Consider the following 57,671-nt stretch of genomic DNA (forward strand, 5'->3'; position numbering starts at 1 on the left):
CGCTGTCGAAGCACCTCCTGACCGGCGAACTGGAACCGCACAAGACCACCCTGCGGCAGGACCCCGACCTCCAACGGCTGCGGATGAACCTGAAACTGGGCTGCCGCGCAACCCACCTGGACCCGGCGGCCCGCACCGTCACACTGGCCGACGGGGACCGGCTGGGCTACGACGGCCTGATCATCGCCACCGGACTGCGCCCCCGCCACCTGCCCTTCGGCCGCGACCTGGCCGGTGTGCACGTGCTGCGCACCCTCGACGAAGCGCTGGCGCTGCGCGCGCAGTTGCCGTCCGGTCCCCGCGTGGTCGTGATCGGCGCCGGATTCCTGGGCACCGAAATCGCCGCCACCACCCGCAGCCTCGGCCTGGACGTCACTCTCGTCGACATCGAAACCACCCCGCTGGCCAGGCAACTCGGCACCCAAGTGGGCAGCCTGGTCGCCGAGTTGCACCACGAACACAGAGTCCGCCTGCGCATGAGCCGCAGCGTCACCGGCCTGCTCGGCACGGCGGGCCGGGTCTGTGCGGTGGAACTCGACGACGGCACCTCGCTCCCCGCCGACCTGGTCGTGGTCGCCATCGGCTCGGTCCCGGCCGTCGACTGGCTGGCCGACTCCGGGCTCCCCCTGGGAGACGGGGTGCTCTGCGACAGCACCTGCCAGGTCGCACCCGGGATCTACGCGGCCGGCGACGTCGCCAACTGGCCACACCCCCTCACCGGCACGCGGACCCGGCTGGAGCAGCGCCTCAACGCCACCCGACAAGCCATCACCGCCGCCCGCAACCTCCTCGCCGGGCCCACGGGAGCCACACCGTACGCGCCGGTCCCGTTCGGGTGGACCGACCAGTTCAACACCAAGATCCAGTTCCACGGTTGGTGCCCCCCGGACGCACGCATCGAATACGTCGACGGTGACCCGCAGGCACGCAAGTTCGTCGCGCTCTACCACGCAGGAGGCCGGATCGTAGGCGCTCTCGGCTGGAACAGCCCACGCACCCTGCACGCGTACCACGACCACATCACCGCACCCGTCACCGCCTGACCCAGCTCAGCGCCAGGTCGACTGACCCAAACTCCTCACGTTCGCCTGCCAGTTCGGGCTTCCGGAATGCGGTGGCGGCGGATGGGCGCCGCGTCGGAGGTCGGCTAGGATCATGCGCCGGATCACCGCAGGCCACCGAAGGTGTCGCCTGCGCTGAGGGAGCCCGGGAGGATCCAGGGGTGGGAATGACGCGCGGTGGCGAGGGCGGTTTCGCGGAGTTCCTGCGGTCTCGCCGGGAGCAGCTGACTCCCGAGGAGGTGGGCCTGCCGTCCCACGGACGACGACGTACGCCCGGTCTGCGCAGGCAAGAGCTCGCGATGCTTGCCGGGTTGAGTGTGGAGTACCTCGAGCGGTTGGAGCAGGGGCGGGACACCAACCCCTCCGTTGCCGTACTGGCCGCGCTGGCCGAGGCGTTGCGGCTCTCCGAGGACGAGAAGGTGCACCTGGCCTGGCTGGCGTTGAAGCGGCATGCGGCGACCCTGCTGCCGGTGCCCGGGCCGGTCGGCGAGGCGCCGCGGGCGTCGGTGCGCGCCCTGCTGGACCAGATCGATCCGACGCCCGCCTGCCTGTTGGGTCCCATCTACAACCTGGTGGCCTGGAACCGCGCCTGGGAGGCGATGAACAGGCCGGTGGGCGCGCTGGACCAGGACCGCCCCAATTTCATCCGGTACCACTTCCTGCATCCCATGGCGCGTCAGATCTTCACCGACAGCGAGTGGGCGAGCGTCGCCGACGACATCGTCGGATGGCTCCGGTCGGTGCAGCCTGATCGGGGTGGCGAGGAAGAATTCCGCGAGCTGGTCGAGGAGTTGGCTGCGGTACCGGAGTTCGCCCGGAGATGGGAGACCCACCCGGTCGCGCTCCGCCGGCCGGAGACCCGGCTGCTGCTGCACCCCGTGACGGGCGCGATGCGCTTCACCATCGAGGTACTGGTCGTCGAAGGAACCGACAACTGGATCCAGCTGAGCGTGCCGCACGACGAGTCGACCAGATCCGCGATGCGGCACCTGTGCGACGTCCACGCCCTGCTGAGATCGAGCGAGACCGCAGACACGACGGACGCTCGCCGCGCAGACCTTGGGGACGGCCACCAGGGAGGGGATCCCGGCTCGGTGTGACCCTCCCGCGGCCATCCAGACGCTCGCCGGTACACCGGCGGCGAGCGTCCGGGACGCGCGCCGAACCGGCCCGCGCGCCGTTGCGGAACTCCACCGCTCAGACGACGACCAGGGCCCGGCGCTCCACAGAGTCGGCGCGTTCGGCCGCCGCCCGGCCGAAGCAGGAACGCCCGGCGGATACCCGCACCCACACCCGCACCCGCAGGGCAGGGCAGGGCCGGGCCTGGTTGGGTCTCCCTGTCAGTACGGGTATCGGCCCGGCGTTCCTCCTCCCGGCCGAGTCGGCGATCGTCGAAGGCGTCCGACAGACGAACCCGGTGAAAGGGACGTGCCATGGAACTCCGACCGATGCGCTCATGGATCCACCACAGCAGGGGCAAGGTCCTGCGGCAGGCGGGCACCACCCGGGACGGGCTGGGCCTGCACGAGGACATGATGACGCGACAGGGATTCGAGGGCCGCGACGCCCACCTGTACCGCCGCAACGAGCCGATCCGCTGGAAGCGGGCCGAGGAAGGCGGGGAACTGCTCGACTTCGACGGCACCGCCGTGGAACCCGGCGACCTGACCGACGCCGGCGGCTTCCCGCAGCGGATCGCGTACAACGAGGACGTGACCGTCTCGGTGAGCCGGCGCAGCGCCGACATGACCTACTCGGTGCGCAACGCCGACGGCGACGAGCTGTACTTCGTCCACCAGGGGACCGGCACCTTCTACACGGAGTTCGGCCCGATCCCGTACGAGCCCGGCGACTACGTCCTGCTGCCGAAGGGGACGACGTACCGGGTGCGGCCCGCCGGCCCGGTGAACTACTTCCTGATCTTCGAGTCGGCCGACGAACTCAGCCTCGCCGACATCGGTCCGCTCGGCCGCCGCGCCCCCTTCGACCCGGCCCTCCTCTACGTCCCGACTCCCGCCCTGGACGAGCTGGGCGACGGCCGCAACGAGGAGGGGGAGTGGCCGGTGCGGATCAAGTCCCTCGGCAGCTACACCTCGGTCTACTACGACTTCGACCCGATCGACGTCGAGGGCTGGAAGGGCGACCTGTTCCCCTTCAAGTTGAACATCCGGGACTACCGCCCGATCATGAGCGACCGCCTCCACGTCATGCCGTCCGCGTACACGGTCTTCATGACCAAGGGCTTCCTGCTGGGCAACCTCCTGCCGCGGCCCTTCGAGACCGCCGAGGACGCGGAGCTGATCCCCCCGTACCACCGGAACATGGAGTACGACGAGTTCACCTTCCACCACGCCGGCACGGCCATGCAGGTGGAGGTCGCCCCGGCCAGCGTCTCCCTGGTCCGTCGGGGTCGGCACCACGGATTCCTGGCCGAACTGCAGAAGAAGCTGCGGACGAACGTCAAGCCCGGCGACCGGATCGACATGCAGATCATCTTCCTGGACGTGGCCAACCCGTTGACCGTCGCACCGGCACTGCAGGCGGCGCAGCGCCGGGGCGAGCACTACTCCGAGGGCACCGTCGCCAAGGAGGGCGAGTAGCGGTGCCACAATCGCAACAGGTCGGCGCCAACGCCGTCGGCCTGATCGACTTCGAGGCGCTGCCGCCCGGCACCGGGACGACGGTCCTGACCGTCGCCGCGGACGACGGCGCCGTCTCCCGCGGATTCCTCTACTCCCGGGGCGGCGAGCGGACGGTGGTCGTGGTCTCGCACCCCCGCGGCGACATGAGCCATCACTACGCCGCGCCGGCCGTGCTGGAGGCCGGCTACGCCTTCTACGCCCACCAGCCCCGGAGCTTCAACAACGACGTCGACATCGAACACGAACGACTGCTGCTCGACCTGGCGGCGGGGCTGCGCCGCCTGAAGGAGGAGCGCGGCTACCAGCGGATCGTGCTGCTCGGCAACAGCGGCGGTGGGTCGCTGCTGGCCTTCTACCAGCAGCAGGCCGGCACCGCCCCGCCCGGACGGCTGACGGACACCGCGTCCGGCGATCCGTTGGACCTCAACGCGGTGGACATGCCCACGGCCGACGGGCTCGTGCTGATCGCCGCCCACCCCGGTCAGGGGACGTTCATGATGACCGCCATCGACCCGTCGGTGGTCGACGAGGACGATCCGCTCGCCGTGGACCCGGAACTGGACATGTACCACCCGGCCAACGGATTCCGCGAGCCCCCGGAGCCGAGCACGTACACGCCGGAGTTCCTCGACCGCTACCGGGCCGCACAGCGGGTAAGGGTGGCCCGGCTGGATGCCCGGGCCCGGGCGCAGATCGCCGAACAGCGGCGCCACCTGCGGAAGATGGCGGCGCCCGGATTCTCCGACCTACCCGTTGAGGAGCGGAACCACCTCACCCGTCGGGCGGTGGTCGGCCAGTACATGATCGTCCACCGGACCGAGGCCGACCCGGCGTACCTGGACGTGAGCCTCCACTCCTGGAAGTCCACCCGGAAGCCGGCCTCGATCCTCGGGCCGCGGCCGGACCGGACGAACTACGCGCCCGGCGGGTTCGGCCGGCTGGTCACCCCGCGGGCGTGGCTGAGCACCTGGTCGGGACTGTCGACCCGGGCCCGGCTCATCGACTCCGTGCGGTCGGTGCACGACCCGCTCCTGATGATCAGCCTGACCTCGGACAACCTCTGCTTCCCGGATGACACCCAGGCCCAGTTCGACGCAAGTGCGGCCGAGGACAAGACCATTCGCTTCGTGGACGCCGAGCACTTCGCCACGCCGCTCCCGAAGCGGGCGGAGGCCCTGCGGATGGTCGTCGAATGGCTCGTTCCGCGCTTCCCGGCAGCGCGGAACCAGTGATCGCCCGCCGCCGGCGGCCCGGCGGGCAGACCCTGCCGCGCCGCCGGGCCAACCGGGCGCTCCGAGGCGCAGGGTTCCCGTGGTTCCTGCGCTTCCCGCGGTTCCCGTGGTTCAGGAGCCGTGCCTCGACGATGAGGAGGATGGTGTGAAGCATTTCGTCGTGACGCTCGCCTTCACCGGCGAGCCGGACCCCGGGGTGGGCGAGGCCCAACAGGCGTTCCTTGCCGCGCTCGTCGAGCAGGGCGTGCTGGTGATGTCGGGGCCGTTCGGCGACGGCCGGGGCGGCATGGCCGTACTGCGGTGCGAGTCTGCCGAAGAGGCGCGGGAGCTGTATCGCAACAGCCCGGTCGTCCGCTCCGGCGGTGCCACGGCCGAGGTCCGTGAATGGCACGTCCTGCTGGACGGCACTGCGCGACAGCAGGAATGATGAGCAGCACGTTCGCCGAGCAACTCGTCGAGGTCCCCAACGCGGTGGATCTGGCCGGGAGGGGCGGAGCACACCGAGGGCGCGCCGGCGCGACTCGGCCGGGCTCGTCGCTTGCCCGTTCCGGCCTGCGGTCCGTGCGTCGGCACCGCCTTCCGGTCCTGGGGGAGGGGCGGAGTGTGAGGGCCCGGTCCTCGCAGGCCGAATCCTCGCCTTCGACCACACCCGCTCCATCCTGTGGCACCCACCGCCGTGGAGACCCGCCACAGCGCGGCGGCACTACACCACCGTGCACTGTGCCGGGCGGGGCGATCGTCGGCATGGGGCCTCATGCCTGGCCGGGTTGTCGTGGTGACGCCACCGGGTCGATGCCGAGCGCGTCGAAGCGGAGGGCGAGGTCGTCGACCCACTGTGGGGGTGTTCGATGGTCCGGCAGGGCGATGCCGGCTTCGCTGCGCCACAGCACGTCGTTGAGGGCGTTGCGCAGATGCCAGGCCATCACGCGCTCAGGAGAGAGGCGCCGTCCGGTGATCTGCGCGTAGTGCCGCATGACGGCGGTCAGCAGCTCCACGCCCGGGCCCGTCCCCGGACCGGGAAGGGCACGCAGGTCGTATTCCGGCTCGGCGGTGCCGACGGTCTCGAAGTCCACCACCAGCCGAAGTTCGTCGTGGTCCCAAACCTGGTTGTCGCCGTGCAGGTCACCGTGGACCAGCACGGTCGGGCCGGGGGAGGCCAACGCGGCGTCGGCCCACTCGCACCAGCGCACGACGGTACGGCGCTGCTCCGGCCGAACCCATCGCGCCAACGGCTCGCACAAGGCCATGGCGATGGGCGGCGGGAGTTGGGCACCGGTGAACTCGCCGACAGCAGCCTGGGCGCGCTCGCCGGCCGACGGGTGGTGCAGGGCCGCCAAGAACCGTGCCAGCTGCCTGCCGGCGCAGTCCCGGTCCATTGCATCGACGACCTGGAACAGGGACGCCCCGGGCACGAGCCGGGTCACCAGCAATACAGGATCGGTGCTGCTCGCGACGACGTCAGGCAGGAAGGGAAGCGCCGGCGCGCGCGAGAGCGCAGCCAGGACGCCGATCTCCCGCGCCAGACGGAGCGCGGCAGGCCGCGACCATGCGAACTTCACGGCATACCGATCACCGACGATCACACTGGACTTGTGCCACAGCGGATCACCGGGCGCCGCTACGGGGACCGTCACCCGATATCCGTTCAGCTCCGGCGCCACGGCGCGCAGCGCCTCACCGAGTGCCTCGGCCGAACACTCAGCCAGCCATCTCATCTCGGGTACCCCGCCACGCCACGAGCGTAGGACTTCCTGACGGGGGCGCCAAGCGACTTCATGCGCCCGAACCCGGGCGTGAGCCCTGGCCCAGCTACCGGCCGGCGCGCCTCTGTGTCCGGTGTCCGACGCCGCCTTCGCCGGTAATCGATCAGGGCCACTCCGCGATCACCGGTCACCGCTCACCCCTCACCCCGGTTGTCGTGACCGATCCGCCTTCCGACGCGGTGGCGCCAGCCGGCTTCGCTGAGCTGTACGTCAGGGTCTACCTCAACGCCGGCTCCAGTGAGGCGGCCGCGGAGGAGGTCGCCGATGGTTCCCCCGCGAGGACGATGACGACCGCACACGACCGGCTGGCCACGCATGCCAGCTCCCTCATCAGGCCCCAGGGAATCGACCGTCTAGGCTGGCGCGGTGACTGATGAGCAGGAGTGGGTGCAGCCGTCGGGAGTGTGGGCCACGGCGGTGGGGGTGGCCAGGGTGCGGGCGCTGGAAACCGAGCGGGAGGACGCGCTGTTCCGCGACCCACTGGCACAGGCCTTCGCCGCTGCCGGCGGCCTGTGGCCCTCCCCGCCGCCGCGGCCCGATGACGAGGCCGCGCGACGCCGCCGGCTGGCCGTGTCGTTCTCCATCGTCATCCGGACGAAGTTCCTCGACGACCTGTTGCAGGAGGCATCCGCGTCCGGGGTCCGGCAGGTCGTACTGCTCGGCGCCGGCATGGACAGCCGGGCCTTCCGGATGGACTGGCCCGAGGGCACCCGGCTGTTCGAGGTCGACACCGCCGCCCCACTGGACTTCAAGGCTTCGGTGCTGCGCCAGGAGCGGGCCGTCGCACGCTGCGAGCGGATCACCGTCGCGGTGGATCTGCGTGACGACTGGCCGGGCGCGCTGGCCGCCGCGGGGCACGACCCGGCGGCGCCGACCGTGTGGATCGCCGAAGGACTGCTGATCTATCTGCCCGAGGACGCGGTGGAACTGCTGCTGGCCCGGATCAGCGCGCAGTCGGCGCCAGGCAGCCGGATGGGGCTGACGTTGGGTTCGCGCGGCGCGATCGAGCGCTTCGGCGCGGACGCCGCGCCGGGATCGGCGGCGTCCATGTGGGTCTCGGAGATGCCCGACGACCCGGTGGACTGGCTGGCCGGGCACGGTTGGGAGGCCGACAGCCACACCCTGCGCGAGCGCGCCGCCGCCTACGGCCGCCCGATCAACACCCCGCCGCAGCGCGAGGAGCGACCCGGCGGACTGATCTCGGCGGTCCGCCGGTAGGGCGCCTTCAGGTGCCCTGGATGATCGGTTCCAAGGGGGCCGGTCGGCTGGGCGCTGTCCGATACCCGCCAACCCACCCGGATCACGTCGACGGAGACCGGGCGTACAACTCTCGCCGCAACTGCCGCTGCCTGCGCAGACGCCGACCTCAACGCCTTCCGCCACACAACCCTGCGCCATGGACAACGGGGACGGTCTGACGACTGACCCATTGGACACGGCCTGGCCCGCGGTCCGTAGCCCGCAGCGGCCGAGCCCCTCGGACGGTGCCCGACCGGAAGGTGGGACGCGGGGGTCTGAAGGGCGGAGCCGATGTGAGTGCGGCGCCGAGTAGGCGTCAACGAGGCGCCCTCGGCGCGGGATTGCGCCGAGGGCGAGCCGTGTGACTAGAGCTGGGTGGTGCCGCCGTCGACGTACAGTTCCGCGCCGGTGGTGAAGGAGCTCTGGTCCCCGGCCAGGTAGAGGGCGGTGGCGGCGACCTCGTCGGGACGGCCGTCCCGGCCGAGTGGGGTCGGTGCGGCGGGCTCGGCGGCCTGGTCGTCTTGCGGGAGCGCGGCCCGCAGTTCGTCGGCACCGGGGGTGGTGACGGGACCGGGGGTGAGGGCGTTGACTCGGATGCCGCGGCCGGCGAGTTCGGCGGCCCAGGTGCGGGCGAGGCTGCGGATCGCGGCCTTGGTGGCGGCGTAGATGCCCAGGCCCGGGACACCGCGCAGGGCCGCGCTGGAGGAGAGCACGATCACCGAGGCGCCGGCCGACAACAGCGGAAGTGCCTTTTGGACAGTGAAGACCGTGCCCTTGAGGTTGATGGAGGTGGTGCGGTCGTACTCCTCCTCGGTGATCGTGCCGAGCGGACCGAAGTCGCCGACGCCGGCGTTGGCGACGATGATGTCGAGTTGACCGCTGCGCTCGGTGATCTCGGCGAAGAGCCGGTCGAGGTCGTCGAGTTGTGAAACGTCGCTCCGGATGCCGATCGCGCGGCCGCCGACCTGTTCGACGGCGTTGTCCAGTTCGGCCTTGCGGCGGCCGGTGAGGTAGACGGTGGCTCCCTCGGCAGCGAACCGGCGGGCGATGGCCAGGCCGATGCCGGTGGAGGCCCCGGTTACGAGGGCGGTCTTGTTGTCCAGCTGTCCCATGACGTTCTCCGAATGGTTGACGTAACTATTGTGGTTACATTAAGGAGCGCAAAAGGCGCCCTGCTGTCGCGGTCCGATGGGGACCGCAGTCGAAGCTAGGGGGCTTGCTGTAGTAGTTCGCGCAGTACGTCCTCCAGAGTTGTTCTTGCCAGCTCTGCGCGAAGGGCGGTCTCGACCCCGTCGTAGGCGACGCCCAGCACCGGTGCGATGCCGTGGCCCACGACGCGCTCGGGGTCGGGGGTGGCGGGGTGCAGGGCGAAGATCGGCCCCGGCTCCACTGCCTCGTAGACATCGAGCAGGGTGATCGTCGGCAAGTCCCGCGACAGCGCCCAGCCGGCGCCGGCGCCTCTTCGCGAGTCGACCAGGCCGGCCTTGCGCAGCTGGGCCAGCAGGCGCCGGACCACTACGGGGTTGGTGTTGACGCTCGTCGCGATCTGCTCGGAGGTGGCGACCTCGTGGCCGCGGCGCTGATACAGCCCGATCCAGGTCAGGGCGTGCGCAGCGACGGTCACCCGGCTGTTGGCTCCCATTCCGTCCATCACCTCCGATCGTGTTGTAACCATAACAGTTATGACTGTCGCGCGGCGAGTGCCTGAACTGACTCCCAGAGCGAAGGCCCCGACTGGAGGCCCCGAGCGGAGGCCCCGGTCGAGGGTGAGCGCGGCAGACCTCGGCGGTCTTCGTCACCGCCGGTCGGTCGTGCCGCTCCGGTCGCCTGCGGTGCGGTCGGCAGCGAGCGAGGCCAGGCGGCGGGCGTCGGGGCTTGCCGGCTCGGCGGTGCCGACCAGGAGGCACTGGCCGGGAGCGTTCTGGACCTCGAACGTCTGGTAGGCGAGTGTCAGCCGTCCGGCCCGCGGGTGGTGGAAGGACTTGGTCTTGCTGCCCAGGCGGCTGACGTCCTGACGGCTCCAGAGCACCGCGAACTCCTCGCTCCGCGCGAGCAGTCCGTCGACCAGGGCGCGCATGCGCGGGCCGTTGCGCTCGTGGCCCTGGGCCAGCCGCAGCGTGGCGACGGTGTCCCGGGCCACGGTGTGTGCCAGTCGGCGAACAGTTCGCGGGCCGCGGGGTCCAAGAACAGGGACCTGACCATGCTCCGCGAGTCCGTGAGCGGGGAGAGCAGGGCGTCGGCGAGCGCGTTCGAGGCGAGGACGTCCAGGCGCCGGTTCACGACGTAGGCCACCGCCGTGGGGAAGGCGTCCATCAGCTGTAGCAGTTCCGCCGCGACCCGTTCCTCGCCGGGGGAGGGGGCGTGGTGTCCCGGCACGAGCCCGGCCAGGCGATAGGTGTGCCAGCAGGCGTCGGCCTCCAGTCGCGGGGCCCGCGCGAGGGTGTCGACGACCTGACCGGAGGAAGGCGGTCCTGATCACCGGGGCCAGCAGCGGCATCGGCGAGGCCACCGCCCGAACGCTCGCCGCCGCCGGCCACCACGTGGTTCTCGGGGCACGGCGCACCGACCGCCTCGCCGCCCTCGCCGAGGACATCGAGGCCCGGGGAGGCAGCGCCTTCCCGCTCGGACTGGACGTGACCGACCCGGCCGGTGTCCGGTCCTTCGTCGCAGCCGCCCGCGACCGCTACGGGCGCATCGACGTCCTGGTCAACAACGCCGTCGTCATGCCGTTGTCGCGCCTGGATGCGCTCAGGGTCGACGAGTGGAACCACATGATCGACGTGAACCTGCGCGGGGTCCTGCACGGCATCGCCGCCGTCCTGCCGATCATGCGGCACCAGCGCCGCGGGCACATCGTGAACATCTCCTCGGTCTCGGGACTGAGGGTCGATCCGACCGCGGCCGTCTACAGCGCCACCAAGCACGCCGTACGCGCCCTGTCCGAGGGCCTGCGCCAGGAGAGCCGGGAATTGCGGGTCACCGTGGTCAGTCCGGGCCTGACCCGAAGCGAGCTGACCGGGTCCATCGGCGACAGCGGGGTCAGGGACGCGGTGCGGGAGCAGATGGGCATCGCGATCCCCGCCACCGCGATCGGCGAAGCGGTCCGCTACGCCATCGACCAGCCCGCCGACGTGGACGTCAACGAACTCGTCGTCCGACCTACGGCCCAAGGATGAGAACACGCACCCGCGTCACGGAACGGCAGCACCGATGGTGAGCGAACAGCAGGTACGCGACTGGGTCGAAGGCTACGTGCGAGCCTGGGCCACCAACAGCAGGAAGGACATCGCCGCTCTCTTCACCCCGCACGCCGAATATCACGAATGGCCTTACGAGACCGACTGGGTCGGCCGCGAGGAGATCGTCGACGGCTGGCTCGATCGCGCACCATGGCAGGAGGGCGGTTGGGTATTCGCGTGGTCCGTCCTCACCGTCAACGGCGACACCGCCGCGATCGAGGGCACCGGCCGCTACGAAGAACTGGGCACCTGCGCCAACCTCTGGACGGTGACGTTCGACGAGAACGCCACCTGCACCATGTTCCGCATGTGGAACAACCAGGTCTGAACCACCACCAACGGCCGCCACGGGAATCCAACGGACCGGCATCGAGGGCGCGCCATCGGCGACGGCGCGGGGCACCCCGCGGCCCCGCGCGCCGTACGTCAGGCGCCGTTCGCGAGCGCGTCCCTCCAGCGCCGGTTGGTCTCCTCGGCGACTCGCACCAGGTCGGTATACGGCTCGTCCCACGGGTCCTTGAGCCCGAAGCCGCGGTGCGGGTTCTCCAACCAGCTGCACCAGTGCCAGCCCAGACACCACGGTCGGGCTGCGAACGTGTCGGCGATCATCCGGTAGCCCTCGCCGCGCTCGGCCTGGTCGCGCGCCGACCCGGCCCGCGACGGGCTCATGACCGTCGGACACCAATTGCCGGTATCCGCCACGAGGATCGGCAACCCCGTGCGCCTGTGCCACCCGTCGAACCGGTCGGCGACGGCGTCGATCGCCGCCTGGTCGACGGCCGGGAAGCTCTGCAGGCTCAGCACGTCCACGTGGGCCGCGGCCGCGTCCAGCACCGGTTCCGGGATCCCCGCCCGCGTCCCGTAGCGGTCGCCGAGGACCAGGTGGTTCGGGTCGTGGCGGCGGATGGCCTGGGCCGCGACCCGGTAGTAGGCCTCCGCGATCTCCCCGAGCTCGCTCCGTGGGTAGCCCGCGCCGGTCGGGTGCCGCGCCCACGCCGGCGCGTCGACGAGGAAGTAGCCGATCAGGTTCGGATCCTGTGGTCGGCACCGGGTCCGGGCCAGGTGGTCGCACCACTGCGCGAACGCCTCGGACCGAGGGTCGCGGTAGGCCGGGTGACCGTTCCAGTGCTCGATCTCGGCCACTCGCAGGGACAACGTGTAGGGCAGCCCGGCCCCGGCCGCCTCGTTGTCGGGCAGGCCCTCCGAGTGACCGAGGTCGACCACGTCGTGCGTGGCCGACAGCCCGCTGCCGCTGACGTACTCCGCGCTCCACCCCAGCGTGTTGAACCCCCACGCCGAAAGCTCCGGTACCAGGCCCTCACGCAACCAACGCCGGCGCGAGGACCCGTAACGCTCGGCGAACAGGCCGACGTTGTGCGGGTACCGCAGATTCGTGTCGTCCGCGTGGACGATGCCGATGGACAGGAACGGATCTCCCTCAGGCGTCATGAACCGCCATCGGGCCGAAGCGTCCAGTGCGAAGTATCCGTGCGCGGCCATGTCCGCCCCTCTCCCGATCGCCGTGTTCGCGGGCCCCGGCAGTACGCGGGCCGCGGCGGGCCGGCGTACGGTCCGGCACTCCGGGCGCCGCCCGGCCTCAGCACCCGCAGCGCACCCACGAACCCACAGTCGTAAGCATAATCATTACGACTGTGATCGACGGGCTCCGCTCGCAACACTCGGTGTCGCTTCCGGAGGGAGGCGAGAGCCGCGCCCGAGTGCTTCGGCTGCCGGCCCGGGCTTCAGTCGCCCATCGCCCTCTTGGCGCGTATCTGGGGTCACCCCAGGGGCGGGCGGGGTGTGTCGGCGCGCCGCGAGGCGGTGAGCGACTCGAAGGCGAGCGGCTCGAAGGCAAGCGACCGTCGCCGATGACCTCGGGCCGGTGCGCTCGTTAAGCACTACAGGCCACTGGGGGAGACGGGGCCTGGCCAGTCGTTGGAGCTGGGGGCGTCTTCCCGTCTGGTGGCGGTGGACAACGAGATGTGAGGTGGGGAAAGGTGACTGCTTGTTCCACGTGCGGCAAGCCGGCTGCAAGGGTGGCGTCCTGTTGCACCGGCATGACTCCGGCTTGCCCTGCCTGCGACAAAGTCATGGTGCTGAACCAGGCATCACCACATGTAGCGGCCGGCACGTGGTGGGTGTGCGCCTCGGGCTGCCAGACCGCGTACCGACGGAACCCAGGCGAGGCCGTGATGCCGGCCGACCATCCACTGAAACTGAGGGGGCTTGCATGAGCGACAGGCACAAGGGCAATGAGGAAGACGAGGAGCCGGAGAACATCACCAAGCCAGGCAGCGGCACCCACCGAAGCGACGACGACTGACATCAACCAGCGTCACTGGAAGGCGAGTTGGCTTACGGTGACGCACAGCCGTGGCTCGCCGCAAGGCTTTCGCGGCCGGCCGTCCGGCCGTCCGGCCGGATGCCGCTCGCCGGCTTCCGCCGCCCCGCCTTCGCACCCCGGAAGACTGCCTGGGGGGAGTTGTGGAGGCAGGGTTGCCGTCATGACTTGAACCTCACGCGGTGTGAGGATGCATGGTGGCTCCATGACCAATTCTGCAACCTGGAAAGTAGGCCGGCTGGCGGAGGCCAGCGGGCTGACCGTGCGCACGCTGCACCACTGGGACACCATCGGCCTGCTCAGCCCCTCACAGCGCACCACGGGAGGACACAGGGAGTACACCGAGGACGACCTCGCTCGCCTCTATCAGGTACTGGCGCTGCGAAGTCTGGGGCTGGCGCTGGACACCATCGCCGTCTGTCTCGATGCGGGTGTCGACCCGACACGGCTGGTCCGGGACCACTTGGCGAGCGTGGAGGCGTCCATCGTCGCGCTCGGCGTCCTGCGCGAGCGGCTCGTGCGACTCGGTGAGGAACTGTCGACCGACCAGGCTCCGACGGCCACGGCTCTGCTCGACGCGCTGCGGGCGATCGGCGGCACCGGCCCGGAGGGCGAGCACACGCTGCGCCGCCACCTGGATGCCGCCGAGATGCAGGTCCTACAGACTCGTGCCGCCGCCCTGGGACCCGCGATGCATTACCTGCTCGAAGTCGAGTGGCCCGAGCTGTACCGGAGAGCCGAACGACTCCGTGCGGCTGGAACTCCTGCCACGGATCAGAAGGTTCGGCAGCTGGTGGCCCGCATGGATGAGCTGGGCGCGTTGTTCACCGGCCACGATGCCGGCATCTCCGCCGGAGTGAGGGCTGCTTGGCACGACGAACCGGCCGCCATGTCGGGAGACCCCGACGCTCCAGCCGACGACTGGCGAGAGCTGGCCGAGTACCTGGACCGCGCTCGCCACAGGCCCACCTGACCTGCCCCTGCTGTGTTCACCCCGTCACTTCCATGTGCTCAAGGAGTCTGGTCATGAATCGCCGAACCCGTTTGCGCATCGCCCTGACCTCAACGGTCCCCACGCTCCTCGTCCTCCCCGTCATCTGCCTCTTGGCTGCGGTCGGCGCGGTGTCGTGGAACCTTCTCCTGGCTTTGCCAGTGGCGCTCGTGGTTCACGCCGCCATCAACTTCTCCTGCCTGGACCAGAAGCCGCCGAAGGCCCGCTCCGGCCGGCCGAACTCCCTCTGATCGACCTTGGGCTTCGGCAGCACCCGGCCCCCTCGTCGTGCACAGCACGACCAGAGTCCTGAAGCAAGCACCGAGGTGTTCGCGAAACTCGCCTACGAAACCAGACCTCCCGGCCGGGAACGCGGGGTCAGTGACCGCGGCAAGGCCGGGAGGATCAGTCGTCGGAATCCGACCTGGCTTCGCATCCGGAGGAGGCGTTGGTGCTGGTCGACGGCCGTCTACGACACGGGTGCGGGGCAGGCAGGGTTCGAGTGTGCTTGCACGACCCAGTGTTACCGGCCAGTACGAGTGCCAGAAAACCCCAGGTGGCACCATGCAAGACCTCCTCGGCTCGAACTCCTCCCCCCTCCGCGACAGCCGCCCACCGCGACGCCCACCAGGTCCGCCCCTCGGCGTGCCGGCCGCGTTCGGTGGGTCCGGCATAGCGCGCGGCTCTGGCGCTCGCTCTCGCCGTAGCGGACGCCGGCGCCAGTGCGGGACGGGCCGAGCGCACCGCGTGCCGCTCGCCTGGTCAGCCGATCCAGGGGACGAGGCGCAGTGCGCCGGGCCGGTGGGCGGCCAGTCGTAGGAAGGTGAGGGTGAAGCGGATGATGCGCTCCTTGAAGTGGGCCGCCGGACGTCCGGTCAGTACGGCTTCGCGCGGGCTGTCGTCGGCCCGTACTTTCTGCACGAGGCCGTCCTTCCGCCCCAGGCTGACGCACTGGATGAGGAACGAGAAGGCCAGCGGGCGCGGCGCGGTGCCCCGTGTTTCGGCGGCGATGGCGGCCGCGGCGTGGGCTCCGGTGGGAAGGGCGGCGGCGCAGGCCATCCGCAGGGCGCCGGCGCGGCGGGCGCGGGCCGCGGCCGCGTCGCCCGCGGCGTAGATGTCGAGGTGGCTGACCGACCGTAGCGCGGCGTCCACCCGGATGCGGCCGGTGGCCGGGTCGGTGTCCAATCCGGCGTCCCGGGCGAGGCCGCCGGTGGCGGTCATCGCGGCCGTCCACAGGACCGCGTCCGCGTCCACGGCGTCCGCCCCGGCGACCCGGTGGCCCTCTACGACCGTCACCCGCAGGCGGTCCAGGGCGGTACGGACATGGGCCCGGCCGCGGTCGGACAGACCGGGGCCGAGCGTTGCGCCGGTGAGCAACCGGACCTTCCAGCCGGGGTGCGCCTCGGCGATCTCGGCGGCCATCTCGATACCGGTGAGGCCGCCGCCGACTACTGCCAGCGTGCCGGGCCGCCGGCACAGCCGCGCGTGGAGCGCGTCTGCGGTCTCGGCGGTGTAGAGGCGTTCGCCGGGCTCTCCTCCCGGGGTGGTGTGGCTGCCGAGGGCGTAGACGAGGCGGTCGTAGCGCAGGGTGCGGCCGGTGTCGGTGTGAACGGCGCGGGCATCGGGGTCGAGGGTGGTGGCGCGGGCGGCCAGGTGCTCGATGCCGGTGCCGTGCAGCAGCCGGGCACGGGAGTGGGTCACATCGGGGCGGCCGGCGGCGAGTTCGTGCATCCGGACGCGTTCGGTGAAGCGATCGCTGGGATCGACAAGGGTGACCCGCGCGTACGGGGCGAGGCGGAGCGCGGCCATCATGCCTGCATAGCCGCCGCCGAGGACCACGACCTGCAGCGCGGGTCGTGTATGCGGGACGATCTTCACTGTGTACTCCTGGGACGAGACGTTCCGGGGCGCCGTCCTCCGGCGGGCGGCGCTGCCTGGCCTACGCATAGGGGACGGTGGGGGGCGGCGAGATGTGACATCGCGGTGCGCTCTGTCGCCGTCGTGCCCGGGCACGCCCCGTCGACGCCCCGACAGCCGTGGAGGTTCACCAGGAGCCTCCGCCTCCTCCGCCCTCCCCTCCGCCGACGGAGTAGCTGCTGTCGGTGCCGGGACCGGAACTGGGGCCGGGGGCGGAGCCGGCTGAGTCACTGGGGGCCGGTTGCCTGGTGCTGGAGGAGACGGCGTTGAGGATCGCGAGGGCCATGAGCGGGCTGAACAGTGACGCCCGTGGGGCCCGTTGACTGGTCGGGGCGGGTGGGGGAGTCGTCGATGCGGACACCGCGCGACTCCAACGGTCGGCTACGCCGAGCGCCACCGCCCACGCGGTGTAGTGGTCCAGGGTGCCCGCGTCGGCCGCCGCCTCCACGTTCTGTGCCCCGGCGCCGGTCAGATGGCGGCGGAAGCTCTCGATCCGGAGCCACAGGGCCGTGCCCTGGGCAGTGAGCACAGGCACTTCGTCCCGGTGGGCGAACAGCCCCGCCCCCGCTCCCGCGACGGCAGTGGCAGTGGCAGCGGCAGCGGCGAGGTGGAGCAGTACTGGCCAGCTGGTGGTCGAGCGGCCTGCGGCAACTCCGGCGATGACCAGGGCGACCAGGGCCACCAGGAAACCGACGGTGCCGGTCCGCCCGATGCGCTTTCTGCGTGGTGGGCTCTGTTGTCCCACACACTGCCGCTGTCGTGTCGCCACCGGGCCAGTTGGTCGCCGATTCTGCTCCAGGCCTTGGCGAAGCGCCTGTCGTAGCGGCCGCCGAGCACCAGCGCGTCACGGCCGGCGAATGCCTGGTCCAGCACCTCCCGGACGGCGCGGTCGGAGCGCGGGACCTGCTCCCGGGAAGGTCGCGTCAAGACAGCTGGCGATTCGCTGTCGTCCACGACCAGGTAGCCGTCGTTCGCGGCGCTCAGCAGCCAGGCGGCCCGGTGTCGGTTCCGGATCTCGCCGGCGAGCAGGACGCCGCCCTGCGCTGGAGTCAGTTCGTCAGGCGGGGAGGAGGTCTCAGTGGCGAGGGAAGGGAGCCGGGTGACGTCGATGCGACGCACCGCGCCCGCCGGTCCCGCAACGGTGCCTGGTTGCGCGTCGGCGCCGATCACCTCGCGAGTGGCCAGGCGTACCAGCCATCCTGCCAGCAGGGCGGCGGCGAGGAAGACGCCGGCCGTGAGCAGTCCCACGCGCAGCGCATCGGGCCGGTGGACGGTGGGGAGCGGCCCGGCGGGCTGTGCTGGGGGCGGTGGAGTGGTGGCGAGTCGGCCTGCGGACGTGGCGTAGAGGGTCGCGCCATGGCCGGCCGCGAGGCCGTCGATGGTGAGCGTGAGGTGACCCGGCTGAAGTTGGCTGACGGGGCAGGGGCCTTGGGAGCCGCGTGCGCCGGCGGCGCAGCGGATGCCGTCGAAGGTGAAGGGGCCGGTCGCGTGGATCTCGACGCGGTCGAGCGGGACCTGCCACCCGGTGCCGACCGCGTTCCACGCGAGCCTCCCGGCAGGGGCGATGTCGTTCAGTTGGTACTGGATGCGGTAGCGGTGCAGGCCGGTGACGGTGTGGTCGGCGTCGCCGATACGGATGCGGGACGCGCCGCTGTCCTCCTCGCTGGGCTCGACGACGGACGGGATCCGCTTCCCGCCCGTCGTGACGCTCACCTCCGCCTCGGCGGCGAGGTCCGGGACGTCGCGGAAGATGCCGTGCCGCCGCGCGTTCCCGAAGTCGTAGTCGATCACCTCGGTGACATGGGTGCGGCCGTCGGCGGCGATCGCTGCCGCAGTCCACAACCGGGCCACGTGTTCCGAACTCGCGGCGGCCGCGCTCGCCGCCGTGCCACCTCCGCCGCCGTACTACCTCTGCGTTCGTCCATGCCGCCCCCGTTCCCCCCCCCGACCGAATCAACCCGAAATGCTGCCCATGCCGTGCTCCGTGCGTGTGGCGGTCAGTCTGCGTTGGTGCCGCGCCTGTTCCAAGAGGACGGGCTGCTGTCGCCCCCCCCGGCGCACCGTGGTCGGCATACCGCACCTGGCCGGAGCGCTGACGGCGGGGCGCAGCAAGGTCGTTGCCGCCCACGAGACGCTACGCAGGAGGGACAGGAAGGGCGGGGGAGGGGCAAGTCACCCGCCGTCGTGGTGGACGTCGGCGTCAGGACGCTTCGCGTCCCATCTGGCACGGGATTCCATGACTGTATCGCGGTGCTCTGCGCCCCAGTCGGCAAGCATCTTGAGTACGAAGGTCAGGCTGTGGCCGGTGTCGGTCAGCTCGTACTCGACCTGGGCGGGGACGGTCGGGTAGACGGTTCGGTCGACCAAGGCGTCGCGTTCCAGGCGGCGCAGGGTCAGGGTGAGCATGCGCTGGGAAATGCCGGGCACGGCCCGCTGGAGCTGCCGGAAACGCCGTACGCCTTGGGCGAGTTCGACGATCACCAGGACCGACCACCGGTCGCCGATGCGCTGCACCACTTCCCGGATGTCGCACACCAACTCCTCGTCACCGGCGGGCAGTACGGGTGCGGTGGTTACTGCGGTGTGCCTGACCGACATGGAAGTGCCTCCTTGTTGGCAGGGCGCTCGGGCCGCACCATCGCCGTGACGCATCGAACCATAGGGGGCACGGCATGATCCTCGTCACTGGGGCAGCAGGCAGTCTGGGCGGCCTGGTGCTGCAACGGATCTCCCGGCGCGCAGACGTCGTGGCCGCGAGTCGCACACCGGAGCTGGTCCAGGCCGAGGTGCCCGTCCGCCGGATCGACTTCGACGATCCGAGCACCCTCGCGAAGGGCTTCGCAGGCGCTCACGTCGTGCTGCTGGTCTCGGCCGGCTACGGCGAGGACGACGAGGTCATAGCCCGTCACCAGGCCGCGATCGAGGCCGCGGAGCGGGCGGGGGTGGGCCACATCGTCTACACGAGCCTGACCGGCAGCGGAGATCACCTCGCCACTGCGCTCGCGCACCGTTGGACGGAGCGCCGGCTGATGGCCGGTCGTGCGTACTGGACCGTTCTGCGCAACGGCCTCTACGCAGAATTGAGCATTCCGGATGCCCGGCACGCGGCGGCCACGGGACGGCTGACCGGCCCTCAGGGCGCGGGCAAGCTGGCGTCGGTGGCCCGGGAGGACCTCGCGGCAGCCGCAGCCGTCACCCTGGATCGCCCCGCCGTCCACCGGAACAAGATCTACGAACTCGTCGGGGACACCGCTCTCGGCGGAGCTGACATCGCCCGCGCGGTAGCAGCGGCAACCGGACAGCAGATCGCCTACGAGCCCATCGCACTATCCGAACTGCGCTCGGAGCTGCGCACATCAGGTGTGCCCGACTGGCAGATTCCGATGGTCGTCTCCGCATACGCCAACATCGCGGCCGGCTTCCTGAACAGCACCGAAAGTCACCTGACCGAGCTTCTCGGCCGTGCACCCCGACCTGCCCTGGACGTGATCACCGCTGCCCTCGGCTCGTACGAAGCCGGCCGACACGGCCACGACTGATGCGCCTTGCGGACGGACCTCGGCACGCTTCCACACGGCCCGTCCCGGCGGTCATTGGCCTGTCCGAGGTCCCGGGGTCTGTCGCGGCGGCGTCCAGCGGCGTGGTGGTGGGTAGAAGTAGCGGGCGATCGTCGTGCTCGTCCAGCCGATGCAGAAGCCGCCGAACACGGGCAGCAGGTGCTGGGCTGCCGCCCCGCCGTGCAGCGCGCCGGTCAGAGTGAAGACCAACGCCCAGGCGAGAGCGAGGCCGGCGCTGTAGGCCCAGTAGTTGCGGTAGCGGCGCATGGTTGCATTCCTTCGGCCGGGCCCGCGCGGTCGCGAGCCGCTGTTCGAATGCCTCCCCACCGCACGCTCACGCACACCCCTGCTGCCCTGCCGCGGCGCTTGGTGATGGAGAGGCTGTTGCGCTGCTGGTCGAGTCAGAACTGTCTGCGGCCGGTGCTGGCCGCAGAGGGTCCGGCGCGCGGCTGGCGATCCACTTCGAGACTGCCGCGGCCGCGGATGCGGGCCGGCCAGGCGCTGGGAGCGCCTGGCCGGACGCAACACGGGGGCATGGTTCCGCCGGGGTGGTGCGCACCGTGTCGCGGGCCTCCACGCCGCTGGCCGGTGCTGTCCAGATCCGGCCATCCGGCTCCGCCAGGTCCGCTAGCCGCGCACCGTGCCCCACGGGCTTGTCGCGCACGGTGCCCCACGAGGTCTATTCGGCCCAGGCGTGCTCCAGCAAGGTGCGGAAGGTGGCGGGCTCGCGACCGATCAATTCGGCCAGGGTCGGGTCGACGGTGGCGAATTCACCATTGCGTGCCGCCGCGAAGATGCTCAGCATCAGGTCGGCGATCGGGGCGGGGGCGCCGTGCGCGAGGGCCTGCTCGCGGAAGGCGTCGCCGGGGACGACGGTGCGGGTGAAGGGCCGCCCGGTGGCCTGGGCCGCTATCTCGGCGACGGCGTCGAAGTCGAGCGCTGCCGGGCCGGTGAGCGGCGGGGTGGGCCCCTCGAAGCGGCCCTCGTCGGTGAGGATCGCCGCGGTGGCCTCGGCGAGTTCGTCGTGGCCGGTCCAGGCGACGGGGCCGTCGGCGGGGAGGGCGATGTCGCCGGTGTGGCGGGCGGACTCCAGGAACTGCAGGGCGCTGGCGGTGTAGAAGCCGTTGCGCAGCGCAGTCCAGGGCAGACCGGTGGCGCGCAGCAGGTCCTCCGTCTGGGCGTGGTCACGGCATGCCTGGAAGCGGGAGTCGTGGGCGGCACCCGTCTGGCTGGTGTACAGGATGCGGCCGACTCCGGCCTGCACGGCGGCGTCGATCGCGGTGCGGTGGCCGGTGACGCACTCCTCGCCCGTGCGGTCGAGGGAGACGAGCAGCAACTGCTCGGCGCCCTTGAAGGCGTGGACGAGTGAGGCGGGGTCGTCGAAGCTGCCCTGACGGACGCGGACGCCGCGGTCGGCGAGGTCCTGGGCCTTGCGGGGGTCGCGGACGCTGACGCCCACGCGGTCGGCGGGCAGGCGCTCCAGGAGGCGCTCGACGGTGCGGCGGCCGAGGTTTCCGGTGGCTCCGGTCACGATGATCACGGGGTTCTCCAGACAGTGTTTCCGGTGGAATCATTTCAACGATAACACCGAAACTAACGATGGAAGCGAGCATCCGATATCATCGATACATGCCTCTCCGTGACACCACCGACAGCCCCCGCCGGCGCATCATCGAGGCGGCCATCGAACTGCTGGAGAGCGGCGGTCCCCACGCGGTGAGCACCCGCGCGGTCGCCGCCGCGGCCGGCATGCAACCGCCGGCCATCTACCGCCACTTCGGCGACAAGGACGGGCTGCTGGAAGCGGTCGCCGAGCACGGCTATGCGCAATTCCTGGAGAGCAAGCGCGCGCAGCTCGACCCCGCGCCGGAGGATCCGGTGGAGGAACTGCGCCGCGGCTGGGACATGGTGGTGGAGTTCGGGGTCTCGCGCCCCGAACTGTTCGCCGTGATGAACAGGGCCACCGGCTCGGCGTCGGACGCGGCACACCGCGCGGGTCTGGAGATCCTCCGCGGCCGGGTGCGCCGGCTGGCGGCCGCGGGATGGCTGCGGGTCGACGAGGAACTGGCCGCCCAGATCATCCAGGCCACCGGCCAAGGCGGGGTCACCACCTGGCACGCCACCCCAGCAGAACGCCGCAATCCGGAGCTCCTGAATGTCCTTCGCGAGTCCATGGTCGCCGCCGTAACCCGCGCCGAACCGACGCTGCCCGCCGCGGAGTCCGGCCCGGCCCCAGCGGCCCGCGCGCTGCGCGCAGCCCTCCCCGACAATCCCGACCTCCTGAGCGACGCCGAGCAGTGCCTGCTGCGCGAGTGGCTCACCCGCCTGGCGGCGGACGACGGCACGCCGCAGACCTGATCCACCGTTGGTGGGCTCCGGAGCGGCCACGCCCGGTGAGCACGGCACGCCGCTCCAGGACGAGCTTGTCGCGGCGAACCTGGTGTTGGAAACCCACCCGTCCAGCTTCGTGACCACTGGCCGTCAAGGTGGTCTCGCGACGACTGGCGCGCGACGACCAGAATGCCGTCGCGCGGCGCCCGACGGTGAGGCTGCGAACGAAGGTCACGAAGGGGCCGGTTCCCGAGCGGCGGCCTTGGTGATCGTCGTCAAGTTGGTCGAGTCCGCCCGGAGCCGGTGGCGAGCCGTGAACGCACCCCATCTCGTTGCCCTCGTCCGGGCCGGAGCCCGCTTCGGACGTGGCCCCTTGGTCGAACGCACCCGGACCTTCGCGGCATAAGGTCTGGTGCACCATGACCGACTACAACATCTACGGCACCAGCAGCCACACTGCCAGCGAGCTCGTTCGCCTCGCCGGCAGCAGCCTCGGGCTGTTCTTCACCGAGCGCGACAGCTACTACCCGACGGTGAGATCGAGATACAGCCCAACCCGATTCCCGGTGATGACGGTGAAGACGACCTCTACGTCACCGAGCATCCGACGGTTCAGGTGCTGCTGACGACCACTCCAGCCCCCAACCCCGCCCTGCGGGCACAGCTGGTCGCCATCGAAGGGCTTGTCCACCTGGCACATGAGTCATGGTGAACGGCTACTGGTCCACAGCTTTCAACAGTTGCTCAGCGGCCGGCCCTGAGGGGAAAAACGTGTCTGTCGGCCGTGCTCTGCTGCTTCGCCGTCGCCGGCCGTCGCCGGGCCCGTACGCCGGCCCGCCCGTGGACCCGCTTGCCCGCGCGGCCTGACGAGTATCCACCCCGCCCCGCCCCGCCCCTTGCCTCCGTACGCGCCACGGGTGTGCATCAGGCCCCTGCCGTGGCGCGTGCCGTGGACCCGGACTCACCCGCCGATCCGCCCGCCGATCCGGCCGTCGATCTGGCCCGGCAACGCCAAGCCGGCAGCGTGGATGGGCCCGACCTGCGGCCCACCCACACCCACACCCACACCCACGGTCAGCGGTTCAGCGCCGCACGCCGGCCGGCCCTGCGGCCGAAGAAGCTGCCGTCACCGAGCGACGCGCCGCTCGCGTACCCCCAGGCGGCGATGCCCGCCGTCGCCCGGCCCGCCGCGAACAGTCCGGGGATCGGCTCGCCGTCCACATGCAGCACTTCGGCATCCGGGCCGGTGGTCAGTCCGCCGAGGGCGAAGCCCGACGTCATGCCCCGCAGGTCCACGGCGCCCAGCGGGCCGCGCAGGGGCCGCAGCCAGCGGGCGGCCTTGTGCAGAAGAGAGTCGCGGCCCTCCGCGGCGTGCCGGTTGTACACCTCCAGCGTCGCCTCCAGGGCGCCGGGCGGCAGCCCCATCTCGGCGGCCAGTTCGGCCGCTGTCTCGCACACCCACGACGGTCGCAGCTGCAGCATCTCCGGCGCGGGGGAGACCCGGTGGGCCTCCTCGAACCCCTCCTCGTCGAGGACGAGGAACGTCTGGTTGGCCTGTTGGAACAGGGCGGCCTGACCGATCCGTCCTGGATAGGTGTCCTCATTGATGAACCGCTGCCCCCGACCGTTGACCATGATCCCGCGGATCAGGTACTGCGGGTCCATATGCAGGGCGACCTCGCAGGCGTCCATGTGCGCGATCCCCGCGCCCAACGCCTGGGCCAGCCGCACGGCGAGGCCGTCGTGCTCCTCGACTGCCGAGCCAGGTCGGTCCAGGAGCAGCGGGGCGTGGGCCGCCAGCATCTCCTCGTTGTAGGTGAAGCTGCCGGTCGCGAGCACGACGCCGCGCCGCGCCCGTACGGTGACCCGCTCCCCGTAGCTGCGGGCGACCACGCCGCACACCGTGCCGTCCCGCTCGGTCACCAACCCCTCGATCCGCATGCCGTAATGGGCCTTGACGCCGAGTCGCTCGGCGGTCTCCACCAGCGGCTTCATGAGCATGTAGCCGCCGCCGCGCTCGCCGGTGCGCTTGTTCTCCATCTGCGGCAGGTGGCCGCGCGGCGCCGGCCGGACGAGTTCGGCGAACGGGTGGGCGTTCTCGCCGCCGGAGTACATCAGGCCCTCGTCGCCGGCCGGTTCCCAGGCGGGCTCGCCGTAGAAGACGGGCTTGAAGGGCACGCCGCACTCGACCAGCCAGTCGAAGTGCGCGACGCTGCCCTCGCTGTACGCGGAGATCTTCGCGGCGTCGGCCCCCGGCCCCATCGCTGCCATGAGGAACGTGGCCATTTCCTCCGGCGAGTCGTCGAACCCGCAGGCGCGCTGGAGCGCGGTGCCTCCGCCGAGGTAGATGAAGCCGCCTGCCAGGGCCGCGGCTCCGCCCCAGCCGCCGGCCCGTTCCAGTACCAGGACGTCGGCGCCGGCCCGTGCGGCCTCCACGGCGGCCGCGGCGCCGGCCACTCCGTACCCGGCGATCACCACGTCCGCCGTGTGGTCCCAGGTGCCGATGTCCGCTGCTGCGTACGGTTTCATGTCGTCGTCCCCTCGCCTCGCGGAATGAGGGCAGGAGCGTAGGGGGCCGAAGCGATCGGCACATGGCCCAGCTCCCAGTGACCGGGAAAGCGCCCGCGGGCGAGCCCGGATCGTGAGGCCGCGGCCCCGCCCGGCAGCTTCCTCCCGCTCAGCGTGAGCAGCGCATGCCGCTCCGGAACGGCTGCGGAGTGCTGACGGTGGCCCCTCCCCGCCTGGCCGTGCTCTGGCAGGGCAAGGCGTCGCGGCGACCTTGCCGGTTCCGCCGCTACGGTGCCCCAGCCCCAGCCCCAGCCCCAGCCCCAGCCCCAGCCCCGTCACCGTCACCGGCTCCGGAGAGGGTGCCGCCGAAGCGCCGCGACCGATCGACGTTCGAGCACTTCCTGCGATGCCGAACCATCGACAGAAAAGCGTGATCGCGCTTGCTCGGCACCAGAGTGCGGCAGGCGCGATCACGTAGGCGGTAGGGCTATTCGGGCTGGACCTGTTCGGCCTGCATGCCCTTCTGTCCCCGCGCAGCGACGAAGGACACCCTCTGGCCCTCCTTGAGGGACTTGAATCCGTCCGCCTCGATGGCCCGGAAGTGAACGAATAGGTCGTCACCTCCACCATCAGGGGTGATGAACCCGTACCCCTTCTCGTCGTTGAAGAACTTCACCGTGCCGCTCTGCCGATCTGCCACGTTTCTGCCGCTCTCTTCGAGGTTGATGATCAACTGGCTCACAGCATCTTTGCCCCTCTGGCCCAGCTGCAACACGCCCCGCCGGTGGCCGGGTCACCACTGACGGAAATGGTGCTGTGGCGCATTGCCGACGCACTCGGCATCCCGCCCAGGCGCTCGGCCTGCCCCTCAGCCAGTCGGCCAGCCAGCCGTTCGGCACGGACACGCGATCGGGCCTGCCACCGCCTCCCCGCCTCCAGACAGGCGGGTACGGCTCGGAGGACGGTGATCCGGTGCGGCGACGGCAACTACTGGCGAACCTCGTGGTCGCGGCCGCCACAGCCGCCGACGCGCCGCTGACCTCGGCCAACAGTCCCCCGATGAACGAAGCCACGCTCGGGGAACGACTCGTCGGCCGCCTCGGGGACGCGATGCTCGGCCTGTACACCGACAGCACCGGCACCGTCCCTCCGCCCCCCCCGGACGGCAGCCCTACACACCGGTCTCAATGCGTGATCAGGGTCCCGTGATAGCCCCGGCCGCGGTGAGATCCGAGGATGGTCCGTGCTGCTCCACGGGCGATGAACGTCGGAATTCCAACCTTTCGCGACGGCCCTGCTCTTGGGCCACCGGAGCATCGCTTCTGAGGTGTCAGTCGCAGATGGTGACAGCGGAGGCTTCCCAGCCGAGGATCCGGTCACTCTGGTACCAGGCGCCCAGTCGGCGGCCGGCTTCCTGGTTTTCCTCGTTCTCGTCGTAGCGCCCTTTGGGCGACGCTGAGGCCCCCAGGGCGATGCGGTGCAGCGGGTCCAGCGGGCTTGCGCCGGGAGTCACCGGGAGCCGCCGGAAGTCGTCGGGACCGGACCCTCCCTCGACCCATCACCATCACCCTCCTTCCCCAGCACCCCGTTTAAGGACAATGTCGCCTCGGCTGTTCGGTGTTCGGCCCGACGCGGTGTATCGCCAGGCCAGTGGGGCTTCCCGGGACGGTTCGGGGTCGTGGTGCCGGACGGTCGGGTCGAGTATGTGTGCGAACCCCATGACTCCGTTCGTACTGGCCAGTCGCCCCAAGGTCGGGCGGGGCACTGGGTGCGGGGGAGGGGCCGGATATCGATGGGGTCCTGAACCGCGTGAGCTCGATCTTCCGTCTCTTGTGTCCGACGGGCTGGCGATCGCTTGTTCGACGGTCCGTGCACCACTCGCTCGACAGCTGACCGGGGAGGGATCGGTCCCGCTCCGCTGCCGGTACGGCAGCGGAGCCGCCACGGGGAGTTGGTGGCTTCGGCAGTCCTCCTGCGCCGCCGGGCACAGGGGCCGATGGGAGAGGCTTGATCGTTGAGTAGAGGCAACCGTCCGCAGACCCTGGGGGCCCTGGGGACCACGAGGACGCGACTGCGGTCGCGGCGGTGGACCACCGCCGTGCTCGCCGTCCTGAGCGCGGTGGCGGCCCTGCTGACCGTTCCGTTGACCGCTGCGCCTGCGTACGCGGTCAACCTTGACGGCAGTTCGCCGTTCGCCACGTACAACATGCACGGCTCGAACAATGGCGCGAGGTGGACCTCGGAGGTCAGCCCGCTGGTCGCGAACTACCCGGTGGTGATGCTGCAGGAGGCCGGCAGCGGGCCGCCCCAGCCGCGGGACGATCACCGGAGCAACTACCGGGAGCTGCGGCTCACTCCGAGCCGCAGCCCCCAGCCCAGTTCCTACACGCTCTCGACCTGGGCGGGCGGTCCGAACGGTACCAACCGCTTCGTGTACTTCCTGCAGACCGACCCCCGCAGGATCGGCGAGACGAATGAGGACACGTGGGACGGCGGCCAGATGAACCTGGCGACGGTCACCGACACCCCGGCCAGGGAGGTCCGCGTCCTGGAGAACAACTACTACGACCCGAACCCGAACGCCCCGAACAACCGCTACCGCGCCCGCCCGTTGCTCGGTCTGCGGTTCGGGAACACCTGGTACTGGAACACGCACGCCCGCGGCGAGGACGTGACCGGAAACGAGGACAGGCCCGGACTGCTCGACCAGGTCCGCAACTTCATGGCCAGGAGCGACCAGCGCGGCCGGAACTGGGTCCTGGCCGGCGACTACAACGTGAACATCCTCAACCGCAACGACACCGAGGCCCGCCAGTCGCTGCATCTGAGCGCCGGCGAGAGGCTGCTGCGCACGGGGCAGCCGACGTTCATCAACGGCGACCACCCGAGCGAGCTGGACTACGCGGTCACGAGCGCCGGTCTGCCCGCCGGCTTCACCGCGAACCGTGCGGACGGTGCCGGCTCCGACCACGTGGCCGTGCACTTCGTGCGGACACCACCGCCGGTCGCGCCCACCGGCCCGTCACATGCCTACGCCACCGTGCTGGCCGCGCCCAACGGCAATCAGTTGCAGGAGAACCAGAACCGCTCGATCGGGCTCGGTCCCGCCCTCTACGGCAGCGCCCAGACCTGGCGCATGTACACCAACGGCGACGCCCTCACCCACTACCTGCGAAACTCCGGCACGGGAGACTGCATCGCCGCCCCGACGGGTGTCCGCCGGGACACGTCCTCCGGCGTCGTCGCCGGCGACTGCGCAGATCCGCGGGCGCAGTGGACGATCAGCCACCTGGAGGACGACCCCGCGTGGAACAACGACAGCGGGGGTCCGCAACGCTGGCAGAACGTGGCCTTCCCCGGGATGTGCCTGACCCCCTCCGACAAGCAGGTGACCGTGGCACCGTGCACGGAGGACGCCGCCCAGCGGTGGTGGGAGAACCCTGTCTCGCTGCCCAAGGACTGGCCGACGACCACCGGCAACGTCCGCCTGGAATCCGCCTTCATGGGCGGTCGCATGTTGAACGGATCCTTTCCCGGGACCGCCATCCGCACCGCGCCCGCTCCGCCCAAATGGTGGTGGATCTACTGGCTGCGCCAGGAGCGCCTGGACTTCGGCTGGAACATCCAGCGCATCAGCCAGGGCGACAACCTGGTCCGCTTCAAGAGCGAGTTCGGCAACAACTCCTGCCTGGGCGTCGGCGACGAGCACGCCACCTCGCAGACCGATGCCATGCTGCGGACGTGCGACGACGCGCGTGGCGTCGACGCGGCCGGCCAGCGCTGGCTGGCCGAGAGCTACGCGGACGGCACCGTCCGCTACCGCAACGAGGCCAACCACCTCTGTCTGCTGGCACCCGACGCCGACCGCGGCACCGTCCGCCTCGCCCCGTGCAACGACATCCTGGCCGAGCGCTGGAGCGTGGTGAACCCCTGAATCCCTGAACCCCTGAACCGGTGAACCCCACCGGGCGGCCCGGGACGACACACAGTCGGCCCGGGCTGCCTGCCCGGTTCTCCTGCGGTCCCGTCCCCCCGCGAGACCCACCACATCTCCGCCGGCAACACCGCCTCCAGCCCCCGCCCGCCCAATGCCCCACCAGCCTCGGCCCGGGCCCGGCGCGTCACCTCAACGCTTCGGAATCGCGCGGCGCGCCCCGGCCGTCGGCGCGGACGTCGACGCCCACGGCCAAGTGGCGGGCTGTGACCGTTGTGTCCTGTGGCTGGTCGTCGGGTGAGCCGGCCGTCCCGTGGTCGCGCCGCCGTGCTGTTGCCCTATACCGGGCTGCGCCCCCCGTAGGCCGGTGTAGACCACCGGTGTTGAGTGGGCCTGACCTGCTTGCCCGTCAGTGCGAGCCGGTGAGCACCCGGCCGGACCAGACGTCGATCACCACCTGGTGGTGATGCGGGTGCACCGCTGGCGTGCCGGCTGCGTAGTTCTTGTCGACCTGTGCCGCCTCGGCCGCGTTCGGCTTGGCGTTCGTGCAGGACGTGCCGGGGCCGTGGCCGGACATGAGCTCGGAGCAGGGCCCGCTGTAGTCGTCGGGCAGCCCGAGGATGTGCCCGGTTTCGTGTGCCGCGATCCGGGTCGTGTCGTAGCCTTCGTCGACGGCCTGCTGGCCCAGCTGCACGTCACCGTTGCCGCCGGGGAAGATCGGCCCCAACGTGGTCTGCGGCCACCCGCTGGTCGCCTCGTAGACGAAGTCAGCGGAGGCGGAGGTGCTCGCCGGCTCCAAACGCACGTTGTGCACCGCGTCGTTCCAGTTTTGCACGGCCTGCTTGATCGGGCCCGCCCACTGACCGGCAGCACTGGCGTCGTAGGTCAAGGTGACCACAGAGGCGGTCGAGTGCGCCGCGGGGTGCGCCGAAGCGGCGCCGACCGTGGTGCCCAACATGACCGGGATGAGCGCCGTCAGCGCGGCTATTCGCTTGAGCATCAGACTGCTACGCCTCCTTGAGTTTCAGCTGCTGCGTGCAGTAAACGAGTTCGTCGCGAACACGACAACCTCTGTGTCGATGATCAGGACCAGTCGTCGTCAACTTGGCTCAAAGTGCACAGGAGTTGACAATGGGTGGGATGGGACAAGGGGGGGGCAAACGCCTTCGTCCGGCACGCCCAGGGCGCCCGATCAGCCGCCCACCGCGCCCGGCAGTTGACGGCCGATCGCCTCGGAGATCGCGGACGCGCCTCACGCCGTGGTCGGCCGAGGAACGCACGCCCAGCAAGGCCAACCTCGCGCGCCTGACCGCGGCTTACTGGGACCTACAGCGCCGCAACGTCGTCGCCCACATCAAACGTCGTCGCCTCGCCAACAGCGGCCGCGGGGCCCCGCATCGAGATCGACCCCGCCGACCAGTCACACGTCGCCCCGCGCCACCGCCGCGACGTGGAGACGCGTTCCATCAACGTCCGCGGGCTGACCTGGAACCGGACTGTGGGATGCATGGATCGCACACGACGCCCGTGAACTCGGAGAACTCGGAGAACTCGAAGCGATCTGGAGGAGATCATCCAAGGCGGCTTCGGCACCGACCGGGACGCCTACGCCTACGTCTCCTCCGCCTGCTGGACCGTCTGACCGGCTCTGTGGGATTTCATCTCCCGTATCGGAATCTCACGGTCGATGTCGGACCGCTGACGGATCCGCGATCGACCGTGAGACGCCACCAAGGCAACACCAGGTGCGCAAGATCGCTACCGCGCTTCGCAACCTGCCCGCGATGCTGACTACCTCGCCCTCGCTCCCCTCTGTACCGCCTGCGGCCGCTGCACTGTGATGATGGTCAGGTGAAAGAAAACCCGTCCGGACCGGCGCCCGTCATCCTCGGCATTGACGACCTCCGGCCGCTGCCCAGGGCCACGCGGATCGCCCGCACCAGCGGCGAAGGCATCCGACTCCTGCAAGAGCACCGCGACAGCTTCATCGACGAACTCTGGCTCGACCATGACCTCGGCGGCGACGACAGCATCTTGCCCGTGGTGACCCTCATGGAAGAAGCCGCCTTCAACGGACGGCCTTTCAGAATCGGAACGGTCTTCGTTCACAGCGCCAACCCCATTGGCGCCGAGACCGTCGTCCGGTCGCTCACACGTTGGAACTACCAAGTCCGGCGGGCAACGGCTTAGGAATCTGACACGGGGTTGAGACCCCTGCGTTCGACACCTTGTGAGACTGCGGAAGAAAACGCAGGTCAGAGAAGCGGCGTCTGACCCTGGTGTGGCGCACCTGCGTACCTCGCCGACCACCTGCCGGTCGTCCTGGACCACCTGCACGGCCTCGCTGAGCCCCTTCCCGCCCTGCTCGTTGTCGACGGTGGTGGTGCGGGTGCCGGAGCGAGGTCGGGCTGGGGCCGCGCAAGTCACTGCCGCCGTGGTCGTCGACGCTTGGTCCGTGCAAGGCGGTGATCGATGGGATCTTGCGGATGGATCTGGATGCGCCGCGCAAGCAGCGTGTCGCTGACCGGAAGCCGCAAGTCCGATACACCGGCGGAAGGCCAACGCAGGTCTCGGTCTACGTTGCCTCGGCCCCAACAGTAGGAGAAACAGCGCTGGCGGAGGGGCGAATGACCGGCTCACACTCCTCGTCACTTCGTGAGGCGGTCGCTGCCTGGTCTTCAGGGCCGATTGAAGAGGTCACGGCGGGGGCCTGGCCCGTGTCCCCTTCAGCACCGGCTGTCCAGCCCGACGGATGCCCTTCGGCTTCGAGGTCGGGTTGTGGGCACAGTGGCCGGGTTGCACGGCGCCGCCTCTGGCGTGCGTCCTCAACACGCGGCGACCCGGCCCGAGGGGCCCCCGAGGGCCAAGGGCCGCATTGCAGGCCTCCGCCACCTCGCCGGCCGCTGACCCGGCACCCGCACCGCCGCCGCGCCGGCTCGCCGCGCCGCCGCGCCGACTACAGCCCGCCCTCGGCAGGACGCGGCACACCTCGGTCTCGACCCGGTCTGTTCAGTCGAATAGGCCGAGTTCTGCCAGTTGTTGGTGCCGCGCATCGGGCAGCGATGCTCGTCGGCTGCGCAAGTTGCTGCGCCGCACTCCGAGCCGGACCTCCGTACTGCCCTCCAGCCGTTCGATGTGGGCTCGGGGGACGGTGGCGGTCCCGGTGCGGGGGGGCTTGTACTGGGTCCGGGCTGCTACGCGTCGATCGAGGCGGCAGTGCGGCCTCCGTGAGCGGCAGCGGCGACCGTGTGAAGCCCACCAGCGAAGACCGGAATTGCCCGTCGACGAGGACGTATTCGCCGTGGCGTGGTCGGGGCACTGGGGGAACGGGTTCGGCGCCCGGCAGGCAAACACGATCCCTGACTGTACGTACGTACAGTCGGAGGTTAAGGTGACGGGCAGGGCAAAGGGGCAACAGACCCAGCAGGAAGGCTTTGCGGCGATGTCCGACTTGATCGACGTGCACGCGCACTTCACCCCGCCCACCACTCCCGAAGAACGGGAAACGCGGTGGCATGCCATGCGAGCGGAGCAGTTCCTCGCACCGGCTCCCCACCACTGGACGGTCGAGTCGACGCTGGACTACATGGAGCGCGCCGGCGTCGCGATGCAGTTGCTGAGCAACATCCCCAAGACCCTGCACGCCCTTCGTGCGTCGAACGACTACGGCGCGTTCCTCGTGTCGGAGTATCCGTCGAGGTTCGGCCTGCTTGCCGCTCTGCCCACCGACGACCCGGCCGCCGCGCTCACTGAAATCGAGCGCGCCGACGGCGACTTGCAGGCGGACGGGTTCGCGGTGACCTGCATGTACAACGGAGTCTCGCTTGGTGACGCGAGCCTGGAACCGGTGTGGGCCGAACTCGACCGCCGCGGCGCGGTCGTGTTCGTCCACCCGGATGCCTACGCTCCCGCGTCCATGGGTCGCCCCAGCCCGCTGCTGGAGGTCGCCTTCGAGACCGCCCGCACCATCGTCGACATGCTCTACGCCGGCGTCTTCCGCAGGTTTCCGAACATGCAGGTGATCGTCGCGCACTGCGGCGGCGCGCTTCCCGCCCTGGCGGGGCGCCTGCATCTGCTGGGCACGGAAGCCTGGGTACCGAACCCCGGCGAACTCGACCAGGGCGAGATCCGGGACCACTTCGCCCGGCTGTATCTGGACACCGCCGCCAGCGGCACAGCCCACGCCCTCGCACCGGCCCTGGCCATGACCACCCCGGACCACCTCGTCTACGGCTCGGACAGCGGCGTGCCGTGCAGCACGGAAGCCACGCTGGAAGCCAACCGGCACGCCCTGGCGGACTTCACCGCACTCACCCGCGAACAAGTCGAGGCCGTCGGCCACAACGCCCTGCGCCTGTTCCCGATGGCTGCGGCCCGGCTCGATCGACGGATCGCGGCGACCTGACGGCGCACGCATCAAGGGTCGCTCGACCCGCACTCCGAAGAAGGACGAAACCATGCACATGATGGACGCGCAGGGGGTTGTGCGGGTGGCGACCGGACTGCTCCGCGGAACCCCGGAGGAGGGCGTCACCGTCTACCGCGGCGTGCCCTTCGCCCGGCCTCCGGTCGGTCCGTTGCGGTTCCGCTCACCGCTGCCGCCGGAGCGGTGGTCGGGCATCCGCGACGCGAGTCGCCCGGGCCCCGCCTCGTACCAGTTCAACTCCGACAACCACAGCGATGTCGAGCGCATCGTCCGGGAGATCGACCCCGGCGTGCCGGGCATCATGGCGTGGCCCGCCTACACGAACGCGACCTACCGCCACAACCACGCGGCGGAGGACTGCCTGTACCTCGACGTCTGGGTGCCGGAGTCGGCTCCGCGCGCAGCCCTGCCCGTCTACGTCTACTACCACGGCGGCGCGAACGCGGTCAGCTCCGGTTCGTTCGAGCTGGAGCGGGGCGCGAACCTGGCCCGCGAGGCCAACATGATCGTGGTCCGGCCGAACTACCGGATGGGCGCCCTCGGTTGGGTCCACTTCGGTCTCCTGGGCGGTGGTCTGCCGAAGGCGGTGAACCTCGGCGTGCAGGACCAGTTCGCCGCGCTGAAGTGGGTGCACGAGAACATCGAGGCGTTCGGCGGCGACCCGGAGAACATCACGATCGGCGGGGAGTCCGCCGGAGCCACCGCGGTCTCGCACCTGCTGACCAACCCGAACGCGCATCCCTACTTCCGCCGCGCAGTGCTGCAGTCGCTGTCCCCCTTCAACCTCTGGTGCACACAGCAGCGGCCGGAGGCCGTCACCGTCGCACGGATGTACCTCGACCTCCTGCACATCGACGACCCGACGCGACTCCAGGACATCGACCCCAACCGACTGCTGGCCGTGCAGAACGTACTGACCCGCTACTTCCCTCCGGACCGGCATGTCGCCTGGCGTCCCTTGGGCGCCGTCGTCGAGGAGGACTGGGTGCCGCAGGCTCCGGCACTGCATCTGTCGGAGAACCCGGTCGCCAAACCCGACCTGGAAGTGGCCATCGGTTTCGCGAAGGACGAGTGGCAGTTCTTCCGCGGGCACTCGGAGACGGTCCTCCGCGGATCCCGGCGGGACGTGCTGGGCGTCCTGGAACAGATCTTCGGCGCGGACGGTGCCGAGGAGGTGTACCGGCGATTCCACGAACTCCACCCGGACCACGCGCCCGGCCTGCTGCTGTCGGACATCATGTCCTTCGAGTTCTTCAAGCTGTCGTCGCTGGCGATCGCGCGGAACCTCAGCGCGCAACGGATCCCCGTGCACCTGTTCCAGTACTCCTACGACCTGCCCGGCCTCGGCGGTCGCCTCCGCGCCGTGCACACCGGGGACATCCCGTTCCTGTTCCGCAACCACTCCGAACGCGACCTCGCCTGGTGGCCGGCCTTCGACGGGGCGGACCGGGAGGACGTACGTCAGGTCAGCGGGCGGATGGGCGAGCTCTACGCGTCCTTCATCCGCAGCGGCGACCCAGGAGCCCGGTGGCCGCGATTCGACGCGGAGAACGGGAACGTCCTCTGGTTCGGCCGATCCGTCGAGCCGAGGCCCGGCCTGCTGAACCGGGAGTGGGACGTCTTCCAGGACCGCGGCTTCGGCACCGTGCGGTCGGTGGAGAATGTGCTCGTCGACAACGTACGGGCAGCGCTGGCGAACAGGTCTGGCTAGGACTTGTCCAACGGGAGTCGGTCTATCGCTGTCCTCGCCGCTGGCCAGTGCATCCGGTCGCTGTTCGATTACCGTGGGTGCCCGCCCTCCGGACCACCCTGCCAGCACACCCGACACCTGCCGCTATGTTCCACATCACACCGCGCTCCAGGTTTGCAGTGCATGAAACGGGAAAGCAGCGGCAAGCGAATTCCCGAAAGCAAACTGGAGCAACCGTTGTGACCGTAGAACCGAATACGCGCGAGGACCACAGGTTCTTCGGCCATCCCCGCGGCCTGCTGACCCTCTTCTCGCTGGAGATGTGGGAGCGGTTCTCCTTCCTCGGGATGCAGGCCATCCTCGTCCTGTACTTCTCCGACCAGGTGGCCCACGGCGGCCTGGGCATGGCACAGAATTCCGCCGCCTCGGTCACCGCGGCCTACGGCACGCTCGTCTACCTCGTCTCGGTGGCCGGCGGCTGGCTCGCCGACCGGATGCTGGGCAGCTACCGCGCCGTCCTGTGGGGCGGCATCCTCATCGCCTGCGGCCACTACTCCATGGCCGTGCCGACCACCGGGATGACCTGGGTCGGCCTGGGCCTGATCATCGCCGGCACGGGCCTGCTCAAGCCGAACGTGTCCACCATGGTCGGCAAGCTCTACACGACCGAGGACCAGCGCCGCGACGCCGGCTTCGCCCTCTACTACATGGGCATCAACATCGGCGCCTTCCTCGGGCCGCTGGTCACCGGCTGGCTCGGCCAGAAGGCCGGCTGGCACCTGGGGTTCTCGGCCGCGGCCATCGGTATGACGTTCGGCCTGGTGCAGTACGTCCTGGGGCGGCGCGGGCTCGCCGGCCGCGACCACGCCGCGGAATTCGCCCTTCCGCCGCGCGCCATGAAGCGCGCGGTGTGGCTGCTGGCGGGCGGCGGCGTCCTGGTCGCCGCGGCGGCCGCCGCGCTCGTGCTGACCGGCTGCCTCAGCCTGGACGGCACCGTCAACGTCCTGACCGTCATCTCCGTCATCGCCCCCGTCGTCTACTTCACCGTGATGTTCAAGAGCCCCCGGGTCACCGCCGAGGAGCGGGGCCGGCTGCGGCCCTACATCGTGCTGTTCGCGGCGTCCGTGGTGTTCAACTTCATCCTGTTCCAGTCCTATTCCACGATGACGCTGCTGGCCGCGGACCACGCCCGCACCAGCATCCTGGGCTGGGAATTCCCCTCCACCTGGTACAACTCCGTGCTCGGTGTCGCAGAGGTGCTGCTGGCCCCCGTCGTGGCCGCCGTCTGGGTCAGGATGGGCCGCCGCCAGCCGCACGCCTCCCGGAAGATCGCCTACGGCGTCATCCTGGGCGGGCTGTCCTTCCTGGTGATGGTCCCGGCCGTCACCGGGCAGACCGGCAACTGGAAGATGGCCGCCTGGTGGCTGGTCGTCTCCTACGTCCTGCTGGGCCTGGGCGACATCCTCCTGGAGACCACCGGCATGTCGGCGACCACCAAGCTTGCCCCGGCCGCCTTCGCCAGCCAGACGATGGCCCTGTGGTTCCTCTCCCTGGCACTCGCCAACGGGATCCAGGCGCAGGCCGTCAAGCTCTTCGGCGTGATATCCAACGGCCTGTACTTCGGCCTCAACGGGGCGATAGCCGTCGTCCTCGGTCTCGTCGTCATAGCCGTGGGCCCCTGGCTGCGCCGCACCATGCACCCGGTGCACTGACGGCGCGCCCGGCGCCCCGCGTCCCCCTACCGTGACCCCTTCCGACCCCGGGACCCGTTATGCACATCCGCACCGCATTCCCGCACGAGACGTTCCGCGAGGACGTCCGCATCCCCCTGCCGGACGGCACCGAGCTCTACGCCCGCATCTGGCGCCCCTACGGCACCGAACCCGTACCGGCCCTCCTGGAATACCTCCCGTACCGCCTCAGCGACTGGACGGCGCCCCGCGACGCCCAGCGCCACCCCTGGTACGCGGGCCACGGCTACGCCTCCGTACGGGTTGACGTCCGCGGCCACGGCAACTCCGAGGGGCTGCCGACCGACGAGTACTCCGAAACCGAACTGGCCGACGGGCTGGCCGTCATCGAATGGCTCGCCGCCCAGCCCTGGTGCACCGGGAACGTCGGCATGTTCGGCATCTCCTGGGGCGGCTTCAACAGCCTCCAGCTCGCCGCCCGTGCCCCCCTGGCGCTCAAGGCGATCGTCACGGTGTGCTCCGCCGACGACCGGTACGACAACGACGTGCACTACATGGGCGGTTCGGTGCTCGCCGTCGACATGCACGCCTGGGCCGCCACCATGCTGGCGTTCGCCTCCCGGCCGCCGGACCCGGCACACGTCGGCGACGTCTGGCGCGAGCGGTGGCTGGAGCGGCTGAACGCCCTCGACCCGCTCATCCACACCTGGCTCGCCCACCAGTCACGGGACGCCTACTGGCAGCACGGCAGCGCCTGCGAGGACTACTCCGCCATCAAGGCCGCCGTGCTGGCCGTCGGCGGCTGGCACGACCCCTACCGGGACACCGTGCTGCGCCTGGTGGAGCATCTCGATTCCCCTGTACGGGGCATCATCGGACCGTGGTCGCACCAGTACCCCGACCGCGGACTGCCGCCCGGCCCGGGCATCGGCTTCCTCCAGGAGACGCTGCGCTGGTGGGACCGCTGGCTCAAGCCGGACGCCGAGCGCCCGGCGGGACAGCGCGACGTCATGGACGAGCCGCTGCTGCGCGCGTGGATCAGCGAGTCGCATCCGCCGGCCACCGTCTACCCGGAGCTGCCGGGCCGCTGGGTGGGCGACGCCTCCTGGCCGTCCCCCAGGGTGACGCCGACCGCGTACCCGCTCCCGGGTGAGCAGCCCCGCCCGGTGCGCTCCCCGCAGCACACCGGGGTGGACGCGGGCCGCTTCTTCCCCTTCGGCAACGACGCCGATCTGCCGCCCGACCAGCGCGAGGAAGACGGCCGCTCGGTCTGCTTCGACCTGCCCGAACTCACCGAAGCCACGGAGATCCTCGGCCGTCCCCGGGTACGGCTGCGGCTGACCTCGCAGGCCCGCCGCGGGCAGGTCATCGCCCGGCTGTGCGACGTCGCCCCCGACGGCTCCTCGACACTGGTCACCCGGGGCGTCCTCAACCTCCTCGCCCGGCACGGCCGGGACCGCGCCGTCGAATGGGAACCCGGCGCCACCGAGGACATCACCTTCGAGCTCAACGGCATCGGGCACACCTTCCCGCCCGGCCACCGCATCCGCCTGGCCCTGTCCTCCGCCTACTGGCCGTGGATCTGGCCGCACCCGGAGGCGGACGGCTGGACCGTGGACCCGGCGGGCTCCGCCCTCGAACTGCCCGTACGCGGCGAGGGGTCCGACGGGCCGCCCGTCACCTTCGGGCCGCCCGAGCAGGCCGCCCCGCTGGGCGTGGAGTTCCCGCAGGCCGCCGAGGAGCGGCCGGAGCGGCGCGTGGTGCGCGACGTCGCCACCGGGGAATGGACCCTGGAGGTCGATCCGCGCTACGGCGGCACCCGCGTCTACCCGGACGGCCTGGAGTTCACCGAGGACGCCCTGGAGACCTACCGCATCACCAGCGACGACCCGACCAGCGCCCGGACCCGCTCCACCTGGTCGGTACGGCTGCATCGTCCGGACACCGGCTGGGACGCCCGCATCGCCACGGTTTCCGAGATCAGCGCGGACGCGGACGCCTTCCACACCCGCAACGAGGTCGTCTGCCACGACGGCGACGAGGAGGTCTTCCGGCGGACCTGGGAGCGGAGCATCCCGCGGACGGCGGGGTGAGGCGCGGGCGGGGCGACCCCGGCAGGTTCCGACGCCCCGCCGACGGCACGGTTCCGCGGCCCGCGGCGGGGTTGTCCACAGGCTCCCCGCCGCGGGACGCCCGGCCGTACTCTGCGCAAGGGAGCCAGGCATGGCTCGGACGGCGCCGCTCGGCGATGCCGGTGCCATACTCGAGCCGAAGCGCGCAGAAATGAGGGGTGGCCAGGTGGTCGACTCGACGGCCGGTCGGAGCGAGACGAGCGGCAGCCGGCGGCAGGCGATCGTACGGGCCGCCGAACGCCTCTTCGCGCTGGAGGGCTATCACGGCGCGACGATGCGCCAGATCGCCGAAGAGGCGGGCGTCAAGCTGTCCCTCGTCGTCTACCACTTCACCTCGAAGCTCGGACTGTACTCGGCGATCTTCGAGGAGCGCCGGTACGTCAACGACGAGCGGTTGGCGCGCCTGCGGGCGATCCTCGACCTGCGCGCGGACGACGCCGTCGAACAGATCGTCAGCTCCTTCACCGATCCGGTTCTCGCGCTGCACGACGACCCGGACGACATCTGGTTCGCCCGTCTCGTACTGCGCGAGGCCGCCGACCCGTCCAGCCAGGACCGACCGGTCATCCGGGAACAGTTCGACCCACTGGCCCGCCAGTTCGTCGAAGCGCTCACCATCGCGCTGCCGGACAAGCCCGCCGGGTTCCACCACTGGGCGTACCTGTACTCGGTGGGAGCCCTGACCCAGAGCGCGTTCGACACTCGCGTGCGCAACGTCGCCGACGAGCCCGGCTACGAACAGAAGAACGCTCTCCTGCGCTCCTACATAACCGCCGCCCTTCGGCACGGCTGATCCGGCCCGGCCCGGCCGGGTTCATGGCGGGATTCGGTCAACTGCTTCGCGATCGCGGCTTCGAACGCATGCCCTCTTGGGGGGGGCGGGGCGGCTGAGGGGAGTAGGCATCGATCCGGGTTCCGTCGTCGTGATCTTCCTTGATTTCAAGTCACTGTTTTTGAGGCCCTGTTGTGGACCTCACCTGCCCTGTCTAGCCTCGGCGCTCGCCGCACCTGGGAACGGATTGCGTGCGAGCGATTACCGTGCGTTTTGAGGAGGGGTAGCGCCATGACCACCAGCGAGCACTACGACGGGCCCGTGGAGCCGACGGACTACGTCGCGCAGCAGAACCAGACCAGCGACGCGAGCCTTCCCACCGCCAGCACCGACTTCGTGGACGCCCAGCGGGCACTGCTCGCGCTGCCGGATGTGCCCTTCATCATGTCTCGGGACGGGAAGCACGGGAGCGTGGTCTGGGATTTCACGCGTTTCGAATTCGTGGCAGAAGGAGATGAGGGACATCCGGGCTCGGTCTCGGGGCCGGTGTGGCGACAGGGCCAACTGGACGGCCGCTCTGGGGTGTTCCAGGTCAGCTCCGGCGCGCCGGGGCAGATCTATCAGGTACGTGGTTACGACCTCGCCAACCTGACCATCGTCACCGGTGATACCGGGCTGGTGGTCATCGATCCGCTCGGATCGTACGAGACGGCCCAAGCGGCACTGAAGCTCTACCGCGAAACGACCGGGGACGCCTCCCGCCCGGTGCGGGCTGTGATCTACACCCAGAGCGGCGTGGACCACTTCGGCGGTGTCCGCGGATTGTTCGACGGTGACATCCCCAAGGACTTGAAGGTGTACGCGCCCGACGGGTTCCTCACCGACGCGGTCCTGCGCCAGATCACCAACGGCGCGCACAACGCCCGGCTGATCGACTACGCCTACGGCACCCGCCTCGACGCGTCCCCGAGCGGTCTGGTCGACTCCGACATCGGCAGGACCGTCTCGGTGGGCACCTCCACGTTCCTGGCCCCCACCGACACCTTCGGAGGTCTCCTGCCGGCCGCAACGAAGCAGGCCGACTGGCCCGCCTGGGCGGATGCCGACTGGCACGCCGGCCTGTACGCCATCGAGATCGACGGGGTGAAGCTGATCCTCCAGCCCGCAGGCGGGCACACCTCACCGGCCGAGATGAACCTCTACCTGCCCGACTTCCGGGCCGTCTACCTTCCCGGCCCCGGCCTGCTGGGCACCCCCGGCAAGCACCGCGCCGACCTCCTGAGCGCGACACTCACCGCCTTCGGCACCAACGCCGAGATCGGACTGGCCGCCTACGGATGGCCGGTATGGCCGAACGAGGACGAGGACTCGCACAAGCACGTCACCGACTGGCTGACGGCCCACCGTGACGCAGCCTTCACCGACAACGGCGCAGTCGACACGGGCGCTCTGGCACCACTGTTCATCGCACCCGGCTACCTGGAGACCCCGACCCGCACCGTCCGCGAGGTCTGGGCCTGCCTGACCGGGGATTTCCTGGGCACCGCCCAACTCGCCGTCTCCGCGAAGACCACCCTGGTCACCCACGGCGGCGCCGCCAAGGCGGTTCAGGATGCTCAGGCTGCCTACGACGCCGAAACCCCCGACTACGCCAAGGTGGTCAACCTCCTCGACCCGGTCATCTCCGCCGCCTCCATCCCTCTGGCCGTCAACTCCAAGACCGAACAGCAGGCCCGCACCCTCCAGTCCAAAGCCCTCGTCCAACTCGGCTACCTCGCCCTCCAGGGCCGCCTGCGCAACGCCTGCCTGACCGCGGCCCACGACGTCCTCAACCCCGGCTCGATCATCACTCGCTTCCCACAGACCATCGCCGACCTCGCCGCCTACGCCAACCCCCTCTCCTCCTAACCCCTGCCCGGCGACCCCGACCGAAGCGACCAGTAGCGACGGTCATCTGGCGTCCACCTGGTCGCCGTCAGCTCCGCGGCCGCAGCCGCATCCAGGCCATGCGCGGCCAAAGTTGACTGAAGTAGCCGTACCGCGCGCAGTGCCCTCGGGGAACGAACACCTTGGAGGCACTGACGTGCAGATACAGAACCGTCGTGGGCCGCACCGTCGCCCCTCACTCCATCGGCGATCGGGCCCCGCGTAATCGCCCCTGCGCTCAACCGGTCGAGAGGGGCCGACACGAGGCCGCAGCGTCTGGTCAGCGGGGCCTGAGCGGCGGCGCCCCAGAGAGCGACGAACGGTTGCCCAGCTTCCACTTGATCAGGCGTGCTCCAGTGCGGACCGAGTGGCTGGTGCGTTCTCGCACGAGGACCAGAATCCGTGGCCATCTCCGGCCGCACGAACGACATCGCCGAGCTCATCACCAGGCGTCTCACCGCACTCGCTCATTGCGGGCCTGTAGGGCCTCGACGAGCCGACGGTGCGTGCCGTCGTCCACCAGGCAGTCTGCGACATCCGCACCACCCCACCGCCCCCGCCGCTCGACCCACCGGCAGACCCCGCTCTCGCCGAGCTGCGCGCCGTCGTCGACAAGCTCGTCACCATCAACTACGCGACGGGGAGCTCAGGCTCGAAGTCGCCCCGGCCTACGTCTCCGAAACCACCGCAGCCCACACCCTCGCCCCGCTGTGCGACGCCATCGGCGACCCCCTCGAACACGACTTCGACGCCCACCGCTACGCCCTCTCCGGCGACCGCCGCGCGCTGCTCGGTACTGTCCTGTGAGAGCGTCGGCACCAGGGAGGCCGGGCGGTCTGGACGTCCCTCACCTGGACTCCGTCGGGGATCTCGGGATGGTCGAGGTCAACTACCGAGGGTTCGCCAGGACTTCGACCGGGGCATCCCGTTCTGATCCAGGAAGGTCTGGAAGGCGGTCGGCGGCCGTGGTGACGGCGTTTCTTCGGTCGATGACAGGCTGCTGAGTCGTTCGACGTTCACGGCGATGGCCGTGAGTACGGCGGCGCATGCCCCATGGCGAACTCGTTGATCGTGCCCTCCACTCCGGAGCGGACCGAGCAGCCGGCCTTACTGATCGTTTCAGAATGAGTTCGGTGTGGTGGTTGGTAGTTGAGGGCGGCATCGGGCAGGGTCTGCGGGGTGCCTGATGATCTTGTTCCTGATGATCTGTGGGAGCGGATAGTCCCGCTGCTCCCGACCCGTCCGCCGCGGCGGCGCCGCTTTCCCGGCAGGCTTCCGGTGGACGACCGCGTTGCCATGGCCGGCATCGTTTACGTGCTGTGCAAGGGGGTGAGCTGGCGGGACGTCCCGGCCGAGCGGGTCGGTTGCAGCGGGGTGACCTGCTGGCGTCGTCTGCGGGACTGGACCGAGGCCGGCGTGTGGCCCCGCCTGCACAAGACGTTGCTGGTTGAACTCCGCAGGTCCGGTCTACTGGAGATGGACGACGCGGCAGTGGACGGCTCGCATGTCAGAGCTCTCAAGGGGGGCTCACACTGGGCCTTCGCCGGTCGACCGGGGCAGGCCGGGCAGCAAGCACCATCTGATCGTCGACCGGCACGGCACACCGCTCGCCGTGTCGCTGACTGGCGGTAACCGACACGACGTCACCCAGTTGATGCCGCTGCTGGATGTCATTCCCCATATTCGGGGACTGCGAGGCCGGCCACGGCACCGGCCGCGGCGGCTGTTCGCCGATCGCGGGTACGACTTCGACAAGTACCGGCGTCTGATCCGCAAACGGGGCATCACCCCGAAGATCGCCCGCCGCGGCACTCCGCACGGTTCCGGCCTGGGCAAGACCCGTTGGGTGGTAGAGCGCACCTTCGCCTGGCTCCACCAGTTCAAACGCCTGCGGATCCGCTACGAGATACGCGCCGACCTCCACCAAGGACTTCTCGAACTCGCCTGCAGCATCATCTGCTTGAGACGACTACGCACTGCGTTCTGAAACATCAGTAGGGTCTTCCTCACCCCGGATAGACAACGCTGACGTTGCTGGTTGGTATGCCTTGGCCATGGCGCGGAAGGAGCGCTTGGGGGCGAGGCTGCCGTCGGGCATGAGCTTGCATACGCCATAGGAGGCCATGTCCAGGTCGAAGCGCGGGTCGGCGTGGTACGGGTACTCGTAGCTGGCGAAGGTGAACCAGAAAGCGGTATCCACACCTTCCTCGTCGAAGACGGCGAGCATCTCGCGCAGGTAGTGGGCCTGTTCTTCCTCGTCGCGGACGTAATCCCCGTTGATGCGGGGCGGATCGCCGTCGTAATCGACGACATCTACCCAGCCCATGCCGCCTCGCTCGGCTGCGCCCCGATAGGTGCAGCAGCCGAACTCGGTCGCCGCGAGTGGCTTTCCGTGCCGGAAATACTCGCGCAGGCCCTGACGGAAGGCGTCACTGGCATCGCCGTAGGCGTCCGCACTGACGATGTCGAAGGGCGCCCAATCGACCTGTTCCCATATTCCCGATGCATAGGTGATCTTTCCGCGGAACCGTGAGCGCACCGTCTCTACGATGTTGGCCAACAAGGAGTTCAGCCGGGCAGGAACCTCGGCGAGCCCGGCCAATGCCTGGGGAGCACCACTGGTCAGGGCTTCGATTTTGGCGAGGCTGTCGGCTCCGGGGAGAATGTCGGCGGCAAACAGGCTCAGCTCGCAGCCGGTGACCAAGACGTCCGCTCCCACCTCCTGGGCGCGGTCGGCACAGGCGGCGAAGTAGGGCAGCAGCTCTTCGGTGGACAGCTCGCAAGGGAATGGGGAGAACCAGACCTCAAGCCCGGCATCGGCGGCGTGCCGGGCCGCGAGGGCCAGTCGCCCAGGGTCGCCGCCGGTGATCCGCACGGCATCGCAGTGCAGGTCGTCTGCGATGACGCGGATCTCACGTCGCACCGCGTCGGAGTCGAAGACGGGCCGCGAACTCTTTCCGCCCGGGCTGAAGCCAGTGTCGTAGGTGATGCCTTTGGCTCGCATGGGATGCTCCTGACAATCGATCGACATCTGTTGCTGCGTCTCACCGGACGTCGATGGAAATCGGTTCGGCAGACGGATCGCATGGACGACCCGGGTGCGTCTGTGGAGCAGCTCGACGGCGACCTCGGCCGCGCGGCCACCTCGCTTCTCCCCGGGAGTCCACCTGACACTCGTGCTCGGCGATCGGAGTCGAACGTTAGGTGGCAGTCGAAATACCAGTCAACGGCGATCTCCTCGAGATCGTGCTATTTGCGCAGGTCAGCTACGCAACTGTCGATGCAATGACAGTGACGGTCAATGCACGGCGAAGGGAGGGTGTTGCAACGATCTGCGACCAGTGCACACACTGTGTGCCGAGACGACCGAAGCAGAGGAACCGACCCGATGCCAGGACGCAGGCTGACCAGAGCCGACCGGCAACAGATCGCCGCGGGGTTGGCGCAGCACCTGAGCTACGCCGACATCGCCAGACGCCTGAACCGTCCCGCCTCGACGGTGAGCCGCGAGGTCGCGCGCAACGGCGGACCTGCCCGGTACCGCGCGGAACTGGCACAGCTCGCGACCACCCACCGAGCCCAGCGCCGGCCGCAGCCCCCCGCCCCGGCGCAGCGGACCATCGAGCATCTTGGCCCCGACCCCGACGCAACGGCCGCGTTCGTCACCGACCTCGCCACAGCACTTGTCGAAACCGGCCTCCCCCGAACCTCCGCCCGTGTGATGGCCTGCCTGTTCGCCTCCGAGACCGGCAGTCGCACCGCGATCGAGATGGCGCAGCACCTGCAAGTCAGCGCGGCGACCATCTCGTACGCGGTCCGCCTGCTGGAACGGCAGGATCTGATCCGCCGCGATCGCGATGACCATGGCCGCCGCCACCGGTATTTCCTCGAGGACAAGGCGGGCTTGCGGACCGTGGCGGCCAGCGTCGCCGCCAACCAGCGGTTCGCCGCCACCGCGCTGCGCGGCGCCGAGCTCTTCGGAGCCGAGACCGCTGCCGGATCCCGGCTCGCCCTGGCAGGCCGATTCCTCGAACGCCTCGGCGACGACCTCATCCGCTCCGCTGAAAAGCACTGGCGTGACATGGTTGGTGACACGGGTGACGAATACACGCTGACGAGCCACGCGGAGTAGTACACGGACTCACTCACCCTGGCGATCGACCAGGCATTCGAGAAGCCCCGAGCCTGAAGATCGCCCGCCGCGGCACCCCCGCACGGCTCCAGAGTCGGCAAGACGCAGTGGGCGGTGGAGCGCACCTTCGCCTGACTCCACCAGTTCAAACGCCTGCGGATCCGCTACGAGATACGCGTCGACCTCCACCAAGAACACCTCGAACTCGTCTGCTCCGTCATCTGCTTGCGACGACTACGCATCGCATTCTGAAACGATCAGTTAGAGGTCCTAACAAAGGCGTCGGACGTGTCTGTAGGTGATGAGACATGTGGCGAGTGCGAGGAAGGCTGCATGGATGTCGTCGCGTCGTTCCCAGCGGATGCGCTGGCGACGGTAGCCGTGCGGCCAGGAGATGGTTCGTTCGACGACGTACCGGAAGGTGCCCAGGCCGGAGCCGTGTGGCTGGCTTCGCCTCGCGATTACGGGGCGGATGCCGCACTGTCGCAGCAGGCGCCGGTACGTGTCGTGGTCGTGGCCGCGGTCGGCGAGCAGAGCGTCGGGCCGGTGCCGGGGCCGGCCGACCGCCCCGGCGACAGCGACGGCGACGGTGGGGGTCTTGTCGAGCAGGGGCGGGAGTTGGGTGGCGTCGTTGCGGTTGCCGCTGGTCAGCGACACCGTAAGGGGGATGCCCTGGGCGTCGGTGATGACGTGGTGCTTGCTGCGCGGCCGTGCGCGGTCGACCGGGCTGGGACCGCTTTTGGGCCCCTTCGGGCCGCCCGCACGTGGGAGGAGTCGATCATCGCCCGGGACCAGTCCAGGTTCCCGGCCGACCGCAGGTTCTTCGGCAGCAGCACATGCAGCCGGTCCCACGCCCCGGTTTCGTTCCACGCGGCCAGCCGGCGCCAGCAGGTCGTGCCCGAACCGAAGCCCAGCTCCTGGGGCAGGAACTCCCACTGGATGCCGGTGTGCAGCACGAACAAGATCCCGCACAACGCCTGCCGGTCCGGCACCCTCGGCCGTCCCTCGACCGGCTTCGGCCCCGGTTTGGGCAGCAACGGCTCGATCAGCGCCCACAGTTCATCCGACACGATCCACGGCCGCGACTGACGTTTCCCCACGACCAGACCACGACCGGACAAGCCAGCAGCCACATGCTCAACCGCTTCTGTCAGGACCTCTGAGGGCTGAGGTGGCGTGCCTGTTCGGTAGATGCGGCTGACGGCGGCCGAAGAGCGTCCTGGATGTCCGATAGCTGCCAGCACGTTGTCCTCCCGCCTGGAAAGGTTTTTCGCGTGCTTGACTTCGAACGCTGCTGGCGGGCCACGCTGAGCCGGGACACCCGATTCGATGGGCTGTTCTACTCCGCGGTGGTAACCACCGGCATCTACTGCCGCCCGAGTTGCCCTGGCTGCCCCATGCGCAAGAACGTCCGCTTCTACCGAAGCGCGGCGGCGGCCCAGGATGCCGGCTACCGGGCCTGCAAGCGGTGCAACCCGGACGCCAGCCCGGGTTCGCCGGAGTGGAACCTGCGAGCCGACGTCGTAGGCCGGGCCATGCGCCTGATCGCCGACGGCGTGTGCGACCGTGACGGCGTTGCCGGACTGGCCGCTCAACTCGGCTACACCACACGGCATCTGCACCGGTTACTCACGACCGAAGTCGGAGTCGGCCCACAAGCCCTCGCCCGCGCTCAGCGGGCCCAGACGGCCCGCATCCTGCTGGAGACGACCAATCTGCGCATCACTGACGTGGCGATGGCTGCGGGATTCTCCAGCGTGCGCCAATTCAACGACACCATCGCATCCGTCTTCGACCGTACTCCCACGGCCCTGCGCGACATGGCCACCTCGCCTGCTGATCACGCTGCCGGAATGATCACGGTGCGCCTTGCGGCCCGCGAACCCTTCGACGGACCGGCCCTCCTGCGATTCTTCGCCGCCCGAGCGATCCCAGGCGTTGAAGAAGTCGACACGGGCAGCTACCGCAGGAGCCTGCGGCTACCCCACGGAGCGGGCGCGGTCGCTCTCACCCCACACCCTGGCTACGTCGCAGCACAGTTTCGCTTGGAGGACATACGGGATCTGGCCACAGCCATCCATCGCTGCCGCCGCCTGCTGGACCTGGACGCCGACCCGCTCGCTGTCACAGAACTCCTCACCAGCGAACCCCTGATGGCTCCGTTGACCGCTGCCCACCCAGGCCTGCGCGTTCCCGGCGCCGCGGATCCTGAGGAACTGCTGCTGTGCACTGCCCTTCGGCAAACCTTGCCCGCACTTCAGGGCATGACCGCCTTGGCAGCACTGACGTGCCGCTTCGGCCGGCCCCTGCCGATCCCGACCGGGCTGGTGACCCATTTGTTCCCCAGCGCCCAAACCCTTGCTGAGGCACCGCTGACCGACCTTCTCCCAGACGAGGCAGCAGAACTCCTGCGCCGCATCGCCACCAGCCTGGCCACGGGAGACCTGACACTGAGCGACGGCCATGACCGCGCAGAGACCGAGCGCCAACTGATGAAGGCCGGCCTCAGCAGACACGGAGCCGCCTACCTCGTCATGCGAGCCCTCAAAGACCCTGACGTCTTCCTCGCCCAGGCGCCGTCGACCGGCCGGGCGCTGCAACGCCTGGGCCAGCCGACCGGCCTGGCTCCGACGATGCGCCGTGCCGAGCACTGGCGCCCTTGGCGCTCCTACGCCCTCATGCAGCTGTGGAACCTCCGACCCGGCGACACCCAGATCTTCGCGCCGGCGCACCGGACATCACCACGGTCGGCGACCTTGGCTGCGTGAGTGCCACCAGTGCACACAGAGGTCCAAAGACGACAGGGAGAAAGGAGGGGCATGCCGCTCCAGAATCGCGTGACACCGTATGGTGAAATCGAAGCCGTCCCTAGCCGCGGGACCATGCTCGGTAACCGCGGGCGTCTGCACAACAAGCAGCAGGAGCTAACCCGGAATTGGCGGACGAATAACTGGCTTTCGTGCCGCCTCCAGTTTCGCGGGCGCCAGCGTCAGGTCATGGGTCCAGCCTCGTACACGGAGCTGTTCTTCCTTGACGAGGCCACTTCGCTGGCGGCGGGCCATCGCCCATGCTCGGAATGCAGGAACGCGGATTATCTCCGCTTCAAGCGAGCCTGGAGAAACGCCTATCAACTGACCGAACTGCCGGACGCGCAGACCGTAGACCAGACCCTGGCCCGGGACCGACTGGATCCCGGGCGTTCGTGCCAGATCTGGCACGAGCAGGACAAGGACGGTTTACCGGACGGGACGATGATCCAGTGGCGGGGAAGTCCATGGCTGGTATGGGGCGCACGAGTCTTCCGATGGACCCACGACGGCTACGTCAACGCCGCCGCCAGAGACGATCTTCCCCAGCAGGCCACAGCCCTTACCCCGCAGTGCATCGTCCGTGTTCTGCGTTCGGGCTATCGGCCACTAGTGCATGAAACCGTGGTGCTAGTCCGATAGACGCTGGAGAACTGGCCTCTGAGGCTGTCAGGATCGACCTAGTAAGCACTTCCCCAACCGGTGCATCCGGAAGGGAACCGCGAGGCATCTGCCGAAGAATGCCGCGATCTCAGGAAGTCCCCACGATGGGATTCTTGAGATCATCATTCCCGGATGCCTGCCTCCGTACCTCAAATGCACCCTGAAGCTGAGCTAGGAATTGCATGACCCCGAAACTGCGCATGAGCTATGCGGTCAGCACACTGATCGTCAGCAGCGTGACGACGTTTCTGCTGCCACTGGACTACACAGTCGCCTCGGTTGCCCTGCGCGACATCCACCGCGATTTCCCCGTCAGTTTCAGTGATCAACAGTGGGTGATCAACGGCTACACCATGGCCTTTGCCGCCCTGTTGATGGCCGGCGGCGGCCTGGCAGACCTGTTCGGCCGGCGGAAGGTATTCCTGTCGGGACTCGCGATCTTCACCGTCGCGTCCCTGCTCGCCGGCCTGGCGCCCACCGTACTTTGGCTCAACGTCGGACGGGTCGCCCAAGGCGTCGGCGCGGCAGGGATGTTCAGCTCTTCGCTCGCCCTTCTCGTCCAGGAGTTCACGGGGCCTCGCCGCGTCCATGCCTTCGCGGTGTTCGGCGTCGCCTCCGGGCTGGGCGCATCCCTGGGCCCGTTCATCGGCGGACTCGCTGTGGACCTGGGTGGCTGGCGATGGGCATTCCTGCTCAATGCGCCGTTCGGCATCGCCATGCTGATCCTGGGACTGATGCGCACTCGGGAGTCCAAAGATCCCCATGCCACACGCCTGGACTTCAAGGGCCTAGTGCTCTTCAGTGGAGCAGTGCTGTTGGCGGTCTACTCGATCGTCATGGCGCCGCAGATCGGCTGGACCAGTCCCACCATCATCGCCGCGCTGGTCGCGGCGGCTGTGCTTGCCATCGCCTTCGTCTTCGTGGAACTGCGGCAGATCTACCCGCTGATCGACCTGCGACTTTTCACCCAACGCACGTTTCTCGGGGCCAGCCTGGCTCCCCTGGTGTTGTCCGTCGCCTTCTGGAGCCTGTTCCTCTATACGCCGCTCTACTTCCAAGGTGTACTCGGCTACAGCCCCCTTCAGGCAGGAATGGCGATGCTGCCCTTCGCCATTCCCTTGTTCGGCGCAGGCCCTTTAGGGGCACGCCTCGCCAACCGCATCTCGTCGCGCGCTCTGCTGGCCATCGGCCAGCTCCTGGTTGCAGCCGGAGCAACTCTCCTGGCCTTTGCCCCGCTTAACAGCGACTGGACCAACTATGCCATCGGCGGACTGATCAGCGGCCTGGGAACAGGATTGATCAATGGTGAGATGAGCAACGTGGCTATCAGCATCGTGCCCGCTGATCGGTCCGGGATGGCCTCCGGCATCAACTCCACCATGCGCATCGTCGGCATGAACGTCGGCTTCGGTGGCATCGGTGCAGTAATGGCGGTAGCTGTCTCCCTCGACCTGACCGCCCAGGCTGGTGGGATCCACGGCCTGCAACGGAACCTGAGCACCCTGGCCACTGAAGTGGCCACAGGAAACATCAACGGCACGGCGGCCTCCGTGCCTGCCCCCGCGCGTGCCGGCTTTCGGGCGGCGGCCGACCACGCCTTCGCCACAGGAATGCGGACCGCGTTCATCGTCGGCGCCTGTGTAGCACTTCTGGGTGCCATCGCCAGCTTTGCACTCATCCGCCGGCCTCAGGCTGACACGGCGTCGGAGCCTGCCGATACGCAGCCGCTCGCCGACGCTCAGCCGTAAAGAGAGCTGGCGATTCCTCTCCCCGGGGGCGGGACTCTCGGGCGGAGCCAACCCCCGAGCCTGGTGGGTGCCCCGGCTATACCGGAGCACTCACCGGGGCGTTTCTCTGTGCGCCTGGCCGAGGCCCAGGGGCGGACTCTCGGCAGGATCGGAAAGAGACGGCCTACCCCCACGGCTTGACGGCTCAACGGCATGAGGTGTCTCTATGCGATAGCAATTGGAGGTTCTGGATCTCTGATGGCGCTCGCCGCGGACTCACTGATCGCGCGGCTGAGTCCGCAGGAGCTCGAGGCGGCGCGACTCGGTCTCGGAGTTAGTCCCCGCACAGATAATTGGACGAAGGAGACGTCCTGGTCACGCCTACGCCAGCGATCGCGGACAGGTTCAAGGGACTCAAGCCGGTTGCCCAGCTTGTCGGACACGTAGAAGCGATCGTGCCCCGGGAAGTTGTCATCCCAAGTGACGCTCACACCGTTGTCTTCGAACCGCTTGGCCAGCGCTTGCAGCGAGGTCACAAGGATGCCCGGATGCGCCTTCCTGTTCGGGTGGAAGCCCTCCTCAACTCCCAAGTGGACCTCCAGGCCACCGCCTCGGAACCAGCACCCACCGCGAGCTGCCAGTACGGGCGGCTTCTCGAGCTCTGCCAACCGCGTTGGCGCTCAGCACCTTGCCCCGGTAGGAGATCTGTGTGCGCTGGCTGAGGCCGCCGCCCCGGACGGTGGAGTCGTAGGACAGCGTCCCGCTGTGGTTCTCCTCGCCCTGGCGCAGCTCTATTTGCGCGTCGCCCCAGGCGGGACAGTTTCAACCCGGGAATGGTGGGTGACATCGCGCCAGCGAGGACGGAGATGCGCTCCTGCCACCGCGTACTCGTGGGGCTCGGCTCGGACGCGGCCACGATCGTGAGGCCGGCGGTGCCGATCACCTCGTACTCGGGGTTGACGAGCTCGTAGCCGATGTTGTGCCGCACGCAGTACGCGTGACGGATGGAGACGACATCCTTGTGTTCGTTGGAGGCGCACGGGGCCGCCGCGTCGTCTTGGGGGGCGGCGGTGACCCGGGCGGCGGTGAGGCGGGCGCGGACGAGGGCCAGCTCCCGGCCGGAGACGGGCCCTGTTTGGTGCAGGTCCACATCGCGCCCTGGCGCGCGGGCCCGGGGGCGGTCGCCGTGCACGTTCCGTGGCCCCTGGGGGCTGCTCGGCTGGCCGCCGACGGTGCGGCGGCGGCCGGTGAGGTGCCCAGCGCGAGGAGGGCTGCGGTCAGGGCGAGTGCGGCTCCTGCCGCGAGCAGGTGCCTGGCGCGTTTCAGAGGGACGTTTCCCGTGTTTGGTGGCGTACGGGTTCATCGGGGATCGAACCGGCCTGGCAATGGACTGTGCCAAGGGCGGAATAGGCCCTTCCGTGATCGTTTGTGGCCAGTTTCGGCCTCACGTCACCACCCCCATCACCGCTACATTCACCCACGACCGGACACACACGACCAGGGGGAAATAGGTAACGATGCGTCCCATAAGACCCGTCAGTCACATCGGCAGATCACTCATGGCACTGACTGCTACGGCGGCCGCCGTAGCAGTCACCGCCGTGGGCCTTGCCGCCTCACCGGCTGCTGCAGCACCCACCGACACGACGGCGCCCCGGCCCGGCGACACCTGTACGGCGGCCGACCTCGGCACACGCCACCCGTACATCAAGTCCACTGAAGTCACCCCGACGATCACCCACTTCAAGGGCTGGTACGTCACCGAGGGCACAACCGGCAACCAGACCGTCACCACCAGCACCCAGACGACCATCTCGGTCTCCGTCGGCCTCAACGGCAATGTCGAGGGCGGTTTCGCCGTCGACGCCCTCACCAAAGTCGGCGCGAGCCTGGGCCTGAACGTGAAGGTCGACTACTCCTCCACCAGCACCGAGTCGAACACGGTCACGTGGAACTTCAGCCAGCCCGGCTACTACGGCGCCTACAAGGGCACCAAGAAGGTCACCGGTACGTACGGAAGCCTCAACTGCAACCGCGTCCAACAGGGCGACGGCAGTTGGGCGTTGAAGTGGATCGACGGGCCCGACGGCGGCAACTTCACCACCTTCACCACCCTCGAGGAAGGCGCGGTGCGCTGCCAGGACAAGGTGCCCGCAGGCAGCATCATGGCCAAGGCGCAAAGCCTCCTCGACTGCGGCTCGGCCGCCGCGAAGGCCGAGCACCCGGCGGGTGCGGTGGCGCCGACCGCGAAGCAGAAGCGGGACAGCCTCGCGCAGCGCCCGGCTCTCACCAGCGGCACGTCCGCCGAACGGTCCAAGGCCACCGGGCGTAGCGCGCGGGCCGCTCTCGACTGCCAGGCCGGCGCCTACAAGATCGCCGTACCCGGCAAGCCCCTGTCCTGGGGCGCGCCGCTCCTCGCCGACGACGGTGTCCGCCTGCGGCCCTCGTCGATCTTCAGCGCCCACCTGGACAACTGGCGCCTGTGCAACGTGACGGAGCGCAACGGGGTCATCGAGGCGTCCCTGTGGAACTGGGGCAACGGCGGGTGCGCCACCATCGCCGCGCAGAACGCGTCCACCGAACGGGCGGTCCTGACGACGACCTCCTGCACGGAGGACGACCTCCAGCGGTTCTACATCTACCGCGACGTACCCGGCAGCTCGAAGATCGGTGTGCAGAACAAGTACACCGGCTCCATGATGGGCCACGACCGGTACGCGGACGGGGAGTTCATCCGCCAGTACTCCAGCGGCAGGCAGGACGGTACGGGTACGTACACCCTGATCGGAGTCTGACGGCCCACACCCCGTGAGCATCCCCGCACGTGAACCTCGACCTCCCGGTTCCGTGCGGGGCCCGCCGCGTCCCTACTCCGAGCCTGGCCTTGGGGGCCAGTGCAGCAGCCGACACCTCGTTGCCTGACAACGCACTTGCCTAACCTCGATACCTCGATACCTCGAACTTCGTGACGGTCCGTCGGTCCATCTGACGGGCCGTTATCGGTGTCTCGGGCTGATGGCAGGCGTGCCTGCAGCCCGGCTGTCGCGTCGGGCGGGCGCCGGGTTCCACTGCTCCGGCTAGGGGATGACTGGTCGGGAGGGAACGTCGTTGCTGGTCAGCCGGGGTACGACAGGGCTTGCAGTCGGTCGGGCTCTGTCCTGCTGCGCGACAGCGTGGCCCACTGGCTCACCCCCAGCCGCGCTTGAACAGGACCTGCCCGAGAAGGACCGCCATCGTTACGCCGTCACCACGGCCGTTGCCCGCGACCAGGACGTGCGCACGGCGGCGCGCAACAGCTGGCGCTGGAGCCGCGACTTGGCCGCCGAGGCCGCGTCGGCTGCTGGCCACCGGCGGGACATCGCGGTCCTCGATGAGCCTGTTGGCCTTCTCGTAGCCGGGGCGGCTGCATTGGTGGCGGGTTGCCGGGTCCGGGTCCCGGTCAGGCTGCGGGCTGGGGGTGCCAGGTGCCGTCGAGCGGGATTCCGGCGGCTGCGGCGATCCGGTCGCGGGATTCGAGGAGGCGGGTGCGCAGGGCGGCCAGGTCCACACCGAGCAGGGCGCCGTCGCGCTTGACGATGCGGCCGGCGGCCAGGACGGTGTCGACCAGGCCGGGGTGGCCGGCGCTGACGACGGTCCCGGCGGGGTCGGTGACGGGGAAGACGGTCAGGTCGTCGGTGCGCAGCAGGATCAGGTCGGCGTCCTTGCCGGGGGTGAGGGTGCCGGTGCGGGCCTGGAGGCCGAGGGAGGCGGCGGCGTCGGAGGTGGCGAAGTTCAGCAGGTCGCGTGAGCGCAGGGCTCCGTCGAGGCCGCGCTGGGCGGCGAAGGCGGTGCGCATGGTGGAGAACATGTCGCCGCCCGCGGAGGGGACGTCGTCGATGGACAGGGTGGGGCGCAGCCCGGCGGCGAGCGCGAGGCCGGTCATCGGCGCTCCGAAGCCCATCTTCAGCTCGACGTCGGGGCTGATGGAGAGGGAGCCGCCGGCGTCGGCGAGCATCCGTAGTTCCTCTTCGCCGATGCCGTTGGCGTGCACGCCGGTGAGCGTGTCACGGAGTAGGCCGTGCTCGCGCAGTTCGGCGATCACGCCGGGCGCTTCGATGTGGAGGCTGATGCGCAGGCCGAGTTCGTCGGCGAGCTTCACCTCACGGGCGACGGTGTCGATGCCGGTGGCTGCGGGGCCACGCAGGCCGAGGGCCATGTCGATGCGGCCGCCGCCGGTCAGGTGGGCGCGCACGCGGCGGACGTCGTCGTCGACGTCCGCGCCGCTGCCCCATCCTGCGCCGAGGCAGAAGACCGATCGTCCGGGGGCGTCGGTGAGGGCGGCGACGGCGGCGTCCTCGTGGGCGTGGGTCCGGGCGACGTGGTACCAGTCGAGCATGGTGGTGACGCCGCAGTGCAGCGCCTCCAACCGGCCGAGGAGGGTACCGATGTAGACGTCCTCGGGGGTGTAATGGGGCTTGGCCGTGCGGTGCATGGCCTGGGCCCACTCGGGGAACGTCCAGTCGGAGCCGGCGCCGCGGAACGCGGTCTGCCAGGAGTGGCGGTGGTTGTCGACGAAGCCAGGCATCACGATCCGGTCGGTGGCGTCGATGACTTGCGCGTCGGGCGCGTCGATGCGGGCCGCTACGTCGACGATCTTCCCGTCGTCGACGAGGACGTCGCCGCGTGCGAGATCGCCGAGCGCGGGGTCCATGGTCAAGACGGTCCCGCCGGAGATGAGGATCTTCATGGGGGTGACACTCCTTGCACGTGCGTCTTCGAGTCTTGCTTCGAGAGCGTGGGGTACGGCCGCGCGGGCCGGGCCGCGGGTTGGCCGGGCGTGGCGGCGGTCAGGCGCGGCGGTTGGCGACGAGGATGGCGTCGGCCGCGGCGAGTGCGTCGGCGACCAGGTCGGCGGTGTCCTCGGTGCCGGCGGCCAGCCGGACCAGGCCCGGGGGGACGGCTTCGGTGATCTGCTGGTCGCTGAGCATGCCGCGCCACATGGACGCCGGGTGTACGGCGAGCGATTCGACGCCGCCGAGGCTGGCGGAGCGCACCGGGTAGTGGAGCAGGCCGAGGAAGGCGTCGGCCATGTCGAAGCCACCGGTGAACTCGACGCCGAGCACGCCGCCGAAGCCGTTCATCTGGTGTGCGGCCAGCTTGTGTTGGGGGTGGGAGGCGAGGCCGGGGTAGTGGACGCGGGTGACGGCGGGGTGCTCACTCAGGGCCTCGGCGAGAGCCTGGCCGTTGGCGTTGTGCCGGGGCATGCGCAGGGGCAGGGTGCGCATGCCGCGCAGCAGCAGCCAGGCGTCGATGGGTCCGAGGGTGGCGCCGGTGAGCAGGCTGGTGTCCCAGACGCGGTCCAGGACCTCGGCCGGGCCGGCCAGCACGCCGGCGGAGACGTCGGAGTGCCCGTTGAGGTACTTGGTGGCGCTGTGCCAGACGACGTCGATGCCGTACTCGGCGGGGCGTTGGTTGAGCGGGGTGGCGAAGGTGTTGTCGGCGAGGGTGAGCACGCCGTGGGCGCGGGCCACGTCGGCGACGGCCCGCAGGTCGGTGATCTGGAGCAGCGGGTTGCTGGGCGTCTCCACCAGGACCAGGCGGGTCTTGGGAGTCACAGCCCGCTCGAACGCATCCGGGTCGCGCTGGTCGACCAGGGTCGTCGAGACCCCGAGGCGCGGGAGCAGGTTCAGCAGCACCGACGCGGTGCCGCCGTAGGTGGACTTCTGCCCGATGACGTGGTCGCCGGCCGAGACCAGGGCGAGGACCGCGGTGGTGAGCGCGGCCATGCCGGAGGCGGTGACCATCGCCGCCTCGGTGCCTTCCAGTTCGGCGACGACGGCCGCGACCTGGGCGTGGTTGGGGTTGCCGAAGCGGGTGTAGAAATCCTTGCCGCGCGGCTCGACGGCGCCTTGGGCGAACGTCTCGCTGTCGGCGGCGGAGAACGCCGCGGTCTGATAGATCGGCGGTGCCACGGCGCGATCGGGGTGGACGTGTCGGTCCGCGTGAACGGTGGCGGTCGTCGTTCCCAGCATGGCTGGCCCTTCCTCATCCGTATCCATGAGCTGTATCGGAATCCAGCATGGCGCGGGGAGATGTCGCCATAACGCGGATGGCGGCAACTTCGACAGTAAATTGCGCAGCTTGGGAGCAGGCACATGTGCAAGAAGAGGTTTCAGCGCAATAATCTGCCTCTATGGATGAGGTGGATCGTGCGATTGTGGCCGTGCTGGAGCAGGAGGGGCGGATCAGCAACAGCGAGCTCGCCGCCCGGGTGGGGCTGTCGCCGTCGCCGTGCCTGAGGCGCGTGCGGCAGCTGGAGGAGACAGGGGTGATTCGCGGCTACCGGGCGGTGGTGGACCCGGCCGCGGTCGGACGGGGCCTGCGGGTATTCGCGGGGGTACGGCTCGCGCGGCACGTCCGGGCGGACGTGGCCGCCTTCGAGAGCGCGGTGATGCAGTTGGCCGAGGTGAGGGCCTGTCACCACATCACCGGAAGCTTCGACTACCTGCTGCACGTGGAGGTGGCCGACCTGGCCGCCTACGAGGACTTCCACGCCAGTCAGCTGGCCTCCCTGCCCGGGGTGGCCACCGTGAACAGCTTCGTCATCATGAAGACCCTCGACAACCCGTGAAGGCTCCGCCGCCCGGTGGGGGAGGCGAAAGGACTGTCACAGGGGGACGGCTCGCGGATCAGGACGGCGTCCCCGTGTTGGCCACCGCCGGCGTCAGCGGCATGAGCGTCTGCACGATGCCTTCCCCGCGCTGGCCGCGCCGCCATGTGCCGAGGTCCCCGCCGTCCGAGTCCGGTCTCCGCCGGCCGCGATGCTCCTGCGGTGCGATATCGCCGAGGTTGTCTTGAGGGCGGATCCAGCGCCTCGTCGGGCTGCTGCAGGAACCAGGCGGTGGTCCGCTGTCGTCAGCTCGTACGGTCGAGCTGGTATCTCCTCACTGTTCGACTGGTTGCGACAGAGC

At 69.7% G+C, this 57,671-nt stretch carries 48 protein-coding genes and 4 pseudogenes (1 of these 52 running past the window's edge); 30 read left to right on the top strand and 22 right to left on the bottom strand.

Features of this window, described 5'->3' with window-relative positions; all coding sequences use genetic code 11:
• The 5 genes from ABD385_RS31900 to ABD385_RS31920 form a co-directional block, all read left to right on the top strand.
• Positions 1-1,043: NAD(P)/FAD-dependent oxidoreductase (locus ABD385_RS31900; RefSeq protein ID WP_344582572.1), on the top strand; the 1,043-nt coding region annotated here is incomplete at its 5' end.
• 185 nt (positions 1,044-1,228) lie between these two features.
• On the top strand, positions 1,229-2,161 hold the full coding sequence (locus ABD385_RS31905; protein ID WP_344582574.1) for a helix-turn-helix domain-containing protein: 933 nt from the start codon (positions 1,229-1,231) through the stop codon (positions 2,159-2,161).
• A 333-nt stretch (positions 2,162-2,494) separates the two neighbouring features.
• The gene (locus ABD385_RS31910) at positions 2,495-3,661 is read left to right on the top strand and encodes a homogentisate 1,2-dioxygenase (RefSeq protein WP_344582576.1); all 1,167 of its coding nucleotides are present in this window, start codon (positions 2,495-2,497) and stop codon (positions 3,659-3,661) included.
• A gap of 2 nt (positions 3,662-3,663) precedes the next feature.
• Positions 3,664-4,935: an alpha/beta fold hydrolase gene (locus ABD385_RS31915; RefSeq protein WP_344582577.1), complete on the top strand. Its 1,272-nt coding sequence runs from the start codon at positions 3,664-3,666 to the stop codon at positions 4,933-4,935.
• Between the two features lie 145 nt (positions 4,936-5,080).
• Positions 5,081-5,362, top strand: a complete 282-nt coding sequence (locus ABD385_RS31920) for a YciI family protein (protein ID WP_344582578.1) — start codon at positions 5,081-5,083, stop codon at positions 5,360-5,362.
• A gap of 325 nt (positions 5,363-5,687) precedes the next feature.
• On the opposite strand, the gene ABD385_RS31925 is transcribed toward ABD385_RS31920, so the two are convergent.
• Entirely contained in the window at positions 5,688-6,650 is a 963-nt protein-coding gene (locus tag ABD385_RS31925) for an aminoglycoside phosphotransferase family protein (RefSeq protein WP_344582579.1), read from the bottom strand.
• Between the two features lie 203 nt (positions 6,651-6,853).
• Here ABD385_RS31925 and ABD385_RS31930 point away from each other — a divergent pair, with 203 nt between their 5' ends.
• Positions 6,854-7,072, top strand: coding sequence for a hypothetical protein (locus ABD385_RS31930; protein ID WP_344582580.1), 219 nt, complete (start codon positions 6,854-6,856; stop codon positions 7,070-7,072).
• 28 nt (positions 7,073-7,100) lie between these two features.
• Positions 7,101-7,916 carry a class I SAM-dependent methyltransferase gene (locus tag ABD385_RS31935; protein WP_344582683.1) on the top strand — a complete coding sequence of 272 codons (816 nt, stop codon included), beginning with the start codon at positions 7,101-7,103 and terminating at the stop codon, positions 7,914-7,916.
• Between the two features lie 386 nt (positions 7,917-8,302).
• Here ABD385_RS31935 and ABD385_RS31940 read toward each other — a convergent pair whose 3' ends face one another.
• The 4 genes and pseudogenes from ABD385_RS31940 to ABD385_RS31955 form a co-directional block, all read right to left on the bottom strand.
• Complete coding sequence (locus tag ABD385_RS31940; RefSeq protein WP_344582582.1) at positions 8,303-9,049, bottom strand: SDR family NAD(P)-dependent oxidoreductase; 747 nt, start codon at positions 9,047-9,049, stop codon at positions 8,303-8,305.
• A gap of 95 nt (positions 9,050-9,144) precedes the next feature.
• Positions 9,145-9,579 carry an Rrf2 family transcriptional regulator gene (locus ABD385_RS31945; protein WP_344582685.1) on the bottom strand — a complete coding sequence of 145 codons (435 nt, stop codon included), beginning with the start codon at positions 9,577-9,579 and terminating at the stop codon, positions 9,145-9,147.
• Positions 9,580-9,732: 153 nt separating this feature from the next.
• The gene (locus tag ABD385_RS31950) at positions 9,733-10,077 is read right to left on the bottom strand and encodes an MmyB family transcriptional regulator (protein WP_344582584.1); all 345 of its coding nucleotides are present in this window, start codon (positions 10,075-10,077) and stop codon (positions 9,733-9,735) included.
• 65 nt (positions 10,078-10,142) lie between these two features.
• Positions 10,143-10,250: pseudogene (locus tag ABD385_RS31955) on the bottom strand (MmyB family transcriptional regulator); the annotation flags it as partial.
• A gap of 158 nt (positions 10,251-10,408) precedes the next feature.
• Between ABD385_RS31955 and ABD385_RS31960 the strand changes: the two are divergent.
• Both ABD385_RS31960 and ABD385_RS31965 read left to right on the top strand, forming a co-directional pair.
• Positions 10,409-11,113 (top strand): SDR family oxidoreductase, encoded by a 705-nt coding sequence (locus tag ABD385_RS31960; protein WP_344582687.1) that lies wholly within the window; start codon positions 10,409-10,411, stop codon positions 11,111-11,113.
• A 34-nt stretch (positions 11,114-11,147) separates the two neighbouring features.
• Positions 11,148-11,504, top strand: coding sequence for a nuclear transport factor 2 family protein (locus ABD385_RS31965; protein WP_344582586.1), 357 nt, complete (start codon positions 11,148-11,150; stop codon positions 11,502-11,504).
• A 98-nt stretch (positions 11,505-11,602) separates the two neighbouring features.
• On the opposite strand, the gene ABD385_RS31970 is transcribed toward ABD385_RS31965, so the two are convergent.
• Positions 11,603-12,676 carry a glycoside hydrolase 5 family protein gene (locus tag ABD385_RS31970; RefSeq protein WP_344582588.1) on the bottom strand — a complete coding sequence of 358 codons (1,074 nt, stop codon included), beginning with the start codon at positions 12,674-12,676 and terminating at the stop codon, positions 11,603-11,605.
• A gap of 1,046 nt (positions 12,677-13,722) precedes the next feature.
• Here ABD385_RS31970 and ABD385_RS31975 point away from each other — a divergent pair.
• Both ABD385_RS31975 and ABD385_RS31980 read left to right on the top strand, forming a co-directional pair.
• Complete coding sequence (locus ABD385_RS31975; protein ID WP_344582590.1) at positions 13,723-14,490, top strand: MerR family transcriptional regulator; 768 nt, start codon at positions 13,723-13,725, stop codon at positions 14,488-14,490.
• A gap of 53 nt (positions 14,491-14,543) precedes the next feature.
• The gene (locus ABD385_RS31980) at positions 14,544-14,759 is read left to right on the top strand and encodes a hypothetical protein (RefSeq protein ID WP_344582592.1); all 216 of its coding nucleotides are present in this window, start codon (positions 14,544-14,546) and stop codon (positions 14,757-14,759) included.
• Between the two features lie 511 nt (positions 14,760-15,270).
• On the opposite strand, the gene ABD385_RS31985 is transcribed toward ABD385_RS31980, so the two are convergent.
• The 4 genes and pseudogenes from ABD385_RS31985 to ABD385_RS32000 form a co-directional block, all read right to left on the bottom strand.
• Positions 15,271-16,386, bottom strand: coding sequence for an NAD(P)/FAD-dependent oxidoreductase (locus ABD385_RS31985; RefSeq protein ID WP_344582593.1), 1,116 nt, complete (start codon positions 16,384-16,386; stop codon positions 15,271-15,273).
• Between the two features lie 166 nt (positions 16,387-16,552).
• Positions 16,553-17,194, bottom strand: coding sequence for a DUF2207 family protein (locus tag ABD385_RS31990; protein ID WP_344582595.1), 642 nt, complete (start codon positions 17,192-17,194; stop codon positions 16,553-16,555).
• 581 nt (positions 17,195-17,775) lie between these two features.
• A pseudogene (locus ABD385_RS31995) lies at positions 17,776-18,276 on the bottom strand (DUF2207 domain-containing protein); the annotation flags it as partial.
• Between the two features lie 321 nt (positions 18,277-18,597).
• Complete coding sequence (locus tag ABD385_RS32000; RefSeq protein WP_344582597.1) at positions 18,598-19,023, bottom strand: winged helix-turn-helix transcriptional regulator; 426 nt, start codon at positions 19,021-19,023, stop codon at positions 18,598-18,600.
• A 74-nt stretch (positions 19,024-19,097) separates the two neighbouring features.
• Here ABD385_RS32000 and ABD385_RS32005 point away from each other — a divergent pair, with 74 nt between their 5' ends.
• Entirely contained in the window at positions 19,098-19,964 is an 867-nt protein-coding gene (locus ABD385_RS32005) for an NAD(P)H-binding protein (protein WP_344582598.1), read from the top strand.
• A gap of 51 nt (positions 19,965-20,015) precedes the next feature.
• Here the strand turns inward: ABD385_RS32005 and ABD385_RS32010 are convergent, their stop codons facing one another.
• Together ABD385_RS32010 and ABD385_RS32015 are read right to left on the bottom strand one after the other, a co-directional pair.
• Positions 20,016-20,249, bottom strand: a complete 234-nt coding sequence (locus tag ABD385_RS32010; protein WP_344582599.1) for a hypothetical protein — start codon at positions 20,247-20,249, stop codon at positions 20,016-20,018.
• A 412-nt stretch (positions 20,250-20,661) separates the two neighbouring features.
• Positions 20,662-21,522, bottom strand: coding sequence for an SDR family oxidoreductase (locus tag ABD385_RS32015; RefSeq protein WP_344582601.1), 861 nt, complete (start codon positions 21,520-21,522; stop codon positions 20,662-20,664).
• An 89-nt stretch (positions 21,523-21,611) separates the two neighbouring features.
• On the opposite strand from ABD385_RS32015, the gene ABD385_RS32020 reads away from it, so the two are divergent.
• The 3 genes and pseudogenes from ABD385_RS32020 to ABD385_RS32030 all read left to right on the top strand — a co-directional run bounded on the left by ABD385_RS32020 (position 21,612) and on the right by ABD385_RS32030 (position 22,939).
• Positions 21,612-22,340, top strand: coding sequence for a TetR/AcrR family transcriptional regulator (locus ABD385_RS32020; RefSeq protein ID WP_344582603.1), 729 nt, complete (start codon positions 21,612-21,614; stop codon positions 22,338-22,340).
• Positions 22,341-22,522: 182 nt separating this feature from the next.
• Positions 22,523-22,719, top strand: a pseudogene (locus tag ABD385_RS32025) (IS256 family transposase); the annotation flags it as partial.
• A 13-nt stretch (positions 22,720-22,732) separates the two neighbouring features.
• Positions 22,733-22,939 (top strand): hypothetical protein, encoded by a 207-nt coding sequence (locus ABD385_RS32030; protein ID WP_344582605.1) that lies wholly within the window; start codon positions 22,733-22,735, stop codon positions 22,937-22,939.
• A gap of 448 nt (positions 22,940-23,387) precedes the next feature.
• Here the strand turns inward: ABD385_RS32030 and ABD385_RS32035 are convergent, their stop codons facing one another.
• From ABD385_RS32035 to ABD385_RS32045, 3 genes are all read right to left on the bottom strand, one after another.
• On the bottom strand, positions 23,388-24,842 hold the full coding sequence (locus tag ABD385_RS32035) for an FAD-dependent oxidoreductase (protein WP_344582606.1): 1,455 nt from the start codon (positions 24,840-24,842) through the stop codon (positions 23,388-23,390).
• A gap of 466 nt (positions 24,843-25,308) precedes the next feature.
• Positions 25,309-25,521, bottom strand: a complete 213-nt coding sequence (locus ABD385_RS32040; protein WP_344582688.1) for a cold-shock protein — start codon at positions 25,519-25,521, stop codon at positions 25,309-25,311.
• A 630-nt stretch (positions 25,522-26,151) separates the two neighbouring features.
• A complete protein-coding gene (locus ABD385_RS32045) occupies positions 26,152-26,334 on the bottom strand; it encodes a hypothetical protein (protein WP_344582608.1) in 183 nt (60 codons plus the stop codon).
• A gap of 501 nt (positions 26,335-26,835) precedes the next feature.
• On the opposite strand from ABD385_RS32045, the gene ABD385_RS32050 reads away from it, so the two are divergent.
• Positions 26,836-28,755 carry a hypothetical protein gene (locus ABD385_RS32050; protein WP_344582609.1) on the top strand — a complete coding sequence of 640 codons (1,920 nt, stop codon included), beginning with the start codon at positions 26,836-26,838 and terminating at the stop codon, positions 28,753-28,755.
• A 409-nt stretch (positions 28,756-29,164) separates the two neighbouring features.
• Here ABD385_RS32050 and ABD385_RS32055 read toward each other — a convergent pair whose 3' ends face one another.
• Positions 29,165-29,755 (bottom strand): snapalysin family zinc-dependent metalloprotease, encoded by a 591-nt coding sequence (locus tag ABD385_RS32055; RefSeq protein ID WP_344582611.1) that lies wholly within the window; start codon positions 29,753-29,755, stop codon positions 29,165-29,167.
• An 851-nt stretch (positions 29,756-30,606) separates the two neighbouring features.
• Here ABD385_RS32055 and ABD385_RS32060 point away from each other — a divergent pair.
• The 8 genes from ABD385_RS32060 (at position 30,607) to ABD385_RS32095 (ending at position 43,379) form a co-directional block, all read left to right on the top strand.
• Positions 30,607-30,945 carry a cyclic-phosphate processing receiver domain-containing protein gene (locus tag ABD385_RS32060; RefSeq protein ID WP_344582613.1) on the top strand — a complete coding sequence of 113 codons (339 nt, stop codon included), beginning with the start codon at positions 30,607-30,609 and terminating at the stop codon, positions 30,943-30,945.
• Positions 30,946-32,029: 1,084 nt separating this feature from the next.
• Positions 32,030-33,160 (top strand): amidohydrolase family protein, encoded by a 1,131-nt coding sequence (locus tag ABD385_RS32065; RefSeq protein WP_344582615.1) that lies wholly within the window; start codon positions 32,030-32,032, stop codon positions 33,158-33,160.
• Positions 33,161-33,212: 52 nt separating this feature from the next.
• Positions 33,213-34,892 carry a carboxylesterase/lipase family protein gene (locus ABD385_RS32070; RefSeq protein WP_344582617.1) on the top strand — a complete coding sequence of 560 codons (1,680 nt, stop codon included), beginning with the start codon at positions 33,213-33,215 and terminating at the stop codon, positions 34,890-34,892.
• 125 nt (positions 34,893-35,017) lie between these two features.
• Positions 35,018-36,583: a peptide MFS transporter gene (locus tag ABD385_RS32075; RefSeq protein WP_425585521.1), complete on the top strand. Its 1,566-nt coding sequence runs from the start codon at positions 35,018-35,020 to the stop codon at positions 36,581-36,583.
• Positions 36,584-36,642: 59 nt separating this feature from the next.
• Positions 36,643-38,655, top strand: coding sequence for a CocE/NonD family hydrolase (locus tag ABD385_RS32080; protein WP_344582621.1), 2,013 nt, complete (start codon positions 36,643-36,645; stop codon positions 38,653-38,655).
• Between the two features lie 205 nt (positions 38,656-38,860).
• Positions 38,861-39,487: a TetR/AcrR family transcriptional regulator gene (locus ABD385_RS32085; RefSeq protein ID WP_344582623.1), complete on the top strand. Its 627-nt coding sequence runs from the start codon at positions 38,861-38,863 to the stop codon at positions 39,485-39,487.
• A 270-nt stretch (positions 39,488-39,757) separates the two neighbouring features.
• Entirely contained in the window at positions 39,758-41,374 is a 1,617-nt protein-coding gene (locus ABD385_RS32090) for an alkyl sulfatase dimerization domain-containing protein (RefSeq protein WP_344582625.1), read from the top strand.
• 1,197 nt (positions 41,375-42,571) lie between these two features.
• A protein-coding gene (locus tag ABD385_RS32095) for an IS5 family transposase (protein WP_425585522.1) occupies positions 42,572-43,379 on the top strand; the annotation gives its coding sequence in 2 pieces (ribosomal slippage) (positions 42,572-42,924 and positions 42,923-43,379; 810 coding nt in all).
• On the opposite strand, the gene ABD385_RS32100 is transcribed toward ABD385_RS32095, so the two are convergent.
• On the bottom strand, positions 43,362-44,396 hold the full coding sequence (locus ABD385_RS32100) for a glycoside hydrolase family 113 protein (RefSeq protein WP_344582629.1): 1,035 nt from the start codon (positions 44,394-44,396) through the stop codon (positions 43,362-43,364). The two genes, ABD385_RS32095 and ABD385_RS32100, sit on opposite strands and share 18 nt — an antisense overlap.
• Before the next feature lie 384 nt (positions 44,397-44,780).
• On the opposite strand from ABD385_RS32100, the gene ABD385_RS32105 reads away from it, so the two are divergent.
• Complete coding sequence (locus ABD385_RS32105; RefSeq protein WP_344582631.1) at positions 44,781-45,524, top strand: helix-turn-helix domain-containing protein; 744 nt, start codon at positions 44,781-44,783, stop codon at positions 45,522-45,524.
• A gap of 270 nt (positions 45,525-45,794) precedes the next feature.
• Here the strand turns inward: ABD385_RS32105 and ABD385_RS32115 are convergent.
• A protein-coding gene (locus tag ABD385_RS32115) for an IS5 family transposase (protein WP_425585523.1) occupies positions 45,795-46,624 on the bottom strand; the annotation gives its coding sequence in 2 pieces (ribosomal slippage) (positions 45,795-46,292 and positions 46,295-46,624; 828 coding nt in all).
• A 174-nt stretch (positions 46,625-46,798) separates the two neighbouring features.
• On the opposite strand from ABD385_RS32115, the gene ABD385_RS32120 reads away from it, so the two are divergent.
• The 3 genes from ABD385_RS32120 (at position 46,799) to ABD385_RS32130 (ending at position 50,742) form a co-directional block, all read left to right on the top strand.
• Positions 46,799-48,292, top strand: coding sequence for a bifunctional transcriptional activator/DNA repair enzyme AdaA (locus ABD385_RS32120; protein ID WP_344582633.1), 1,494 nt, complete (start codon positions 46,799-46,801; stop codon positions 48,290-48,292).
• 51 nt (positions 48,293-48,343) lie between these two features.
• On the top strand, positions 48,344-48,973 hold the full coding sequence (locus ABD385_RS32125; protein ID WP_344582634.1) for a hypothetical protein: 630 nt from the start codon (positions 48,344-48,346) through the stop codon (positions 48,971-48,973).
• Positions 48,974-49,176: 203 nt separating this feature from the next.
• Positions 49,177-50,742, top strand: coding sequence for an MFS transporter (locus ABD385_RS32130; protein ID WP_344582636.1), 1,566 nt, complete (start codon positions 49,177-49,179; stop codon positions 50,740-50,742).
• A gap of 377 nt (positions 50,743-51,119) precedes the next feature.
• On the opposite strand, the pseudogene ABD385_RS32135 reads toward ABD385_RS32130, so the two are convergent.
• Positions 51,120-51,389: pseudogene (locus tag ABD385_RS32135) on the bottom strand (VOC family protein); the annotation flags it as partial.
• Between the two features lie 891 nt (positions 51,390-52,280).
• Between ABD385_RS32135 and ABD385_RS32140 the strand changes: the two are divergent.
• Positions 52,281-53,516: a hypothetical protein gene (locus ABD385_RS32140; RefSeq protein WP_344582638.1), complete on the top strand. Its 1,236-nt coding sequence runs from the start codon at positions 52,281-52,283 to the stop codon at positions 53,514-53,516.
• Between the two features lie 644 nt (positions 53,517-54,160).
• On the opposite strand, the gene ABD385_RS32145 is transcribed toward ABD385_RS32140, so the two are convergent.
• Positions 54,161-55,447, bottom strand: coding sequence for an amidohydrolase family protein (locus tag ABD385_RS32145; protein WP_344582639.1), 1,287 nt, complete (start codon positions 55,445-55,447; stop codon positions 54,161-54,163).
• A 100-nt stretch (positions 55,448-55,547) separates the two neighbouring features.
• Positions 55,548-56,732: a trans-sulfuration enzyme family protein gene (locus ABD385_RS32150; RefSeq protein WP_344582640.1), complete on the bottom strand. Its 1,185-nt coding sequence runs from the start codon at positions 56,730-56,732 to the stop codon at positions 55,548-55,550.
• A 161-nt stretch (positions 56,733-56,893) separates the two neighbouring features.
• On the opposite strand from ABD385_RS32150, the gene ABD385_RS32155 reads away from it, so the two are divergent.
• Positions 56,894-57,331: an Lrp/AsnC family transcriptional regulator gene (locus ABD385_RS32155; RefSeq protein ID WP_344582641.1), complete on the top strand. Its 438-nt coding sequence runs from the start codon at positions 56,894-56,896 to the stop codon at positions 57,329-57,331.
• 313 nt (positions 57,332-57,644) lie between these two features.
• Here the strand turns inward: ABD385_RS32155 and ABD385_RS32160 are convergent, their stop codons facing one another.
• Positions 57,645-57,671 carry the end of an SDR family oxidoreductase gene (locus tag ABD385_RS32160; protein ID WP_344582643.1) on the bottom strand. 660 nt of this gene lie beyond the right edge of the window, so 27 of the gene's 687 nt are visible here — the last part of the coding sequence; its start codon lies off the right edge, out of view — the gene reads right to left on this strand; its stop codon occupies positions 57,645-57,647.

Origin of the sequence: Streptomyces lunalinharesii, assembly GCF_039532155.1 — a bacterium.
GTDB lineage: Bacteria > Actinomycetota > Actinomycetes > Streptomycetales > Streptomycetaceae > Streptomyces > Streptomyces lunalinharesii.

Coding starts and splice junctions, on each gene's coding strand:
- ABD385_RS32070 (WP_344582617.1), top strand. CDS start 33,213: ATGCACATGATGGACGCGCAGGGGGTTGTGCGGGTGGCGACCGGACTG.
- ABD385_RS32020 (WP_344582603.1), top strand. CDS start 21,612: ATGCCTCTCCGTGACACCACCGACAGCCCCCGCCGGCGCATCATCGAG.
- ABD385_RS32080 (WP_344582621.1), top strand. CDS start 36,643: ATGCACATCCGCACCGCATTCCCGCACGAGACGTTCCGCGAGGACGTC.
- ABD385_RS32090 (WP_344582625.1), top strand. CDS start 39,758: ATGACCACCAGCGAGCACTACGACGGGCCCGTGGAGCCGACGGACTAC.
- ABD385_RS31945 (WP_344582685.1), bottom strand. CDS start 9,579: ATGGGAGCCAACAGCCGGGTGACCGTCGCTGCGCACGCCCTGACCTGG.
- ABD385_RS32130 (WP_344582636.1), top strand. CDS start 49,177: ATGACCCCGAAACTGCGCATGAGCTATGCGGTCAGCACACTGATCGTC.
- ABD385_RS32105 (WP_344582631.1), top strand. CDS start 44,781: ATGCCAGGACGCAGGCTGACCAGAGCCGACCGGCAACAGATCGCCGCG.
- ABD385_RS31910 (WP_344582576.1), top strand. CDS start 2,495: ATGGAACTCCGACCGATGCGCTCATGGATCCACCACAGCAGGGGCAAG.
- ABD385_RS31925 (WP_344582579.1), bottom strand. CDS start 6,650: ATGAGATGGCTGGCTGAGTGTTCGGCCGAGGCACTCGGTGAGGCGCTG.
- ABD385_RS32145 (WP_344582639.1), bottom strand. CDS start 55,447: ATGAAGATCCTCATCTCCGGCGGGACCGTCTTGACCATGGACCCCGCG.
- ABD385_RS31965 (WP_344582586.1), top strand. CDS start 11,148: ATGGTGAGCGAACAGCAGGTACGCGACTGGGTCGAAGGCTACGTGCGA.
- ABD385_RS31940 (WP_344582582.1), bottom strand. CDS start 9,049: ATGGGACAGCTGGACAACAAGACCGCCCTCGTAACCGGGGCCTCCACC.
- ABD385_RS31980 (WP_344582592.1), top strand. CDS start 14,544: ATGAATCGCCGAACCCGTTTGCGCATCGCCCTGACCTCAACGGTCCCC.
- ABD385_RS32150 (WP_344582640.1), bottom strand. CDS start 56,732: ATGCTGGGAACGACGACCGCCACCGTTCACGCGGACCGACACGTCCAC.
- ABD385_RS31975 (WP_344582590.1), top strand. CDS start 13,723: ATGACCAATTCTGCAACCTGGAAAGTAGGCCGGCTGGCGGAGGCCAGC.
- ABD385_RS32100 (WP_344582629.1), bottom strand. CDS start 44,396: ATGCGAGCCAAAGGCATCACCTACGACACTGGCTTCAGCCCGGGCGGA.
- ABD385_RS32055 (WP_344582611.1), bottom strand. CDS start 29,755: ATGCTCAAGCGAATAGCCGCGCTGACGGCGCTCATCCCGGTCATGTTG.
- ABD385_RS31970 (WP_344582588.1), bottom strand. CDS start 12,676: ATGGCCGCGCACGGATACTTCGCACTGGACGCTTCGGCCCGATGGCGG.
- ABD385_RS32140 (WP_344582638.1), top strand. CDS start 52,281: ATGGCACTGACTGCTACGGCGGCCGCCGTAGCAGTCACCGCCGTGGGC.
- ABD385_RS32030 (WP_344582605.1), top strand. CDS start 22,733: ATGACCGACTACAACATCTACGGCACCAGCAGCCACACTGCCAGCGAG.
- ABD385_RS32000 (WP_344582597.1), bottom strand. CDS start 19,023: ATGTCGGTCAGGCACACCGCAGTAACCACCGCACCCGTACTGCCCGCC.
- ABD385_RS32035 (WP_344582606.1), bottom strand. CDS start 24,842: ATGAAACCGTACGCAGCAGCGGACATCGGCACCTGGGACCACACGGCG.
- ABD385_RS32010 (WP_344582599.1), bottom strand. CDS start 20,249: ATGCGCCGCTACCGCAACTACTGGGCCTACAGCGCCGGCCTCGCTCTC.
- ABD385_RS32125 (WP_344582634.1), top strand. CDS start 48,344: ATGCCGCTCCAGAATCGCGTGACACCGTATGGTGAAATCGAAGCCGTC.
- ABD385_RS31905 (WP_344582574.1), top strand. CDS start 1,229: ATGACGCGCGGTGGCGAGGGCGGTTTCGCGGAGTTCCTGCGGTCTCGC.
- ABD385_RS32075 (WP_425585521.1), top strand. CDS start 35,018: ATGTTCCACATCACACCGCGCTCCAGGTTTGCAGTGCATGAAACGGGA.
- ABD385_RS32155 (WP_344582641.1), top strand. CDS start 56,894: ATGGATGAGGTGGATCGTGCGATTGTGGCCGTGCTGGAGCAGGAGGGG.
- ABD385_RS32005 (WP_344582598.1), top strand. CDS start 19,098: ATGATCCTCGTCACTGGGGCAGCAGGCAGTCTGGGCGGCCTGGTGCTG.